General features: G+C 68.8%; 59 protein-coding genes (1 of these 59 cut by a window edge). 31 read left to right on the top strand and 28 right to left on the bottom strand.

What is annotated here, in order from left to right; all coding sequences use genetic code 11:
• The 6 genes from WA670_RS43085 to WA670_RS43060 all read left to right on the top strand — a co-directional run.
• A protein-coding gene (locus tag WA670_RS43085; RefSeq protein ID WP_238604108.1) for a TIGR03767 family metallophosphoesterase crosses the window boundary here: on the top strand, positions 1-1110 show its 3' portion. It extends 606 nt beyond the left edge of the window; the window shows 1110 of its 1716 coding nt (coding positions 607-1716); its start codon lies off the left edge, out of view; its stop codon occupies positions 1108-1110.
• Between the two features lie 52 nt (positions 1111-1162).
• A complete protein-coding gene (locus WA670_RS43080) occupies positions 1163-1564 on the top strand; it encodes a PaaI family thioesterase (RefSeq protein WP_037810973.1) in 402 nt (133 codons plus the stop codon).
• A 74-nt stretch (positions 1565-1638) separates the two neighbouring features.
• Entirely contained in the window at positions 1639-2895 is a 1257-nt protein-coding gene (locus WA670_RS43075) for a peptidase C39 family protein (protein WP_199817516.1), read from the top strand.
• 45 nt (positions 2896-2940) lie between these two features.
• Positions 2941-3447: a DinB family protein gene (locus WA670_RS43070; protein WP_336161922.1), complete on the top strand. Its 507-nt coding sequence runs from the start codon at positions 2941-2943 to the stop codon at positions 3445-3447.
• A gap of 86 nt (positions 3448-3533) precedes the next feature.
• Positions 3534-4631, top strand: a complete 1098-nt coding sequence (locus WA670_RS43065) for an S-(hydroxymethyl)mycothiol dehydrogenase (protein WP_037810970.1) — start codon at positions 3534-3536, stop codon at positions 4629-4631.
• 65 nt (positions 4632-4696) lie between these two features.
• On the top strand, positions 4697-5254 hold the full coding sequence (locus WA670_RS43060; RefSeq protein ID WP_037810969.1) for a hypothetical protein: 558 nt from the start codon (positions 4697-4699) through the stop codon (positions 5252-5254).
• On the opposite strand, the gene WA670_RS43055 is transcribed toward WA670_RS43060, so the two are convergent.
• Both WA670_RS43055 and WA670_RS43050 read right to left on the bottom strand, forming a co-directional pair.
• Positions 5247-5954, bottom strand: coding sequence for a class I SAM-dependent methyltransferase (locus WA670_RS43055; RefSeq protein ID WP_134665328.1), 708 nt, complete (start codon positions 5952-5954; stop codon positions 5247-5249). The genes WA670_RS43060 and WA670_RS43055 overlap by 8 nt on opposite strands.
• A 28-nt stretch (positions 5955-5982) precedes the next feature.
• Positions 5983-7593 carry an FAD-binding oxidoreductase gene (locus WA670_RS43050; protein ID WP_336161920.1) on the bottom strand — a complete coding sequence of 537 codons (1611 nt, stop codon included), beginning with the start codon at positions 7591-7593 and terminating at the stop codon, positions 5983-5985.
• A gap of 16 nt (positions 7594-7609) precedes the next feature.
• On the opposite strand from WA670_RS43050, the gene WA670_RS43045 reads away from it, so the two are divergent.
• The 6 genes from WA670_RS43045 (at position 7610) to WA670_RS43020 (ending at position 13406) form a co-directional block, all read left to right on the top strand.
• Positions 7610-8254 carry a TetR/AcrR family transcriptional regulator gene (locus WA670_RS43045; protein ID WP_037810967.1) on the top strand — a complete coding sequence of 215 codons (645 nt, stop codon included), beginning with the start codon at positions 7610-7612 and terminating at the stop codon, positions 8252-8254.
• Complete coding sequence (locus tag WA670_RS43040) at positions 8251-9786, top strand: glycerol-3-phosphate dehydrogenase/oxidase (protein WP_336161918.1); 1536 nt, start codon at positions 8251-8253, stop codon at positions 9784-9786. Before WA670_RS43045 ends, WA670_RS43040 begins: the two co-directional genes overlap by 4 nt.
• Positions 9787-9984: 198 nt before the next feature.
• The gene (locus WA670_RS43035; protein WP_336161917.1) at positions 9985-10938 is read left to right on the top strand and encodes a hypothetical protein; all 954 of its coding nucleotides are present in this window, start codon (positions 9985-9987) and stop codon (positions 10936-10938) included.
• A gap of 148 nt (positions 10939-11086) precedes the next feature.
• Positions 11087-11329 carry a helix-turn-helix transcriptional regulator gene (locus WA670_RS43030; RefSeq protein ID WP_037819875.1) on the top strand — a complete coding sequence of 81 codons (243 nt, stop codon included), beginning with the start codon at positions 11087-11089 and terminating at the stop codon, positions 11327-11329.
• A gap of 2 nt (positions 11330-11331) precedes the next feature.
• Complete coding sequence (locus WA670_RS43025; RefSeq protein ID WP_336161928.1) at positions 11332-12231, top strand: ABC transporter ATP-binding protein; 900 nt, start codon at positions 11332-11334, stop codon at positions 12229-12231.
• Complete coding sequence (locus WA670_RS43020; protein ID WP_336161916.1) at positions 12228-13406, top strand: ABC transporter permease; 1179 nt, start codon at positions 12228-12230, stop codon at positions 13404-13406. The genes WA670_RS43025 and WA670_RS43020 overlap by 4 nt, the downstream gene beginning before the upstream one ends.
• Positions 13407-13465: 59 nt before the next feature.
• Here WA670_RS43020 and WA670_RS43015 read toward each other — a convergent pair whose 3' ends face one another.
• Positions 13466-14068: a class I SAM-dependent methyltransferase gene (locus WA670_RS43015; protein WP_336161914.1), complete on the bottom strand. Its 603-nt coding sequence runs from the start codon at positions 14066-14068 to the stop codon at positions 13466-13468.
• Positions 14069-14105: 37 nt separating this feature from the next.
• Here WA670_RS43015 and WA670_RS43010 point away from each other — a divergent pair, with 37 nt between their 5' ends.
• Positions 14106-14543, top strand: coding sequence for a MerR family transcriptional regulator (locus WA670_RS43010; protein ID WP_336161912.1), 438 nt, complete (start codon positions 14106-14108; stop codon positions 14541-14543).
• On the opposite strand, the gene WA670_RS43005 is transcribed toward WA670_RS43010, so the two are convergent.
• The 4 genes from WA670_RS43005 to WA670_RS42990 all read right to left on the bottom strand — a co-directional run bounded on the left by WA670_RS43005 (position 14530) and on the right by WA670_RS42990 (position 19044).
• Positions 14530-15888: a cryptochrome/photolyase family protein gene (locus WA670_RS43005; protein ID WP_336161911.1), complete on the bottom strand. Its 1359-nt coding sequence runs from the start codon at positions 15886-15888 to the stop codon at positions 14530-14532. The genes WA670_RS43010 and WA670_RS43005 overlap by 14 nt on opposite strands.
• A gap of 63 nt (positions 15889-15951) precedes the next feature.
• Entirely contained in the window at positions 15952-17268 is a 1317-nt protein-coding gene (locus WA670_RS43000; RefSeq protein ID WP_009083788.1) for a citrate synthase, read from the bottom strand.
• A 191-nt stretch (positions 17269-17459) separates the two neighbouring features.
• Positions 17460-18401 carry a carbohydrate kinase family protein gene (locus WA670_RS42995; RefSeq protein ID WP_037819887.1) on the bottom strand — a complete coding sequence of 314 codons (942 nt, stop codon included), beginning with the start codon at positions 18399-18401 and terminating at the stop codon, positions 17460-17462.
• A 55-nt stretch (positions 18402-18456) separates the two neighbouring features.
• A complete protein-coding gene (locus tag WA670_RS42990) occupies positions 18457-19044 on the bottom strand; it encodes a TetR/AcrR family transcriptional regulator (protein WP_037369544.1) in 588 nt (195 codons plus the stop codon).
• A gap of 102 nt (positions 19045-19146) precedes the next feature.
• Here WA670_RS42990 and WA670_RS42985 point away from each other — a divergent pair, with 102 nt between their 5' ends.
• On the top strand, positions 19147-20292 hold the full coding sequence (locus tag WA670_RS42985) for an acyl-CoA dehydrogenase family protein (RefSeq protein ID WP_336161908.1): 1146 nt from the start codon (positions 19147-19149) through the stop codon (positions 20290-20292).
• On the opposite strand, the gene WA670_RS42980 is transcribed toward WA670_RS42985, so the two are convergent.
• Entirely contained in the window at positions 20289-20651 is a 363-nt protein-coding gene (locus tag WA670_RS42980) for a winged helix-turn-helix transcriptional regulator (RefSeq protein WP_134665347.1), read from the bottom strand. The genes WA670_RS42985 and WA670_RS42980 overlap by 4 nt on opposite strands.
• 67 nt (positions 20652-20718) lie before the next feature.
• On the opposite strand from WA670_RS42980, the gene WA670_RS42975 reads away from it, so the two are divergent.
• The gene (locus WA670_RS42975) at positions 20719-21543 is read left to right on the top strand and encodes an NmrA family NAD(P)-binding protein (protein WP_336161906.1); all 825 of its coding nucleotides are present in this window, start codon (positions 20719-20721) and stop codon (positions 21541-21543) included.
• A gap of 5 nt (positions 21544-21548) precedes the next feature.
• On the top strand, positions 21549-22124 hold the full coding sequence (locus tag WA670_RS42970; protein ID WP_336161905.1) for a Uma2 family endonuclease: 576 nt from the start codon (positions 21549-21551) through the stop codon (positions 22122-22124).
• Between the two features lie 29 nt (positions 22125-22153).
• Here the strand turns inward: WA670_RS42970 and WA670_RS42965 are convergent, their stop codons facing one another.
• Genes WA670_RS42965 through WA670_RS42955 form a run of 3 tightly spaced genes read right to left on the bottom strand, consistent with a single transcriptional unit; the run spans position 22154 to position 24770 of the window.
• Entirely contained in the window at positions 22154-23374 is a 1221-nt protein-coding gene (locus tag WA670_RS42965; RefSeq protein ID WP_134665353.1) for an amidohydrolase, read from the bottom strand.
• Between the two features lie 20 nt (positions 23375-23394).
• Positions 23395-23898, bottom strand: a complete 504-nt coding sequence (locus tag WA670_RS42960; protein WP_238604091.1) for a GNAT family N-acetyltransferase — start codon at positions 23896-23898, stop codon at positions 23395-23397.
• Positions 23865-24770 (bottom strand): aldose 1-epimerase family protein, encoded by a 906-nt coding sequence (locus WA670_RS42955; RefSeq protein ID WP_336161901.1) that lies wholly within the window; start codon positions 24768-24770, stop codon positions 23865-23867. The genes WA670_RS42960 and WA670_RS42955 overlap by 34 nt, the downstream gene beginning before the upstream one ends.
• An 88-nt stretch (positions 24771-24858) precedes the next feature.
• Between WA670_RS42955 and WA670_RS42950 the strand changes: the two genes are divergently transcribed.
• The 4 genes from WA670_RS42950 to WA670_RS42935 are packed head-to-tail and all read left to right on the top strand — an operon-like array spanning position 24859 to position 27855.
• Complete coding sequence (locus tag WA670_RS42950) at positions 24859-25434, top strand: TetR/AcrR family transcriptional regulator (protein ID WP_336161899.1); 576 nt, start codon at positions 24859-24861, stop codon at positions 25432-25434.
• Positions 25434-26249: an MBL fold metallo-hydrolase gene (locus WA670_RS42945; protein WP_037819909.1), complete on the top strand. Its 816-nt coding sequence runs from the start codon at positions 25434-25436 to the stop codon at positions 26247-26249. Before WA670_RS42950 ends, WA670_RS42945 begins: the two co-directional genes overlap by 1 nt.
• Complete coding sequence (locus WA670_RS42940; protein ID WP_037819911.1) at positions 26246-27094, top strand: MBL fold metallo-hydrolase; 849 nt, start codon at positions 26246-26248, stop codon at positions 27092-27094. Before WA670_RS42945 ends, WA670_RS42940 begins: the two co-directional genes overlap by 4 nt.
• A gap of 8 nt (positions 27095-27102) precedes the next feature.
• Positions 27103-27855: an MBL fold metallo-hydrolase gene (locus WA670_RS42935; protein ID WP_037819914.1), complete on the top strand. Its 753-nt coding sequence runs from the start codon at positions 27103-27105 to the stop codon at positions 27853-27855.
• Here the strand turns inward: WA670_RS42935 and WA670_RS42930 are convergent.
• Positions 27842-28567 (bottom strand): SDR family oxidoreductase, encoded by a 726-nt coding sequence (locus tag WA670_RS42930; protein ID WP_336161896.1) that lies wholly within the window; start codon positions 28565-28567, stop codon positions 27842-27844. The two genes, WA670_RS42935 and WA670_RS42930, sit on opposite strands and share 14 nt — an antisense overlap.
• Positions 28568-28654: 87 nt before the next feature.
• Between WA670_RS42930 and WA670_RS42925 the strand changes: the two genes are divergently transcribed.
• Entirely contained in the window at positions 28655-29218 is a 564-nt protein-coding gene (locus tag WA670_RS42925; RefSeq protein WP_336161894.1) for a TetR family transcriptional regulator, read from the top strand.
• Here WA670_RS42925 and WA670_RS42920 read toward each other — a convergent pair whose 3' ends face one another.
• A complete protein-coding gene (locus WA670_RS42920; protein WP_336161893.1) occupies positions 29219-30649 on the bottom strand; it encodes an amino acid permease in 1431 nt (476 codons plus the stop codon).
• Positions 30650-30658: 9 nt separating this feature from the next.
• The gene (locus WA670_RS42915) at positions 30659-31801 is read right to left on the bottom strand and encodes an aminotransferase class V-fold PLP-dependent enzyme (RefSeq protein WP_238604085.1); all 1143 of its coding nucleotides are present in this window, start codon (positions 31799-31801) and stop codon (positions 30659-30661) included.
• A gap of 243 nt (positions 31802-32044) precedes the next feature.
• Here WA670_RS42915 and WA670_RS42910 point away from each other — a divergent pair, with 243 nt between their 5' ends.
• Both WA670_RS42910 and WA670_RS42905 read left to right on the top strand, forming a co-directional pair.
• Positions 32045-32842 carry a cyclase family protein gene (locus tag WA670_RS42910; protein WP_051729778.1) on the top strand — a complete coding sequence of 266 codons (798 nt, stop codon included), beginning with the start codon at positions 32045-32047 and terminating at the stop codon, positions 32840-32842.
• Entirely contained in the window at positions 32839-34467 is a 1629-nt protein-coding gene (locus WA670_RS42905) for a thiamine pyrophosphate-binding protein (protein ID WP_037819925.1), read from the top strand. Before WA670_RS42910 ends, WA670_RS42905 begins: the two co-directional genes overlap by 4 nt.
• Here WA670_RS42905 and WA670_RS42900 read toward each other — a convergent pair.
• From WA670_RS42900 to WA670_RS42855, 10 genes are all read right to left on the bottom strand, one after another.
• On the bottom strand, positions 34427-35800 hold the full coding sequence (locus WA670_RS42900; RefSeq protein WP_051729779.1) for an APC family permease: 1374 nt from the start codon (positions 35798-35800) through the stop codon (positions 34427-34429). The genes WA670_RS42905 and WA670_RS42900 overlap by 41 nt on opposite strands.
• A gap of 45 nt (positions 35801-35845) precedes the next feature.
• Entirely contained in the window at positions 35846-36406 is a 561-nt protein-coding gene (locus WA670_RS42895) for a DUF3558 family protein (RefSeq protein WP_336161890.1), read from the bottom strand.
• Between the two features lie 36 nt (positions 36407-36442).
• On the bottom strand, positions 36443-37738 hold the full coding sequence (locus tag WA670_RS42890) for an MFS transporter (protein WP_051729780.1): 1296 nt from the start codon (positions 37736-37738) through the stop codon (positions 36443-36445).
• Positions 37739-38096: 358 nt separating this feature from the next.
• Complete coding sequence (gene pdxH, locus WA670_RS42885) at positions 38097-38762, bottom strand: pyridoxamine 5'-phosphate oxidase (RefSeq protein ID WP_037819929.1); 666 nt, start codon at positions 38760-38762, stop codon at positions 38097-38099.
• 128 nt (positions 38763-38890) lie between these two features.
• A complete protein-coding gene (locus WA670_RS42880; protein WP_134729441.1) occupies positions 38891-39604 on the bottom strand; it encodes an urease accessory protein UreD in 714 nt (237 codons plus the stop codon).
• Positions 39601-40302, bottom strand: a complete 702-nt coding sequence (gene ureG / locus WA670_RS42875) for an urease accessory protein UreG (protein WP_037819931.1) — start codon at positions 40300-40302, stop codon at positions 39601-39603. The genes WA670_RS42880 and ureG overlap by 4 nt, the downstream gene beginning before the upstream one ends.
• Positions 40292-40978 (bottom strand): urease accessory protein UreF, encoded by a 687-nt coding sequence (locus WA670_RS42870; protein ID WP_134729443.1) that lies wholly within the window; start codon positions 40976-40978, stop codon positions 40292-40294. The genes ureG and WA670_RS42870 overlap by 11 nt, the downstream gene beginning before the upstream one ends.
• Positions 40978-42699 (bottom strand): urease subunit alpha, encoded by a 1722-nt coding sequence (locus WA670_RS42865; protein WP_134729445.1) that lies wholly within the window; start codon positions 42697-42699, stop codon positions 40978-40980. Before WA670_RS42865 ends, WA670_RS42870 begins: the two co-directional genes overlap by 1 nt.
• A complete protein-coding gene (locus WA670_RS42860; RefSeq protein ID WP_134729447.1) occupies positions 42699-43004 on the bottom strand; it encodes an urease subunit beta in 306 nt (101 codons plus the stop codon). The genes WA670_RS42865 and WA670_RS42860 overlap by 1 nt, the downstream gene beginning before the upstream one ends.
• 10 nt (positions 43005-43014) lie before the next feature.
• Positions 43015-43317 carry an urease subunit gamma gene (locus tag WA670_RS42855; RefSeq protein WP_134729449.1) on the bottom strand — a complete coding sequence of 101 codons (303 nt, stop codon included), beginning with the start codon at positions 43315-43317 and terminating at the stop codon, positions 43015-43017.
• Positions 43318-43797: 480 nt separating this feature from the next.
• Between WA670_RS42855 and WA670_RS42850 the strand changes: the two genes are divergently transcribed.
• The gene (locus tag WA670_RS42850) at positions 43798-44937 is read left to right on the top strand and encodes a citrate synthase 2 (protein WP_037819940.1); all 1140 of its coding nucleotides are present in this window, start codon (positions 43798-43800) and stop codon (positions 44935-44937) included.
• Positions 44938-44986: 49 nt separating this feature from the next.
• Here the strand turns inward: WA670_RS42850 and WA670_RS42845 are convergent, their stop codons facing one another.
• On the bottom strand, positions 44987-45556 hold the full coding sequence (locus WA670_RS42845) for a TetR/AcrR family transcriptional regulator (protein WP_037819941.1): 570 nt from the start codon (positions 45554-45556) through the stop codon (positions 44987-44989).
• A 14-nt stretch (positions 45557-45570) separates the two neighbouring features.
• Positions 45571-47277, bottom strand: coding sequence for an SDR family oxidoreductase (locus tag WA670_RS42840; protein ID WP_134729489.1), 1707 nt, complete (start codon positions 47275-47277; stop codon positions 45571-45573).
• A gap of 151 nt (positions 47278-47428) precedes the next feature.
• On the opposite strand from WA670_RS42840, the gene WA670_RS42835 reads away from it, so the two are divergent.
• The 5 genes from WA670_RS42835 to WA670_RS42815 are packed head-to-tail and all read left to right on the top strand — an operon-like array spanning position 47429 to position 52239.
• Positions 47429-48268 carry an ABC transporter ATP-binding protein gene (locus WA670_RS42835; RefSeq protein ID WP_134729450.1) on the top strand — a complete coding sequence of 280 codons (840 nt, stop codon included), beginning with the start codon at positions 47429-47431 and terminating at the stop codon, positions 48266-48268.
• Between the two features lie 11 nt (positions 48269-48279).
• A complete protein-coding gene (locus tag WA670_RS42830) occupies positions 48280-49083 on the top strand; it encodes an ABC transporter permease (protein ID WP_037819984.1) in 804 nt (267 codons plus the stop codon).
• Positions 49062-50249, top strand: a complete 1188-nt coding sequence (locus WA670_RS42825) for a sensor histidine kinase (protein ID WP_240691318.1) — start codon at positions 49062-49064, stop codon at positions 50247-50249. Before WA670_RS42830 ends, WA670_RS42825 begins: the two co-directional genes overlap by 22 nt.
• Positions 50246-50869, top strand: coding sequence for a response regulator (locus WA670_RS42820; protein WP_037819947.1), 624 nt, complete (start codon positions 50246-50248; stop codon positions 50867-50869). The genes WA670_RS42825 and WA670_RS42820 overlap by 4 nt, the downstream gene beginning before the upstream one ends.
• A gap of 23 nt (positions 50870-50892) precedes the next feature.
• Complete coding sequence (locus WA670_RS42815; protein WP_336161884.1) at positions 50893-52239, top strand: serine hydrolase domain-containing protein; 1347 nt, start codon at positions 50893-50895, stop codon at positions 52237-52239.
• A 1-nt stretch (position 52240) separates the two neighbouring features.
• Here WA670_RS42815 and WA670_RS42810 read toward each other — a convergent pair whose 3' ends face one another.
• Together WA670_RS42810 and WA670_RS42805 are read right to left on the bottom strand one after the other, a co-directional pair.
• Complete coding sequence (locus WA670_RS42810; protein ID WP_336161882.1) at positions 52241-52471, bottom strand: hypothetical protein; 231 nt, start codon at positions 52469-52471, stop codon at positions 52241-52243.
• Between the two features lie 431 nt (positions 52472-52902).
• On the bottom strand, positions 52903-53295 hold the full coding sequence (locus WA670_RS42805) for a hypothetical protein (protein WP_336161880.1): 393 nt from the start codon (positions 53293-53295) through the stop codon (positions 52903-52905).
• 67 nt (positions 53296-53362) lie between these two features.
• Here WA670_RS42805 and serC point away from each other — a divergent pair, with 67 nt between their 5' ends.
• Positions 53363-54487, top strand: coding sequence for a phosphoserine transaminase (gene serC, locus WA670_RS42800; RefSeq protein ID WP_043830521.1), 1125 nt, complete (start codon positions 53363-53365; stop codon positions 54485-54487).
• Between the two features lie 259 nt (positions 54488-54746).
• On the top strand, positions 54747-55583 hold the full coding sequence (gene sepH, locus WA670_RS42795; protein WP_037819957.1) for a septation protein SepH: 837 nt from the start codon (positions 54747-54749) through the stop codon (positions 55581-55583).
• The last annotated feature ends 143 nt before the right edge of the window (positions 55584-55726 follow it).

Here is a 55726-nt window from a genome sequence, read left to right as displayed (position 1 = left end):
TTCTGGAATCCGGGCACGCGGCTCGCCGACGACTACACCAAGAAGGGCTTTCCGCAGATCCCCGGGCTGCTCGAAGCCGGGATCGCGCCGTTCACCGCGCCTGGGTTGAACCTGCCTTGGTACTGCACATTCGGCAATCACGACGACAGCGTCGTCGGCACGTTGCCGGAGGGCATCCCGGGCATCGAGGGCTGGTACACCGGCAAATACAAGGTCATCGGCAAGGACGAGAGCAGCGCGCGCAAGCTTGGCACCGCCATCCAACAAGGCAAGAGTGTGCCGCTCGGCGAGTTGTTCGGCGGGGGCACCATTCGCGAGGTCACGCCGGATGCGCGGCGGCGTCCGTTCAGCACTTCGGAGTTCGTCAAGGCGCATCTGGCCACGAAGAACACCGGGCCCGGGCCGGTCGGGCACGGCTTTACCGACGCCAACTCCGACGGGCGCAACGTCTACTACACCTTCCGGATCGCGCCCGGCGTCACCGGGATCAGCCTCGACACCACCACGCAGGGCGGGTTCGCCGACGGTTCGATCGGGCTGGCGCAGTTCAACTGGGTCGAGGCGACGCTGAAGCGCAACAGCTCGACGTACTACGACTTCTTCGGCCGCAAGGTCACCCACTCCGTCACCGACGAGCTGTTCGTCCTCTTCAGCCACCACACCAGCGGCACCATGGGCAACCTCCTGCCCGACGCGCGCCACTTGCTCGACCCGCGGCTGGGCGGCGACACGTTCGTCGCGATGTTGCAGCGCTTCCCGAACGTCGTGGCGTGGGTCAACGGGCACACCCACCTCAACAAGATCACCCCGCACGTCGGCAAAACCCCGGCGCAGAGCTTCTGGGAGATCAACACCGCCAGCCACATCGACTTCCCGCAGCACGCGCGGATCATCGAACTGGCCGACAACCACGACGGCACGCTGTCGGTGTTCACCACGCTCATCGAGGCCGACGCCCCGTACGCCGTGGACTACTCCGCCCGCACCCCCGACGCGCTCGCCTCGATGTACCGCGAGTTCTCCTACAACGACATCCACGCGAACCTCAGCCACGTCGGCGAGGCGGGCGACCGCAACACCGAACTGCTGCTGACTAACCCGCTCAGCTGATTACCTTCGAGGTAATCGACGCCACGCGCCCGGCTGCGGTTGACTGCTCGGCATGACCGACGTCGAAGGCACGCAGCTGTTCCACCAAACGATGCCGTTCAGCGAGCGGCTCGGCATCGAGGTGCTGGAGCACGGCCCGGACCTGGTCCGCAGCCGGCTCGCGTGGGACGAATCGCTGTGCACGCTCGGCGGCGTGCTGCACGGCGGGGCGCTGATGGCGCTGGCCGATTCGACCGGCGCCGTCTGCGCGTTCCTCAATCTTCCCGAGGGCGCGCAGGGCACGACGACGCTGGAGTCCAAGACGAACTTCCTGCGCGGCGTCCGTTCGGGGTACGCCACCGCGTCGTCCAGACCACTGCACGCTGGACGCCGCGTCGTGGTCGTCGAGACCGAAATCCGCGACGACGACGGCAAGCTCGCCGCGAAAATCACCCAGACGCAAGCAGTGTTGTAGCGGCGGCTCTTTACTTACCCGCTCCGGAAGGCGAAAATCTTTGGCTACCACTGGGGTCTGGGGACGGAGCCGGAATGCGGGTTCGCGGGTTGGTCACGTTACTGTCCATCGTCATGCTCACGGCTGGTGCGGCTCAGGCCGCCGCGGAACCGCGGCACGCGCGTAACGACGAGGCCATCGACTACCACGAATGGTCGTCCGGCTCGTTCTTCGCGGGCAGGCTCGACGGGCTCGGCTTCGGCTACGGCGGGCTGCGGATCACGCATCCGGCCGGCAGCGTCGCGCACACCGAACCGGGGCTCGGCACCACGCGCACCTACGACTACGGCACCTGGACGTCGCCGAAGTACCGGCAGGGCTTCGACGCGACGCAGCTGATCGCGTCGTGGAACGCGCGCACCCCGGCCAAGACGTGGCTCGAGGTGCAGGCCCGCGGCCGGACTTCCGCCGGGGCCGAGACCACTTGGTACACGATGGGCCGCTGGGCCAGCGGGGACGCGGACATCCACCGCACCAGCGTCGACGGGCAGAGCGACGACAACGCCTCGGTCGACGTCGACACACTCGCCACGAAGGCAGGCGTCACGCTGCGCTCGTACCAGCTGCGCGTGACGCTCTACCGCGAGCAGGGTTCGCCGACCACGCCGACCCTGTCCTCGCTCGGCGCGATGACCTCGAACGTTCCGGACCGGTTCGACGTACAGACCACCAAGCCCGGCCGGGCGCGCGGGATCGAGCTGAAGGTGCCGCCGTTCGCCCAGAACATCCACAAAGGACAGTTCCCGCAGTACGGCGGCGGCGGGGAAGCCTGGTGCAGCCCGACGTCGACCGAGATGGTCGCCGAGTACTGGGGCCGCAAGCCGACCGAGCAGCAGATGGACTGGATCCCGGCGGACTACCAGGACCGGTCAGTCGTCTACGCCGCGCGCGGCACCTACGACTACGCGTACGACGGCACCGGCAACTGGCCGTTCAACACCGCATACGCCGCTTCGCTCGGACTGCGCGGACACATCACGCGACTGCACGACCTCAACGAACTCGAGGACTACATCGCGCGCGGCATCCCGGTGATCACCTCGCAGTCGTTCCTGGCCAGCGAACTCGACGGCGCGGGCTACGGCACGGCCGGCCACCTGATGGTCGTCGTCGGCTTCACCCAGGCGGGCGACGTGATCGCGAACGACCCGGCGTCCAGCTCGGACGGCCGCGTGCGCACGGTGTACAAGCGGGACCAGTTCGAGAAGATCTGGCAGCGCACGAAGCGGCACACCGAAAGCGGCGCGGTGGCCGGCGGTCCGGGCGGCGTGGTTTACCTCATCACGCCGTGATTATTGGCTGGTTCGCCCGGCCGCCGCGGGGCTAAGGTGCCGTCCGTGACCGAGCCTCCGGACAGTCTGTCGGACCCCCGCGAGCTGCTGCTCGCTTACCTCGACTACTACCGCGACACGCTGCTGCGCAAGCTGGACGGCCTGTCCGACGACGAGTTGCGCACCAGCAGGCTGCCGTCGGGCTGGACCCCGCTCGAGCTGCTCAAGCACCTCGCGTTCGTGGAGCGCCGGTGGCTGCGCTGGGGATTCCTGGGCGAGCACATCGATCCGGTCTGGGGAGAGAACGACCCCGAGACCGGGAAGTGGTCGGTCGGCGCGGAGGAATCGGCGGACCAGATCCGGACGCTCTTCCTGGACGCGTGCGCGGACTCCCGGGCGATCGTGTCCGGTGCGCAGCTCCAGGACATCGCCCGCGGCGGCGGTCGCTTCGATTCGCCGGAGCGGCCCCCGGCATTGAGCTGGATCCTCTTCCACGTGCTGCAGGAGTACGCGCGGCATGTGGGGCAGTTGGATGTGGTCCGCGAGCTTGCCGACGGTGCGACCGGCGAATAGCGGAACCGATCCGGGCTATGGCGATATGCGCATGATCCGTGATTAGCTGCGCTCGAGAACGCCGTCGCGGGTGAAAGGTTGTGCGCATGCCGTACGAGGTCCAGGGAGTGGTGTCGCGGGCCAAGGGTGAGCCGGTCACGCTCGAGACAGTGGTGGTGCCGGATCCCGGACCGGGCGAGGCGGTCGTCTCGGTGCAGGCGTGCGGGGTGTGCCACACCGACCTGCACTATCGCGAGGGCGGGATCAACGACGAGTTCCCGTTCCTGCTCGGGCACGAGGCCGCGGGGCGGGTGGACAAGGTCGGCGCGGGCGTCACCGATCTCGCGCCCGGCGACTACGTGATCCTCAACTGGCGTGCGGTCTGCGGCACTTGCCGGGCCTGCAAACGCGGCAAGCCCTGGTACTGCTTCTCGACTTTCAACGCCGAGCAGCCGATGACCCTCACCGACGGCACGAAGCTGTCCCCCGCGCTGGGCGTCGGCGCGTTCCTCGGGAAGACGCTCGTCCACAGTGGACAGTGCACCAAGGTCGACGAGCGGGCCGAACCCGCCGTCGCCGGGCTGCTGGGCTGCGGCGTGATGGCCGGACTGGGTGCGGCGATCAACACCGGCTCGGTCGGGCGCGGCGATTCGGTCGCGGTGATCGGGTGCGGCGGCGTCGGTGACGCGGCCATCGCGGGTGCGCAGCTGGCCGGGGCGACCACGATCGTCGCCATCGACACCGACGACCGGAAACTCCAGTGGGCCAAGGACTTCGGGGCCACGCACACGGTCAACAGCCGCGGCCTGAGCGAGGAGGACGTGGTCGCCGCGATGCAGGACGCGACGAACTCGTTCGGCCCGGACGTCGTGATCGACGCGGTCGGCCGCCCGGAGACCTGGCGGCAGGCGTTCTACGGCCGCGACCTCGCCGGCACCGTCGTGCTGGTCGGCGTGCCCACGCCGGACATGAAGCTCAACGACCTGCCGCTGATCGACTTCTTCTCGCGCGGCGGTTCGCTGAAGTCGTCGTGGTACGGCGACTGCCTGCCGTCGCGGGACTTCCCGATGCTGGTCGACCTGTACCTGCAGGGCAGGCTGCCGCTGGACAAGTTCGTCACGGAGCGGATCGGCGTCGACGGCGTGGAGCAGGCTTTCGAGCGTATGCACCACGGCGACGTGCTGCGCAGCGTGGTGGAGTTCTGATCCTTTTCGCCGACGCGGACTATCCGGCCGACCCGTACCCGGGAACCCGGCCGGATTGTTCGTTCGTGCACCTCGACGGTGCCGGCCACGCCCTGGACACCGCGCCGCCGGGGTGGCGTTCGCGCACGCCGGTGCTCGCGTACGGGTCGAACGCGTGCCCGTCGAAGATCACCTGGTTGCGCAGCCAGCTCGGTCTGACCGGACCGGTCGTCGCGGCGCGCGTGCAGTGCACCGGGCTCGCCGCGGTGTGGGCCGCCGGGCTGCGGCAACGCGACGGCCAGCGCCCGGCAACGCTCACCGCGCTGCCGGGCGTGACGGAGGACCACTTCGTCTGGTTCGCGACGCCGGAACAACTGGCAGTGCTGGACGTCTGCGAGGGCCGCGGCAATCGGTACGACCTGGCGATGCTGGACCACGCCGACATCCGGCTGGACGGCGTGCTGCTATCCGGAGTGCACGCTTACGTCGGTGCCTCGCCGATCCGGTTTCCGTTGCTGGTCAACGGATCCCCAGTTCGCGTCGCCGACGTCGCCCAGGCGGACGCGGCCTCGCTTATCGGCGAACCGGCGGCTGGACACGGTCTCGCCTGCACCGTCCTGCCGCCGGAGCGCACCTTTAGCTGACCCGCGGAATCGCGCGCACGGTGAGGAAGCCGAGCGGTTCCCGCGCCAGCCGGGCGTGCCGCTCCGGATCGACCAAGGCAGCCTCGTCGGACGGACGTCCCTCGCGCAGCTGCTCGATCAGGAACCCGGCCTCGCGCAATTCCTCGCAGGTGCGTTCCAGCGGAGCCAGCCAGTACCGCACCTTCCAGCCGCGGCTCCAGACCTCCTCGATCACCCGGACGTCGAAGTAGTTGCCGCCGTGCCGGAGCCAGTCGCCGGTCGGATGCTGCCTCGACAGCACCAGCGCGCCGCCCGGCCGGAGCACCCGGCGGAACTCGCGCAGCGCGCCGACCCGGTCGTCCACGTACTCCAGCGCGAGGGCGAAGAGCACCTGGTCGACCGACGCGTCCGGCAGCCAGCTCAGCGGTTCGGCCAGGTCCTGGACGCGGAACTCGCCCGCCGGCACCCGCTCGCGGCTCAGCTCGACCATGCGCGGGCTGAGGTCGAAGCCGGTCACTCGTGCGCCGCGGGCGGTCAGTTCTTCGGCGTAGAGGCCGGGACCGCACGCGGCGTCGAGGACGTGCTGCCCGGCGACGTCGCCCAGTAATTCGAGGCAGGCCGGACGGTCGTAGTGCGCGTTGTAGAACCCGTTCTGCGCGTGGTCGAGGAATTCGTCGGCGAACACTTCGTATTGCGGAAAGGAACCCACTGCATCGCTCACCCGCGCCAGTCTGCCCGCGCGGGCGCGTTCAGCCGAGCAGTTTTCCGGGGTTCAGGATCCCGGTCGGGTCCACCGCGGACTTGGCCGCGCGCAGCACGTCCAGCCCGATCCGGCCGATCTCCGCCTCCAGGTACGGCGCGTGGTCGACCCCGACCGCGTGGTGGTGGCTGATCGTCCCGATGCCGGTGATCGCCTCGCACGCCGCCGCTTTCGCGCGCTGCCACTGTCCGACCGGATCGGTGTCGTCGCGCGAGGTCAGCACGGTGAAGTACAGCGACGCACCGGTTTCGTAAGCGTGCGAAACGTGGCACATCACGATCGCCCGGCCCAGCGAGGCCACCAATGCCGCGCGCACCGCGTCGTGCAGTTCGTCCAAATTGGACCAATACGCCGCGGTCTCAAGGGTTTCCACGCACACGCCGAGATCGAGCAACGCGTCGCGCTGCCGAGGGCCGTTGAACCGGCCGTGCCGCCAGGATTCGCCGAGCACCTTGCCGATCCGCACGGCACCGGAACATTTGAGCATCGCCGACGTCCGGCGGCGACGCCGAGCGACGTCTCCTTCCCAGCCGACGATCAGCAGGCACGGGTTCTTGATCCCGCGCGCCGCCAGGTACGTCTTGAGTGCCGTGGTCTTCAGCCCGGCGTTGAGCGAGAACGACACGTTCGTCTCGTCCACATCGGACAGCCGGGTGACGTCCGCCAGCGCGTGGTCCTGCGCGAGCTTCCGCACTGCCGCCGCTCCGGCCTCCCAGCCGTCGACGATCCAGCCCTCGTAATGCCGCTGCTCGGGCAACGGCCGGACCCGCAGCGCGACCTCGGTGATCACGCCAAGCGTGCCCTCGCTGCCGACCGCCAGCTGCCGCAGATCCGGTCCGGCCGCGGACGCCGGCGCGACGCCGAGCCGCCACTCGCCCTTCGGCGTGGCCAGCCGGACCCCGGCGACCATGTCCTCGAACCGGCCGTAACCGGACGACGCCTGCCCGGCCGAACGCGTGGCCGCGAAGCCTCCGATGGTCGCGCGCTCGAACGACTGCGGCACGTGGCCGAGCGTGTATCCGTGCGCCGCGAGCAGCCGCTCCGCCTCCGGGCCGCGCACGCCGGCCTGCAGCACCGCGATCCGCGACACCGGGTCCACCGACACCAGCTCGTCGAGCCGCACCAGGTCCAGCACCACCACCGCGGCCTTGTCGCCGCGCAGCGCCGCGACCCCGCCGACCACCGACGTGCCGCCGCCGAACGGGACCACGCCGATGTCGTGCCGCACGCAGACGTCCAGCACGGCCTGCACCTGGTCCGGGTCCGCGGGCAGCAGCACCGCGTCCGGCACCGGCACCTCGTCGCCTGCCCGCGCGTGCAGCAGGTCCAGATAGGACAGACCACCGGTGCGGCCGAGCCGCTCCTGAGGATCGACCAGCACGTGGTCCGCGCCGAGAAGTTCCTCGAACTCGGTACGGACGGGCACAGTCAGCGCGGAGTCCGCGACCGGCCTCGGAGCGCCGGTTTTCCCTCCTCGATCCGGGCCGACCTGGCCGATACGCTGGCCAAGCCACCGGACGGCGCGGTCGGGCAGACCGGCCGAGGCCGCGCCTTGTTCGGTCCACGAACGCCGGATGCGGTGGTTGATGAGATCGCTCACGACTACAGTGTGACACATGGACGTCAAACGTCACTCCCGCCCGGGAGCGGCCCCCTCCGCGCTCGCGGACGCCCGCAGCCGCCCGACCTCGGCTCGCGTCGCCGACGACGAGCTCCTCGACGCCGCGCGCCAGTGCGTGCTCGCGGTCGGCGTCCGGCGCACCACGCTGGCCGAAATCGCCCGAACCGCGCAGGTCAGCCGCATGACGGTGTACCGGCGGTTCCCCGATGTCCGCAGTGTCCTCGCCGCGCTGATGACGCGCGAGTTCAGCGGCCTGCTCCAACGGGTGACCGAGACCGGCGACCAGACCGCGCACGCGCGCGACCGCATCGTGCACCTGGCGGCGGCGAGCGTCGGCGCGCTGTCGGCCGATCCGCTGTTCCGGACGCTGCTGGACGTCGACGCCGAGCTGGTGCTGCCGTACATCGTCGAGCGGCTCGGTGCGACTCAGCACTTCGCCGAGCACGTGCTCCGAAGCCTGCTCGAAGAAGGGCACCGAGATGGCTCGGTGCGCGTCGCCGGGGTCGCCGCGCAGGCGCGATCGGTGCTGCTGGTCGTGCAGTCGTTCGCGTTCTCGCTGCGCCCGGCCACCGCCGACGTCGACGAGGCCGCGCTGCTCGCCGAATTCCGGCATCTGGTCGAATCGGGGTTGAAACCATGAGCACCGGATCCCTCAACGCGCGCCGCCGCGAGCGCGAACTGTCCCGGCTGGTCGACGGCGAACGCGTCGACATCCTGGTGGTCGGCGGCGGAGTCACCGGCGCGGGCATCGCGCTCGACGCGGCCGCGCGGGGGCTCTCCGTCGCGCTCGTGGAGGCGCACGACCTCGCGTTCGGCACGTCACGCTGGTCCAGCAAACTCGTGCACGGCGGATTGCGGTACCTCGCGAAGGGCGAACTCGGGCTTGCCCACGAGAGCGCCGTGGAGCGCGGGATCCTCATGACGCGCACCGCGCCGCACCTCACGCGCGCGATGCCGCAGCTCTTTCCGCTCTACCCCGGCACTTCCGCTGCGCAGCAGGCATTGATCGCCGCCGGTCTCCGGGCTGGCGACGGGTTGCGGCGCGCCGCGCGTACCCCGTCGTCCGTGCTGCCCGGGCCGCGCCGGATCCCCGCTGCCGAGGCGCTGGCCCTGTCCCCTGGCCTCGCCCCCGGCGGCCTTCGCGGCGCCCTGCTGGCGTACGACGGTGCGTTGGTTGACGACGCGCGCCTCGTGGTCAACATCGCCCGTACCGCGGCGTTGCTCGGCGCTCGGATTCTCCCGCGCTTGTCGGCGGTTTCCTTGTCTGGCAACGAGGCTCAGGTAAGTGACGGCACTTCGTCGTACACGCTGCGCGCGCGGCAGGTCATCAACGCTACCGGCGTCTGGGCGGACACCCTGACTGACTCTGTGCAGCTGCGGCCTTCCCGCGGATCGCACCTGGTGCTCGCGCCGGACACCGTCCGGGTCGGAGCGACGTCGGTCAACATCCCGGTTCCCGGCGAGACCAACCGGTTCGTGTTCCTGCTGCCGCAGCTCGACGGACGGGTCTACTTAGGACTCACCGACGAGCCGGTATCCGGCGGAGTCCCGGACGTCCCGACGGTTCCCGAGTCCGATGTGGACTTCCTGCTGTCGACAGCGTCTTCGGTCCTGGACCGCCCGTTGACCGCTTCTGACGTGATCGGTTCCTATGCCGGATTGCGGCCGCTGGTCTCCGGTTCCGCCGGACGCAGCGCGGACCTCTCGCGGAAACACGCGGTAGTCACCGGTTCCGACGGCGTACTCACCGTGGTCGGCGGGAAGCTGACGACGTACCGACGCATGGCCGAAGACGCCGTCGACGCCGCCTTGACGCACGCCGGATTGCCCGCAGGCCCGTCGCGGACCTCGAAGCTGCCACTGCTCGGTGCCGCACCGCGCTCGCGACTGTCGCTTGTGGACGCTCCTGCGCGGCTGGTGGCCAAGTACGGCACCGAAGCACCCCGCGTGGCAGCGCTCGGCGAACTGGAGCCGGAATTCGCGGCCCCGCTGTGCGCGTCGACGGAAATCACCGCGGCCGAGGTGGTGTGGGCCGTCCGCCACGAGGGCGCGGCGACCGTCGAGGACGTCCTCGAACGCCGCACCCGGTTGGCGCTCGTCCCGGCCGACGCTGAAGCCGCTCGTGAGCGGGTGGCGGAACTGGTGGAGAAAACGCTGGCCGGACTGTCCTGACCCTCGCGGCGAGCGCAGCCCCAATGTGGCATTGGGTGCGTCAGATGCACCGAACGCCACATTGGGTGCGTCGCATGCACCCAATGCCACATTGGGGCCAGCAACCCGACCGGGTGGTTGTCGCGGTATTCACGCACGAGGGGACCGCTCGCGCGCGTTTTACTCGCGCATTTCTCGATGACCGCACAATCTGGACGGATGCGCAAAGGAAACTGGGAGCGGCACCCGGTGCTGCACGAAGCCGCGGGGAAGGTCGTCCGAACCGCCGAGCTTGAGGAACTGGGCATGTCCAGGAGCAGCATTTATCGTCGCTGTCTCCCCGGCGGTCCCTGGCGACGGATCTTGCCAGGTGTCGTGCTGCTGCTCCCGTGCGAGCCGGATTCAGCACAGCAGATGGAAGCAGCGTTGTTGCGAGGCGGCCCTGGCTCGATGGTGACAGGCATGTGGGCGGCACGGATGCACGGGCTCAGCCGAGTCCCCGAACCCGACCAGATTCACCTGCTGCTTCCGGACAGACGGGAAGTAAGCAGCGTGGGCTTCATGCTCGTGGAACGCACAACTCGACTTCCCCACCCCGTCGTCAGGAACGGGGTGCCGGTAGCGCCCGCGTACCGCGCGGTGCTGGACGCAGTCAGGCGAATCCGCGATTTCGATGCCGTCCGAGCGCTCTTGGCCGAGTCTGTCCAACGACGGCGTTGCACGTTAGAGCAGCTGACTCGCGAGCTAAGCCGTGGAAGCCAGCGCGGGTCTGCGCTGCCACGCCGCGCACTGACCGCGCTTCTAGCAGGTACGCAGTCTGTCGCGGAGGCCGATGCTTGGGAAATCTGGAAAGCGACCGGCCTGCCCGAAGCCGAGTGGAACGTCGTAGTCACTACCGACGCGGGCGAGTTCGTCGCCAGACCCGATGCATGGTGGGACGACGTGGCATTCGCCTGGGAGATCGACTCACGAGCCTGGCACGAGAAATGGGACGACTACTCCGCCACCCTCGAGAGGAATGCGCGCTACGCAGCGTCGGGCATTGTCGTTCTCCAGACGCTTCCGATCAGGTTGCGCACCGAACCAGCCCAGGTAGCGGCAGAGCTCCGCGCCGCGCACGAAGCCGCGGCACGCCGCCCACGTCCATCCGTGATCCGCCATCACGCGGCCTGACCGGCAAGCGCCCCAATGTGGCATTGGGTGCGTCAGATGCACCGAACGCCACATTGGGTGCGTCCCATGCACCCAATGCCACATTGGGGCGGACAACTACCGGCAAGGCAGCTTGACGGGTCGTTGGGTTTTTGCAACAGTGCGGTCCATGAGCCCGGTGCGGCGTGGCAAGGTGCTGCCGATCCACAACCGGCTGGCGGGGTTGCGTGCGGAGCGCGGGATGAGCCGGGCGGAGCTCGCCGGGGCGGTCGAGGTCAATCCGCAGACGATCGGGGCGCTGGAGCGCGGGGACCATTATCCCAGTCTCGACCTGGCGTTGCGCATCTGCGCGGTGTTCGACCTGCCGGTGGAGGCCGTGTTCAGCCGTGCGCCGCTGGAGGGGGACGCGTGACGCTGGAGATCGACCGGATCAGCAAGCGGTTCGGCACGAAAACCGCGCTCGACGGCGTGAGTTTCACCGCGGCTCCCGGCGAGTTGTTCGGGTTCGTCGGCAGCAACGGGGCGGGCAAAACCACCACGATGCGGATCGCGCTCGGCGTGCTCGCTGCCGACTCCGGCGAGGTGCGGTTCGCCGGGCGGCCGGTCACGCACGACACCCGCGCGCAGATCGGGTACATGCCCGAAGAGCGCGGTCTGTACCCGAAAATGAAGGTCATCGACCAGCTCGTCTACCTCGCCGAACTGCACGGCCTCAGCACCAACGACGCACACCGCGCGGCCGAGTTGTGGATCGCGCGGCTTGGGCTCGGGCCGCGGCGCAAGGACGACATCCAGAAGCTCAGCCTCGGCAATCAGCAGCGCGTACAGCTCGCCGCCGCGCTGGTGCACGACCCGGCGCTGCTCGTGCTCGACGAGCCGTTTTCCGGCCTCGACCCGCTCGCCGTCGACGTGCTGAGCGGCGTGTTGCGGGAGAAGGCGGCGACGGGCGCGCCGGTGGTGTTTTCCAGCCATCAGCTCGACCTCGTGGAGCGGCTGTGCGACCGGGTCGGCATCATCCGCGACGGCCGGATGGTCGCGGTCGGCACCGTGGACGAGCTGACCCGCGACGCCGCGCGCCGGTTGGTGGTCACCGCGCCCAGTGCCAATCCTGGTTGGGCGACAACGGTTCCCGGTGCCCGCGTCGTCGAGAACCGCGGCAGCACGACGGTGCTGGAGCTGTCGCCGAGTGCCGACGACCAGGCCGTGCTCGCCGCCGCGCTGGCCACTGGCCCGGTGACGGAATTCAGCCACCGCCGCCGTACGCTGGCCGAGCTGTTCCGCGATTCCGTCGCCACGCCGGGAGCACCTCGATGAACCGGATCCGTCCCAACCGCGCGGTGCGGCTGGTGGCCAAACGGGAGCTCAACGCGCGGCTGCGCACCCGGTCCTTTGTGGTCAGCACCGCGGTGATGCTGTTGCTCCTGCTGGGTTACGTCACGCTGCAAGTGTTCCTCGCCCACGACCGGTCGACCACGAAAGTCGCGCTCGCCGGGCAAGCGCAGGGCATCGCCACGCAACTGGAGAACAACGACCGGAACCTCAAGATCGTCCTCGTACAGTCCGAATCGGACGGACTCACCCAGGTCCGCGACGGCGACGTGGACGCGCTCGTGTCCGGCAGCGCCTCCCGGCCGCGGATGACCGTGAAGTCCACTTTGGACTCGAAGCTGCAGACAGCGCTGGACGCCATCGCGCAGCAACAGGTCCTCGACGCTCAGCTGTACTCCGCGAACCTCGACCCCGCCGCCGTGCACCAGGCCGTGTCCGCCACCCACGCCGACATCCAGGCTCTCGAGCCGGCCGATCCGCAAGCCGGGACGAAACTCGTGACCGGGATCGTGGTCGCGATTCTGTTGTACGTCAGCATCATGACGTATGGAATGTTCGTCGCGCAGGGCGTGGTCGAGGAGAAATCCAGCCGCGTGGTGGAGATCCTGCTGGCGACGGTCCGGCCGGTGCATTTGCTGCTGGGCAAGGTCATCGGGCTCGGCTTGGTCGGGTTGACCCAGCTCGCGATCCTCGCCGTGGCGGGTTTGGTGGCCGGCGGCGTTTCCGGAGTGTTCTCGATTTCGAGCGTCGCGTTGGGGACGCTGGGCTGGGGACTCGTCTGGTATCTGCTGGGCTTCCTCCTCTACGCCATGCTCTACGGCGCGGCTGGTGCTCTCGTGTCCCGCCAGGAGGACACGCAGGCTGTGGTCGGGCCGGTGAATATCGCGCTGGTCATCGGGTTTGTCGCGGGGATCAACCTGCTGACGCAAGCACCGCAGGGGGCGGCGACACGGATCGTGTCGCTGATTCCGTTGCTGTCGCCGGTTCTGATGCCCGCCCGGATCGCGCTCGGCACGGTCGAGGCTTGGGAAATCGCGCTGTCGCTGGTGCTGACTGTCGCGCTGATCGCGGTGGTCACCTGGGTGGGGGCGCGCGTCTACCGGAATGGGGTACTTCGCGTGGGCAGCCGGGTGCGGTTGGTTGACGCGTTGCGCCGTTAGGACCGGTGGACAGTCCCGCGGCCAAGGAGTCCCGGATGAGTTCGATCCGGCGGACGTGCTCAGTCAGACACTGCCAGTACGCACACGACTGGCGGATCCAAGCCGAGCATTTCGGTGCGGAGCCGGGAAAAGCCAGCCTCCTCGACCACCGCAGCCGAGGTGACACCAGGCTGCCGTGGTTGAGATACCAGCGCAATGCGCCCGCCAGGACGCAACAACCGGGCCAGTTCTCGCAGCCGGGCAACCGGCTCCGGCCACATGCCCAGCGTGTTGACGGCCAACGCGGCGTCGAACGGCCCTTCGCCGAACGCCAGATTCTCGACCGAAGCGCACACCAAACGCACCCGCCCGGCCCGGACCGCCGACCGGTTTCGGTGCCGTGCTTGCCGAATCATCACCGACGAGTGGTCGACGCCGACCACCAGCGCCGCCCGGTCCGCCAGTGCGGCAACGGCCACGCCCGGACCACAGCCGAGTTCGAGAACCCGTTCGGACGGCTGGATGTCGAGCAACCGCACCGCCCAGCGATTACGCGTCACATTCGACGACCGCCGCCCCATGATCAATCCGGCAACGTGTCCCGGAACTCCGGTTGGCTGGTGGAACTGCGCGATCCCGCCACGCGGGCCCCACCAGCGCAGAGCGCGCTCCAAAACATTCATGGGGCGAGCGAACCACTTCGAGTACGCTTGAAGTCAAATGACTGCGACCCTGTCCATCGGCGAACTGGCCGAGCGCACCGGCGTGCCGACGAGCGCGCTGCGTTACTACGACGAACTCGGTCTCGTACGCCCGGCGGAACGGGAAGCGGGCCGGCGGCGTTACGCCGAGTCCGCGGTCAAGGACGTCGGCGTGCTGCTGTTCTTCCAGGAAATCGGCTTCACGCTGTCCGAAATCGGCCGTTTCCTCACCGGAGAACAGCCGAGCCGCCAGGAAATGATCGACGGCAAACTCGCCGAACTGGCCGAGCAGCAACGCCGCATCGAGATCGCCCAAGCCGCGCTCGAACACGGACGGCACTGTCCGGCCAGCGATCCGCTGAAGTGCCCGCGGTTCTGGACGATCATCGAGGAACGGCAACGCGGCCTGTCGCTGGCGGAAAGCCACGAACGGGCACACGACACTAAGACCCCGTAATCGCCCCGTACCGCTGCAACGCGACCTGCCGCTCCTCCGCGTGGTCCACGATCGGCTCCGGATACCCCTCCGGCCGCTCCTTCAGCACGTGCACCGCTTTCCCTTCCACGCCACGCAATTCCGGCACATACCGGCGCACGTAATCGCCCTGCGGGTCGAATTTCTGGCCCTGCGTGGTCGGATTGAAGATCCGGAAGTACGGTGCGGCGTCCGTCCCGGAACCGGCGACCCATTGCCAGTTCAGCTGATTCGACGCCAGATCGCCGTCCACCAGATGTTTCATGAAGTGCCGCGCGCCCCACCACCACGGCAGATGCAGGTCCTTCACCAGGAAACTCGCCACGATCATCCGGACCCGGTTGTGCATCCAGCCCTCGGCCAGCAGCTGCCGCATTCCGGCGTCGACGATCGGGTAGCCGGTCCGGCCTTCGCACCACAGCGCGAACATCTCCCGCGCGGTTTTCCCGGTGTCGTAACGCATTCCGTCGAACCGCCGGTCGTAGTTCTGCCGCGCGGTTTCCGGTCGGTTCCACAGGACGTCGGCGTGGAACTCGCGCCAGCACAGTTCGGACCGCAACGCCTGCGCGCCCTCGGAGCGTTTCCCGGCCAGGTCGGCCAGCATCGTCCGCGGATGGATCGCACCCCAGCGCAGGTAGGGCGAAAGCCTGGTGGTGCCAGCATGATCCGGACGATCGCGTTCGGTCGCGTAATCCGCGAGACCGTCGGAAAGGAACTCCTGCCACACCGCCAACGCGGCGTCCTCCCCCGCCGTCGGAAGCTCGCACTCCACCTCCGGAGTTTCCGGCAAAGGATCTGAGGAAGAAGGCTTGACCCAGTCCACAATAGACACATCGGTCTCCGCCGGACGAGGCCAGCCGTGCTGCGCCCAAGCGCGATAGAACGGAGTGAACACCCGATACGGGGTACCGTCCGGTTTCGTGACCCGCCCCGGCGTCACGGCATACGGAGAACCCGTCGGCACCCACTGAATTCGATGCTCTGCCAAGGCTTCAGCCACGGCACCGTCACGCTCGCGTCCGTATGGTGCGGTATCCGCGGAGACGTGCACCGCTGCCGCCCGGATCTCCCGTGCCGCGGCCACGACCTCCCGAACCGGATCGCCGCAGCGCACCATCAGTCGGCCGGACAACGCTTTGTCCAGCTCCCGCAAGGAATTCAGCAGGAACGCGACCCGAGGCGAACCGGCCGGCTTGAGGAGCCGGTCGTCGAGCACGTACAGCGCCAGAATGTGCTTGCTGTGCTTGGCCGCCTCGAACAGCGCGGCGTGGTCCCGCAACCGGAGATCCCGGCGGAACCACAGCACGACCGGCGCTTCCATCGTCATGTCGCACAACGATAAACGCCCCGCCGCGCAACAGCACGGCGGGGCGTTTCACCAAGCAGCGGCTCAGCGCTCCGACATCGGGGTGTAGTCCCGGGAGGCGTAGCCGGTGTAGATCTGGCGCGGGCGGCCGATCTTCGTCTGCGGGTCGTTGATCATCTCGCGCCAGTGCGCGATCCAGCCGGGGAGCCGGCCGAGCGCGAACAGCACGGTGAAGAACTTCGTCGGGAACCCGAGCGCGCGGTAGATCAGACCGGTGTAGAAGTCCACGTTCGGGTACAGCTTGCGCTCGACGAAGTAGTCGTCGGAAAGGGCGGTTTCCTCGAGCTTCTTGGCGATGTCGAGCAGCTGGTCGCCGCCCTTGAGCTTGCCGAGGATCTCGTCCGCGGTGTTCTTGATGATCTTCGCGCGCGGGTCGTAGTTCTTGTAGACCCGGTGCCCGAAGCCCATGAGCTTGACACCTTTTTCCTTGTTCTTCACGCGGTTGACGAACGTCGCGACATCGCCGCCGTCGTCGCGGATGCCCTCGAGCATCTCCAGCACCGCCGCGTTCGCACCGCCGTGCAGCGGGCCGAACAGCGCGTTGATGCCCGCCGAGATGCTGGCGAACAGGTTCGCCTCGGACGAGCCGACGAGCCGCACCGTGGAGGTGGAGCAGTTCTGCTCGTGGTCGGCGTGCAGGATGAACAGCAGGTCGAGCGCCTTCGCGACGTCCGGGTCGACCTCGTACGGCTCGGCCGGGAAGCCGAACGTCATCCGCAGGAAGTTCTCGACCAGGCCCAGCGAGTTGTCCGGGTACAGCAGCGGCTGGCCGACGGACTTCTTGTACGCGTACGCCGCGAGCGTCGGCACCTTCGCCAGCAGGCGGATGGTGGACAGCTCGACGTTGGGCTCGTCGAACGGGTTCAGCGAGTCCTGGTAGAAGGTCGACAGCGCGGAAACGGCGCTGGACAGCACCGGCATCGGGTGCGCGTCGCGCGGGAAGCCGGAGAAGAACGCCTTGAGGTCCTCGTGCAGCAGGGTGTGCCGCTGGATCCGCTCGGTGAAGTCGGCCAGCTGGGCCTCGGTCGGCAGCTCGCCGTAGATGAGCAGGTAGGACACCTCGATGAAGGTGGACTTCTCCGCCAGCTGCTCGATCGGGTAGCCGCGGTAGCGCAGGATGCCCGCATCACCGTCGATGTAGGTGATGGCCGACGACGCGGCGCCGGTGTTGACGAACCCGGGGTCGTAGGTGATGTACCCCGTCTGCGCCAGCAGCTTTCCCAGCTCGATCCCCGGCGCGCCCTCGACCGGGTTGACGACCTTGAACTCGTGCTCGCCACTCGGCAGGCGCAGCGTCGCGGTTTCGCCGCCGGACTGCCCCGCATTCGTCGCGTCGGACATGCAGGTCCCTCTCACGTTGGGCACGGGACGGCGGCGCCTGCAAGGTTCCGCAGTAGCCACGTGTTCACGCGAGGAAACACGCGCCTCGCTGCACACCGCCCCGCTGGGTATGAATTCACCACTACGCTAGTCGAAGGGTGGGTCAGTCCGCACTCGCTGCGTTGCCCCAAAAGGCCCCATTGGGACCAGGTTCACACGGTGGCCGCCATATCCGCGGCGGTCGGCGGCTCCGCTCCGCTGCGGGAGACCGTGATCGACGCCGCTTTCGCCGCATAAGCAAGCGCTTCGGTCCACGCGCCGGCGTCGAGTGCGGCCAGGTCGCGCACGGTGCGCTCGTGCAGCCAGGCGAGCAACGCGCCCTGCACGGTGTCGCCGGCGCCGATCGTGTCCGCGACCTCGACCTTGCGGGACGGAACGTGTGCCAGCTCACCAGCCGAAGTGATCACAGACAAGCCGTCCGCGCCCCGGGTGAGCACGACGGCGTCCACACCGGACTCCACCCACGTTTTCGCGGCGGCCACCGGGTCGGCCCCCTCGGCGAGCCACGCGGCGTCGTCGTCAGAGATTTTCAACAGCCGCACGTCGGGCAGCCACGAGGCGAAGCGCGCGCGATAGGCCGCCGGGTCGGCGATGAGCGCCTCCCGGATGTTCGGGTCGAGCACGGTCAGGGTCCCACGCGCGGATTCGCGGCGCAGAATCTGCTCGTACGCGCTCGCGCCGGGTTCGAGCACCATGCCGAGCGTTCCGAGCGACAGCGCGGTGGTTTCTTCCGGCAGCGCACCGGGATCGGAAACCAGCCGATCGGCGGTTCCCTCGACGTAGAAGGTGTATTGCGCGGCGCCGCGTTCGTCGAGCGCGACGACGGCGAGCGTCGTCGGCTCGTTGCCGCGCTGCAGCAAGGAAGTGTCGACGTTCGAAGCGGTAAGGCGATTCGCCAACGCGACGCCGAACCGGTCGGTGGAAATCCGGGACAGGAACGACGCGGGAACGCCGAGCCGGGCCGCGGCGAGCGCGACGTTGTATGGACCACCGCCGAGCCGGGGCAGCAGCGCGCGCAGCCCACCGTCCACAGTGGAATCCAACGGTTCGCCAGGAACGAGGTCGACCAGCGCCTCTCCACCCACCACGATCACAAGCGGCGAGTGTAGAGGAACGGACGCTGACAATTCCTGTCCCGATGCGGACAAATCAGTTCTTGTCGAGCCCGCCGAGCAGAAGTTCGCCGAGCGCGGTGAAAGCTTCCGCGTCGGACACGTCGGTGCGCCTGCCGAGCACGCCGGTCTGAATGCCCTCGATGATCAGTCCGGTCATTTCGGCCACGAGCCGCGCGTGCACGTCGCGGAACACTCCGTCGGCGACGCCCTTGTCGATGAACGCGCGGATCCGGCGCGCGGCGGCGCGGCTGTTGAGCTGATAGGTGTCGCGGGCGGGCGCGAAGGCGGCGATGTCGGCCATGAACTCCGGCGACGCCCGGTTCAGGTGCTCGGAGACGCCGGAGAGGTACTCGCCGATCAGCTCGCGCGCGTCGTCGATGCCCGCGATCCGCTTTTCCAGGCGTTCGGCGGCGTCGCGGAAGAAGTGCGCGACGACTTTGACCGCGAGCTGCTCCTTGCTCGGCGCGAGCGCGTACAGCGTCGATTTCGAGCAGCGGAGCCGGGCGGCCAGGTCGTCGAGCGTGAAGCCGGCGAAGCCCTCCGCCAGGAACAACGCCTCGAGCTCGCGCAGCAGCGCCTGCTGCCGCGCGGTGGGCCGGCGACGGGCTTCAGGGGTGGACATCACGTCACTATCTCCTACCGATCAGGGACAGCCCCGCTCCGCATACGGTACTCTAAATCATCCGTCAGTACTGTTTTCAGTACCGCCGCCTGGGAGGAAGCCATGCCGGTCGACCGTCTGCTGCCGACGCCGGAGTCCGAAGACCTGCTCGCACTCGTCACGGAAATCGCCCGTGACGAGCTGAAACCGCGCGCCGCGGCCGACGAGGAGGCCGAGAAGTTCCCGCGCGACCTGTTCACCCTGATGGGCAAGTCCGGGCTGCTGGGCCTGCCGTACCCGGAGCGCTGGGGCGGCGCCGAGCAGCCGTACGAGGTCTACCTGCAGGCGCTCGAGGAGATCGCCGCCGCGTGGATGAGCGTGGGCGTCGGGCTGTCGGTGCACACGATGTCCTGCTACGCGCTCGCGCACTACGGCACGGAAGAACAGCAGGACCGCTGGATGCCGGACATGCTGGGCGGCTCGCTGCTCGGCGCGTACGCCCTATCGGAAACGCACGCCGGCTCGGACGCGGCCGCGCTGTCCACCCGCGCGCGGCTTTCCGAGGACGAGTACGTCGTCAACGGCACGAAAGCGTGGATCACCCACGCCGGAGTGGCGGACTTCTACACCACGATGGTCCGCACGAGCGACGACGGCGGGCACGGCATCTCGTGCCTCCTGGTCGACTCGTCGACTCCGGGCCTGTCGGCTGCTCCGCGCGAACGGAAAATGGGCCTCACCGGGTCCCCGACGGCGCAGATGCTGTTCGAGGACGCCCGGGTCCCGGCCGACCGGCTGATCGGCGGCGAGGGTGCCGGCCTGAAGATCGCGCTGTCGTCGCTCAGCTCGGGACGGCTCGGGATCGCCGCGTGCGCGGTGGGCCTGGCGCAGGCGGCCCTGGACGAGGCCGTGGAGTACGCGAAGGGCCGCACACAGTTCGGCCGCCCGATCGCGGATTTCCAGGGCTTGGAGTTCCTGCTGGCGGACATGGCGGCGACGGTCGAGTCGGCCCGCGCGACCTACCTGGACGCCGCTCGCCGCCGCGACCGCGGCCTGGACTTCCAGCGGCAGTCGTCGATCGCGAAGCTGGTGGCGACGGACGGCGCGATGAAGGTGACGACGGACGCGGTGCAGGTCCTCGGCGGTGCCGGGTACACGCGGGACTTCCCGGTGGAGCGGTACATGCGGGAGGCGAAAGTGCCGCAGATCTTCGAGGGGACGAACCAGATCCAGCGGATGGTGATCGCGCGTTCTCTGAAGAACGCCTAGTCTTTCCTGTCGTCATAAGCCGCGCGGGCCGCCTGAACGCGGCCCGCGTTGGCTTTCGACCAGTCGGCGATCGCGCCGGTCAAGGCCCCGACGTCCCGGCCCAGATCGGTCAGCGCGTACTCCACCCGCGGCGGGATCGTCGGGTAAATCGTGCGCGTGACCATTCCGTCGCGTTCAAGGTTGCGCAACACCTGGGTGAGCGATTTCTGTGTCACGCCTTCGACGCCGCGGCGCAGCTCGGTGAACCGCAGCGGGCGTTCGTACTGGCGGAGCAGGCCGAGGACGTAGAGCGTCCACTTGTTCGCCAGCACGTCCATCACGGTGCGCGAGGGGCACGCTTTCGCATACTTGGTATCCATTGGGTACCTATGGTTCGTTGAGGTGCCTTCTTCACAAACGATACTGGCGGCGAGCAGTCTTGGTCGCATGATCTTGGTTACCGGTGCTACCGGAAAAATCGGCAGCGAAGTCGTCCGCCTGCTCGGACCTGTCCGGACGCTCGTCCGCACCCCTTCGGGCGGCACCGATGAGGTAGTCGGCGATTTCGACCGGCCGGACACCCTCGACGCGGCACTGCGCGGGGTCGACACGCTCGTGCTGATCGGACCCGCGGTGGCGTCGCAGCTGACGGTGCTCGACCGCGCGGCCGCGAACGGGGTGCGGCACGTCGTGCGGGTCACCAACCACAAGGCTGTTGACGATTCGCCAGTCACCCGGCGGCGGGTGCACGCGCGGATTGACGCGCACCTCAAGGCGTCCGGGATGGAGTACACGCTGCTGGCGCCGAACTTCTTTATGCAGAATCTGCTCGCCCTCGCACCGGAGATCGCGGCGACGGGCGGCTTTTCTTCGTCCGTGGGCGATGGCCGGATCGGAATGATCGACGCCCGAGACGTCGCCGCCGCGGCTGCCACGATCGCGACGGCCCCGGCGGAGCATGCCGGGCGGACGTATCTGCTGACTGGGCCGGAGTTGGTCACGTTCGCCGACGTGGCCCGGGAGTGGGCTGCGGTTACCGGCCGCCCGGTGGAGTACCGGCGGATTTCGGCTGCGGAGCACCAGGCGGTGATGGAGTCGAACGGGGTGCCGGAGGCGGGGTCGAATGCGCAGGTCTTCGAGCTGCTGGCGGCCGGGGACGGGGCTTGGCTGAGCGACGATTTCGCCGCGGTGACCGGGGGTTCGCCGCGGGGGTTGGGGGCGTTCCTGGCGGACTGTGTTGGCGGAAAGTGTCGTACCCCTCGCTTACCGTGAGCGGCATGGACACCAGGACACTTCCGCGGCAGTTGCTCTCGATCAAGGAATACCTCGCGCTCGGCGAGGTCGAGCCGGGATTCACCGAACTCGTCGAAGGCCGTCTGGTCTTCTCTCCGTCGCCGGGCGCATGGCACAACCACGCGACGTACGCGCTCGCCTTCCAACTGCATGATCAGCTGCCGGACGAGTTTTCCGTGGTGCCACGCGTGGATATCGATCTAGGGCTCGCGCCGGACGGGGCACCAGGTTTTTCCCGGTGCCCCGATCTCCTGGTCACCACGTCGGCCGCGATCGCCCGGACTCCCGAGGAGGACGCACTCCGCGCCGAAGACCTCGTCTTGGTGGTCGAAGTCGCGACGCCGGGGTCGAAACGCACCGACTACGTCACGAAGCACAAGGAGTACTCCGACGCCGGAATCCCGTTCTACTGGATCCTCGACCTCGACGATCCGGTCTCCCTTGTCACCTGCCACCAGGCCGGGGAACTCGGCTATCGGAACTCCCCCGCCGTCACGGGGAAATTCCGCACCGCCGAGCCGTTCCCGTTCGAACTGGACCTCGCCGCACTGCTCGATTGAGGCGGCCGGCCAGGCCGCCTCAACCAACCTCAGCGAGCTTCCCGGTACCGCCGATCCGCCGAAACTCCCTCGCCGGTCGTCTCGTCGAAGTGGTAGACCTCCTGGCCCCGCACGAACACCCGCATCGCGCGGTTCATCACGTCCAGCGGGTCGCCGGACCACAGCACCACGTCCGCGTCCAGGCCGGGGGTCAGGGTGCCGATCCGGTCGTCCAGGCCGAGCATCTGCGCCGGGTGCAGAGTCAGGGCCTTCAGCGCGGTCTCCGGGTCCAGGCCGTCCTTCACCGCCAGTGCGGCTTGGTACACCAGGAAGTTGATGGGGATGACCGGGTGGTCCGTGGTGATCGCGATCTTCACCCCGGCGCGCGCGAGGATGCCGGCCGAGCGCAGGGTGCGGTTGCGCAGTTCCACCTTGGACTTCGTGGTGAAGAGCGGGCCGAGGATCACCGGGATGTCGCGTTCGGCCAGCAGGTCCGCGATCAGGTGGCCTTCGGTGCCGTGGTTGATCACCAGTTTGTAGCCGAATTCGTCGGCCAGCCGGATCGCGGTCACCATGTCGTCGGCGCGGTGCACGTGCTGGTCCCAGTACAGCTCGCCGTCGAGGACCTTCGCCAGGGTTTCGTTCGTCAGGTCCGTTTCGAACGGTTTGCCCTCGGACCGCGTGTGCTCGCGCTTTTCCTGGTAGTTGCGGGCCTTCGTGAACGCCTCGCGCAGGATCGCGGCCACCCCGAGCCTGGTCGAGGGCGTGACCTTCTTCTCCCCGTAAACCCGCTTCGGGTTCTCGCCCAGCGCGCTCTTCACGCTCACCTGCTCGGCGAACACCATGTCCAGAATGGACCGGCCCCACGTCTTCACGCCGATGGTCTGCCCGCCGATCGGGTTGCCCGACCCCGGCTTGATCACCACGCTCGTGACGCCGCCCGCCAGCGCGTCGTCGAAGCCCGGTTCGTACGGGTCGATCCCGTCGATCGCACGGAAGCGGGCGCCGTTCGGGTCGGTCATTTCGTTGGTGTCGTTGCCCGCCCAGCCCTCGCCGTCCTCGTGGACGCCGAGGTGCGCGTGCGCGTCGATGAATCCCGGCAAGACCCAGCTGCCGGACGCGTCCACCAGTTCCGCGTCCTCCGGCACCTCGACGTCGGCCTCAGCCCCGACGTGGGTGATCCGGCCGTCTTCGATGAGCACAGTGCCGCCCTCGATCGGAGCGGCGCCGACGGGGACCACATAGCCCCCGACAATCGCCTTGTAAGCCATAGTTTGACACGCTAACGAACTCACCCGGGTTCGCGCATCCGGGGTTTTTCCAGGTGCACCAACTGATAGTCCGCCTCCGGCGACCGATGCGTCTCGCGGTAACCGAGCTTTCGGTACAAATAGAGCGGCCCGGCCGAACGTTCGCCGGTGAACAGCCGGAACACCGTCACCTCCGCCGGGGTCGCCTCCTCCGCGGCCGCCAGCAGCGCGGTGCCGAGTCCCTCGCCCTGACGATCCGGCGCCACCACGAGCCTGCCGATCTCGCCGACCGGGCCGGCCACTCGCATCCGCACGCTCGCCACCAGCCTGCCGCCGTCGCGGAATCCCCAGACCGTGATCGACGGGTCCGCGATGGCCGCGCGCACGTCGTCGAGGGTGTCCAGCAACGGCGGCAGGTCGAAGTTCTGGTGCGCCCGCGCCTCGGTGAGGTACGCGGCCTGCTGCAAGGTCAGCAGCTCGCCCGCGGCGGCCTCGGGCAGCAGTTCGAGTTTCACGGGACCCGGATCCCCCAGCTGCCCGTCCACGACGTGGCCGGTTCCAGTTCGATCAGGTCGGTGCCGGTGTTGAGCGCGTCCGCCGGGCAGGTCATCGGCTCGATCGCGACCGCGCGGCCGCGGCCGACCAGGTCGTCCGGCGTGAACACCTGCACCCAGCGGAAGTCCGGACCGGTCCAGACCACCAGCTGGCGGTCGCCGTGGGACAGCACGTAGTGGTGGGTGCCGTCCGCGGCCAGTTCCAGCCCGCCGAACGCGGTGTCCAGGTCGACGCCTTCGAGCAGCTTGCCCTGCCGGAAGTCGTATTCGGTGCCCTCGACGTCCTGCTCGTCCGCGTACGGCATCTGCTGATCGCCCTCGTACGGCCGGACGCGCGTGGCGGGCAGCGTGAGGGTCAGCTCGTCGGTCGGCGCGTCGCCGATCCGGAAGTACGGGTGGGTGCCGACGCCGACGCCGATCGGCTTCTCCCCCTCGTTGCGGATTTCGTGGGTGATCACGAGCTCGCGCGGCTGCAGGTCGTAGGTGATCGTCGCGCGCAGCGGCACCGGCCAGCCCGGCTGGACCTCGACGTCGATGGCGAGCGTGATCGACGTTTCGGCGTGCTCCAGCAGCTCCCACTCCTGGTGCCGGGTCAGGCCGTGGATGGCGTTGCCGCGCGCTTCCTCGGTGATCTCCAGCTGCTGCTCTTCACCCTCGAACTCCCACTTGCCGCCCTTGGTCCGGTTCGGCCACGGCAGCAGCACCTGGCCGAGTCCCTTCGGCGGCTTCTCGTCCTCGGCGAACGTCTCGACATACGGCACTCCGCTGATCTCGAACGCGCGCAGTCCGGCACCGATCTCGGTGATGACGGCGCGCGCGTTGCCGCGGGTGATCTCGAACTGTTCTCCGGTGGGGTTCGCCATGGCGCTGAGATTACCGATCGGCCGCGCCGCGCGGGCACGCCTCGAAACTAACTAGACCGGTCGTCATAGTTTGAGCTACGGTAGGCGCATGGTCAACCGCACCGACACGCGCCGCCGGATGCTCGAATCGGCGGCTGAGCTGTTTCGCACCCAGGGCTACCACGCCACCGGGATGACCCAGCTCGTGTCCGAAAGCCGGGCCCCGAAGGGCTCGCTGTACTTCCATTTCCCCGGCGGCAAGGAACAGCTGGCCGCCGAGGCGGTGCAGCTTTCCGGGGAGCGGCTGGCCGGGCAGTTCCGCGAAATCACCGCTGGCGCACCGGATCCGGCCACTGCCATCGATCTCATCGTCACCGCACTCGCCACCTCACTGTCCGAATCGGACTATCGCTGCGGCTGTCCCATCGCGACTGTCGCGTTGGAAGCCGCCGACAGCGAGCCGATCCGTGCCGCCTGCGACCAGGGTTACGAAGGCTGGCTGCGGGATATCTCCGCCTACTTCACCTCGCACGGCCTCGCCGAGGACCGTGCCGTTTCGCTGGCGACGATCGTGCTGTCCGCGATCGAAGGCGCGCTGCTGCTCGCGCGCACTCGGCGGGATACCGCGCCTCTGCAGGCCGTCGCCGCTCACCTGCACACCACCGTCGAAAGGGAGTTCGCCTAATGCGCGTACACCACTTCAACTGCGGCACCATGCGTCCGATCGGCGGCAAGCTGGTCGACGGAAAACCCGGGCTGCTGCGCCGCGCCACCCTCGTGTGCCACTGCATGCTGGTCGAAACCGGCACCGGACTGACGCTCATCGAGACCGGAATGGGTTCGCCCACCGTCACCGACGCCGCGCGCTGGCTCGGTCCGCGCTTCCTGCGCACGTCGAATCCGATGACGGACGAAAACGAAACCGCGCTGAGCCGCATCCGCGCACTGGGCTTCGACCCGGCCGACGTCCGCGACATCGTCCTCACCCACCTCGACCTCGACCACGCCGGCGGGCTCGTCGACTTCCCGCAGGCGCGCGTGCACGTCTACGGCAAGGAACTCGACGCCTACCGCGCCGGAAACCCGCGGTACCGCGACGTCCAGTTCCGGCACGGTCCACAGTGGAAGTCCTATTCGGACGCCGGCGACAGCTGGTTCGGCCTCGACGCGGTCCGCGAGCTGGACGGGGTCGAGGGCGTCGCGCTCGTGCCGCTCGCCGGGCACACCGCGGGACACGCCGGGGTGGCCGTCGACACCGGGTCCGGCTGGGTGCTCAACGCGGGTGATTCTTATTTCTTCCACCGGGAGATCGACGCCGAGCCCTATTGCCCGCCCGGATTGGCTATGTTCGAACGGCGGGTCCAGACGCTGCCCGGGCCCCGGCGCGAGAACCAGCGCCGGTTGCGCGAGCTGCGCCGGGACCACGCCGACGAGGTGACCGTGTTCGCCTCGCACGACCTGACCGATTTCGTCCGGCTCAGCGAGAGGAGCACGGTATGAAGGTGCACCACCTCAACTGCGGCACGATGCGTCCGCTCGGCGGCAAGGCGCTCGACGGCCGCCCCGGGATGCTGCGGCGCAGCACGATCGTGGCGCACTGCCTGCTCGTGGAGACCGCCGACGCGCTCGTGCTGGTCGACACCGGGTTCGGCACTCGCGGGGTCACCGAATCGCGGCGCTGGCTCGGCGGTCCGTTCATGGCGATGGTCGGGGCGAAGCCGACCATGGAGGAAACCGCCGTGGCGCAGATCCGCGCGCTGGGCCACGATCCCGCCGACGTCCGGCACATCGTGATGACCCACCTCGACGTCGACCACGCCGGCGGGCTCGCCGATTTCCCCGACGCCACCGTGCATGTCCGCACCACCGAACGCCGCGCGGCGGACAACCCGAAGAGCTTCCCGGAGAAAACGCGGTACCGGGCCGAGCAATTCGCGCACAGTCCACTGTGGAGCACCTACGACGAGGCCGGCGAAAACTGGTTCGGCTTCGACGCGGTGCGGCCGCTGCGCGGTCTGCCGCCGGAAATCCTGCTCGTCCCGCTGCCCGGGCACACGCACGGACACTCCGGCGTCGCGGTCGACACCGGCGACGGCTGGCTCCTGCACGCCGGCGACGCGTACTTCTTCCACGGCGAAGTCGCCCCGGTCAGCCCGCACTGCCCGCCCGGCATGCGTGCGTTCGAGGTGCTGAACCAGATGGACGGCTCCGCTCGCCGCGCCAACCTCGCCCGGCTGCAGACCCTCGCCCGCGAACACCAGGACGAGGTCTCGGTGTTCAGCGCGCACAGCCCGGTCGAGTTCCAGGCGCTGCGCCGGAATACCGCGCAACCCTCCGCGAGTTGAGTACCCGCATGACGCGCATCCGGTACGTCGGCGGCCCGACCGCCCTCATCGAGTACGGCGGGACCCGCCTGCTCACCGATCCCACCTTCGACGGCCCCGGCGATTACCCGATCGGTGCCCGGAAGCTGGCGAAAACCGCTGGTCCCGCGGTCACCGCGGCGGAGGTCGGCGAGGTGGCCGCGGTGCTGCTTTCGCACGACCACCACCCGGACAACCTGGACGCGGCGGGGCGGGAGTACGCCCTCGCCGCCCCGCTCGTCCTGTCCACCGCCTCGGCGAGGGAGCGGATCGGCGACCCCGTTCGGGCGCTGGCGAACTGGGAGTCGTACGACCTCGGCGGCGTCCGCGTCACCGGAGTGCCCGCGCAGCACGGGCCCGACGGCAGCGAGCATCTCGTCGGCGAGGTCACCGGTTTCGTGCTCGAAAGCGAGGGCCAGCCGACCGTTTACGTCAGCGGGGACAACGCTTCCCTCGACGTGGTGCGGCAGATCGCCGAGCGCTTCGAGCGGATCGACATAGCCGTCCTGTTCGCCGGCGGAGCACAAACTCCCCTGGTCGGCGACGCGTACCTCACGCTGCCCAGTAACGACGCGGCTGAGGCGGCCCGGATCCTGAACGCGCGTCAGGTCGTCCCGCTGCACTTCGAACATTGGGCGCATTTCACCCAGGGCCCGGACACCCTCCGACCGGCTTTCGCGCAGGCCGGGCTCGAAGAGTGGCTGCATCTGCTCAAGCCGGGAGAACAGGTCAGCTTCCAGTAAGCACGAACCCGCCGTCGACGGTGATCACCGCACCGGTGACGAAACGGTTTTCCATCAGGTACACGTTGGTCGCCGCGACCTGCTCCGCCTCGCCGACCGATTTGGTCAGCGTTCGTTCCGTGAACGCGGCGACCATCGCGTCCAGCTGCGGTTGCGGAAGGCCGTCCCACATCGGCGTGTGGACCGGCCCCGGGCGAACGGTGTTGACCCGCACCGGGGCCAGGTCGACGGCGAGACCGCGCGCCAGCCCCTCGACCGCGCCGACGGAACCGGCCGCGAGCGCCGCGCCGGGTGTCGGACGGACGCCGATGATCCCGGACGTCAGCACGATCGAACCGCCCGGGCGGATCCGCGGCGCGGCGTGCTTCACCGCGCTGACGACGCCCCAGAAACGGACGTAAAACAGGCTCTGCACGGTCTCGAGAGGCAACTCTGTCCAAGGCCGCTGATCCAGCGTGTCGCCCGCGGTGTACACGAGATGGTCCAGCGCGCCGACGTGCTCGAACAGGGCCGCGACATTCGCTTCGTCGCGTACGTCGGTGACGAATCCTTCGCAGGTATCCGGCAATTCGGCGAGCGCCGCGTCCAGCCGTTCCTTGCCGCTCGCCGCGATCGTGACGGCCGCGCCCGCTTCCGCGGCGGCCCGAACGGTCGCCAATCCCATTCCCGAGCTGCCGCCGATGACGACAACCCGCTGGTCAAGCAAAGACATGAGGGGTCCTTCCGGAGAGTGATGACACAGTGAGACATCAACAGTAGCAGTGATGACCCACTGTGTCATCACTGCTAAGATGGCGGCATGCCGCGCTGGGATCCCGAAGCCAAGGAGCGGCTCCGCGCGGCCGCGCTGGAGCTGTTCGCCGAGCACGGCTACGACAACGCCACGGTCACGCAGATCACCGAGCGCGCCGGGCTGACCCGTCGGACGTTCTCGCGCTACTTCGCCGACAAACGCGACGTGCTGTTCGCCGGGTCGGAGCGGCTCCCGGACGCGATGGCCGACGCGGTCCGACGCGCCGACCCTGCCCTGCCGCCGTTCCAGGCGGTATTGGCCGCGATGGTCGACGCTGGCGATTTGTTCGCGGGCCTGGTTTCGCATGCCGCGCAACGCCGGGCGATCGTCGCGTCCAGCCCGGAGCTGCAGGAACGCGAGCGGACGAAACTCGCGGCTGTCACCGCCGCGGTCGTCGAAGCACTGCAGGAACGCGGGGCGACCGAATCGAGCGCGAAGATGCTCGCGCAGGTCGGTATCGCGATCTTTCAAACCGCGTTCGAGCGATGGACCGAACAGCCCGAGGGCCCAAATTTTGCCGAACAGGCGCGGAAGGCGGCCGACGAACTCGCCGCCCACCTCACCCCGTGATCAGGCTTTCTCGCGTACCAGCGTCGAATCTTCCAATTCCACTTCCGCGGCCTGCTTCGTCCGTCCGGTCATTCGCAGCACCAGGTAGGCCACCACGAGCAGGACGAAGAACGGGATCCCGAACTTCCACGCCGGGTCGAGACCTTCGATCCAGAACGTCGAAATCAGTACGGTGGCAAGGAAAGCGATCACCACGACGTTCACCACCGGCGCACCCCACAACCGCACTGGCGACGGCGGCAGCCCGGCGCGGCGACGGCGGATCCGGAACGCCAGGTGCGTCACCAGAATGATCATCCACACCACGAGCGCGGCGAAGATCGAGATGCCGAACAGCACGAGATACGCGTTGGAATCGGAATTCTTGGACAGTATGGTCGCGATCACCAGACCGGCGGTGGACAGCACGAGCGCGTTGCGCGGCACTCCAGAACGCGTCAGCCGTCCGGCCCAGGCCGGGGCGAATCGGTGCTCGGCAAGGGAATGCAGCATGCGCGTGGTGAGATAAAGGTTGGTGTTCGCGCTCGACAACGCGGCGGTCAGGACTACGAAGTTCATGATCGTTGCCGCCGCCGGAACGCCGGCAGCCTGGAAGACGCGAACAAACGGGCTGGCGGTAATGGATCCGCCTTCGCCGGTGACCGTCCACGGCACCACCAGCACGACGATGAGCATCGCGGCGACGTAGAAGATCGCCAGCCGCACCACCATGGCCCGGGCCGCGCGCGGAATGTCGCGAGTCGGGTTTTCCGATTCGGCCGCGGTCACCGAAACCACCTCGGTGCCGATGTAGCTGAACAGCACGAACACCATGGCCAGCAACAGTCCGGACACGCCGTTCGGCAGGAATCCGCCGCCCGCGTTGAGATTCGCGAGACCGGGCGCGGGTGACTTCGGCAGGCCGAAGAAGACGAGAATCAGACCGAGCGCGACGAACACGAGGATCGCGCACACCTTGATCATCGCGAACCAGTACTCGAACTCGCCGAAAATGTGCACCGCCGCGCCGTTGACGACGATCACCAGCAGCGAGAACACCGCGACCGGCACCCACAGCGGAATCTGCGGCCACCAGAACTGGACGTACACGCCGGCCGCGATCGTCTCGCCGCCGATCGCGATCACTTGCATCGCCCAATACGCCCAGCGCACCACGAATCCGCTGCCCGCGCCGAGATACTTGTGCGCGATGCTGCCGAACGCGCCCGCGGCCGGGTGCACCACCACCATTTCCGCCAGCGCCCAGGAAATCGCCAGCGCGACCAGTCCACAAAGGACGTAGGCGAGCACCACGGCCGGTCCCGCGTGCGAGATCGCCAGGCTCGATCCGAGGAACAGGCCGGTGCCGATGGCCCCGCCGATTCCGATCATCGTCAACTGCCTGCTGCGCAGCCTCCGCTGCAACCGGTTCGGGGACGGGGACTCGGCCATGTCTGCTCCCTACTGGCTCGCCCGGTACTCGGCGATCGCCGCGACGACGGCGTCGAGATCGGACTCGACGTTGTAGTAGTGCAAGGACATCCGCAGCACGTCGCCGCGGGCACTGCACACGATCCGCCGCCCGGCGAGGAACGCCGCCAGCGCGTCGGGATCCCGGTCGGCCAAGGCGACGAGCGGACCGCGCCGCGCGTCGTCCAGCGGGGACCGGAGCTGTTCCCCAGCGTCGAGCAACCGCTGCTGCAGCTGCCCGGTCAACAGTCCAATGTGGTCACGGACCCGGTGCGCGTCCACCTGGTGCACCAGCTTCAGCCCGGCGACCGCGCCGTACGCGGACGGGATCGACGGCGTCCCGGTCTCGAAGCGGCGCGCGTGCTCGGGGTAGTCGAGGTGCCGCGGGTCGAATTCGAACGGGTTCGTGCGGCCGAACCAGCCGGTCAGCGGCGGGGAAACCGCGTCGCGCAAGCCTGGCCGGACGTAGAGGAACGCGATCCCGGAGATGCCGAGCAGGTATTTCAGACTGCCGCTGACGAGGTAGTCGCAGCCGAGTTCGGTCACGTCGACCGGCTCGACGCCGAGCCCCTGATACGCGTCGACAAAGCTCCGTGCGCCGTTTTCCCGGGCCAGTGCGGCGACTTCGCGCACCGGGAACCGCAAACCGTTGGCGTAGCTGACCAACGGAACGGACACCAGTCGCGTCCGCTCGGTGATGAGCGCGGCGTAATCCTCGGTGTCGACCAGCCCGTCGTGGTGCGCGACGAACTGAACGTCCGCGCCGCGCCCCTGCTGAGCGAGCCAAACATGGCCCAGCGAAGGGAATTCGAGGTCGGTCGTGACGATTCCCGGCTGTTCCGACCACGCCTGGGTGGACGCGACCTGGTACGCGCCTTCGGACGCGGACGGAACCACGGCGATGTCGTCCGGGTCCGCACCGATCAGCTGGGCGAACAAGGCCCGCGCCTCGGCGACCTTCGCCATCCACTTGTCCCACGGCGCCCCGTGCTCGCGGATCGTGTGCTGGAACTCGAAAAGCTCCGCGGTCAGCGCGTCCGACAGCGCGCCCTGGCTGCAGCTCGCGAGGTGCACCGAGTCGGCGAAGGCGGGGAAATGCGCCCGGAAAGCGGCTGGGCTGGGCTGGTCGGTCACGACACTCCGTTCCTTGACTGGCGGGCGACCGGTCCGTTCGCCACCGTAACGGCGCGAGCACCGTGCGTCGATGCTCCGTCTGGCTCCAGACGCCCTGGTCGGGGCTCCGCGTTCACTCTGACTGATCTCTGGCAGCTATTCCGTCAGTGCTGCTGAAACCGGTACTGTAGATATGGCCTTCCGCGCTGTCAACGACCGTCAAGGATCCGCAATAGCGCGCCCCGCGACCGAGAGGACGCACCGATGAGCACCCCCGCCGAAACCGGGGTCGACCAGCTCCTGACCCAGCTCGCGCAGGGCCGGCTGCGGATTGTCGACCTCACCAACAAGCTCAGCGCCGCCACGCCGACCTTGCAGTTGCCCGAGCCGTTCGCGAACCTGATCGACTTCAGCCTCGAGTCCGTCAGCGAGTTCGACGATTCCGGACCGCTGTGGCGGCACAACAACATCCACACCGGCGAGCACATCGGCACGCACCTCGACGCGCCGCGGCACTGGATCTCCAACCGCGACGGCGCGGACGTTTCGGAGCTGCCGGTCAGCAGGCTGATCGGCCCCGCGCACGTCCTCGACATCTCCGCGCGCGTCGCCGGCAATCCGGACTTCCTGCTGGAGATCGCCGACATCCAGGCGTGGGAGGGCGAGCACGGACCGTTGCGCGAGGGCGGCTGGCTGCTCGTGCACTCCGGATGGGATCAATACGCTCAGGACCGCGACGCGTTCCTCAACTTCTCCGACGGGGCCAGCCACACGCCCGGCATCTCGGCCGCCGCCGCGAAATGGCTTGCCGAGGAAACGCCGATCGCCGGGTACGGCGTGGAAACTGTCGGCATCGACTCCGGGAACGGCTTCGCGCTCGACCCGCCGATGCCCGCGCACCACCATTTGCTCGGCGCGGACAAGTACGGCATCACTTCCCTGCAGAATCTCGGCTCGCTGCCGCCGACCGGCGCGCTCGTCGTGGTCTGCCCGCTGCCGATCGTCGGCGGGACCGGCAGTCCGGCGCGCGTGCTCGCGGTAACGCCGGGAGTTGAGTCGTGAACGTTGCCCAAGCCGTCGGGATCGCGTTGGCCCGGTTCGGCGTCCGCAAGGCGTTCGGTGTGGTGGGGAGCGGGAATTTCCACTTCACCAACGGCCTGATCCAGGGCGGTGCCGAGTTCGTCGCCGCTCGGCACGAGGGCGGCGCGACCACGATGGCCGACGCCTACGCGCGGTGCAGCGGCGAGGTCGCGGCGGTATCGGTGCACCAGGGCTGCGGGCTGGGCAACGCGACCACCGGCATCGGCGAGGCGGCGAAGAGCCGGACCCCGCTGGTCATCGTCACCGGCGAAGCGACCGATCCGATGTCTAACTTCCACATCGACCAGGACGCGCTCGCTCGATCCGTGGGGGCGAGCAGCATTCTGGTGCGGTCAGCGAAAACCGCGCTGGCCGACGTGCGGCGAGCGTTCACGCAAGCTCGGCGCGACCGGCGCACTGTCCTTTTGCGACTCCCGTTGGAAGTGCAGGCCGAGCCGTTCGATGAAAGCCTCCTCGATGGGCTGACCGCGATCGAGGCACTGCCGCAACCACGCGCCGCTGAGGAGGACGTGAAGGCGCTCGCTTCGCTCCTGCAGCGAGCCGAGCGTCCGGTATTCCTTTGTGGACGGGGTTCCCGGAAAGCCCGGGCCGAACTGGTCGCGCTGGCAGACCGTTGCGGAGCGTTGCTCGCCGAGGGTGCGGTCGCGAAAGGACTGTTCACCGGCGAACCGTGGGCGATCGGGGTGTCCGGCGGGTTTTCGTCGCCGCTGACGACTGAGCTGATTCAGGGCGCGGACGTCGTCGTCGGCTGGGGATCCGCGCTCAATGACTGGACGACCGCACACGGACGGCTGCTTTCGCCGGAAACCACGTTGGTGCAGGTCGATCTGGAGTCCGCCGCGCTGGGCCGGAACCGGCCGGTCGACCTCGGCATCGTCGGCGATGTCGGCGGTACCGCCGCGGCGGTGTCCGAACAGGTCGAAGTCCACAATGGATATCGCAGCGACGAGCTCAAGGACCGGATCGCCCGGGAAATCCGTTGGCGCGACAACGAACACGACGACGCCGGGACCGCCGAGGTCATCGACCCGCGGACGCTGTCCGCCGCGCTGGACGAACTCATTCCGGCCAACCGGGTCGTCGGTGTCGATTCCGGGAACTTCATGGGCTACCCCACGATGTACCTGGACGTCCCGGACGAGAACGGTTTCTGCTTCACCCAGGCGTTCCAGTCGATCGGCCTCGGACTCGCCACCGCGATCGGCGCAGCACTCGCCCAGCCGGACCGCTTCCCGGTCGCAGCGTGCGGCGACGGCGGGTTCCTGATGAGCATCGCCGAACTAGAAACCGTCGTCCGGCTGAAGCTGCCGATGCTCATCGTCGTCTACAACGACCACGCCTACGGTGCCGAGGTGTATTTCTTCGAGCCCGGCGGACATCCGGCCGACACCGTCACCTTCCCGGACACCGACCTCGCCGCCATCGCGCGCGGTTACGGCTGCGACGCGGTCACCGTCCGCGCCAAGGAAGACCTCGACGAGGTCGCGACGCGGGTCGCCGCCGGGCTCGACCGTCCGCTGGTGGTCGACGCGAAGATCGCCGGGTTCAGCGCCTGGTGGCTCCAGGCCGCGATGACGCACCACTGAGCGCCCGCTTCACCAGGAGGTTCACCACCCACAACACGAAGCCGACGGCGAGCAGGATGCCGGCCACCTGGTAATCCTGCGCCGGGCGGCCGGACAGCGGGCTGACCAGGTACAGGCAGAACACCGCGGCCAGCACCGGCACCACCGTGGGCGCGCGGAAATGCTTGTGCGCCACCTTGTCCTTGCGCAGCACCAAAAGCGCGATGTTGACGATGGCGAACACCACCAGCAACAGCAACGCGGTCGTCCCGCCGAGCGCACTGATGTCCACAAAGGACACCAGACCGATGGCGATGACGCTGGTGAAAATGATCGACACCCACGGCGTCCGGCGAGTCGGGTGCACGCGGCCGAACACCGGCGGCAGGACGCGTTCGTTCGCAAGGCCGTACAGCAGACGGCTGGCCATCAGCATGTTGATCAAGGCGGAATTGATCACCGCGAACAGGCCGATGGCGGAGAAGATCTCCCGCGGGAAGCCCGGTGCACCAATGTCGAGCACCCTCAGCAGCGCGTCGCTCTTCGCGCCGGCCAGTTCGGCGGCCGGGACCAGCAGCGAGGACGTCACCGAGACGAGCACGTAGATCGTCGCGGCGATGACCATGCCCCACAGCATCGCGCGCGGGAAAATCCGCACCGGGTCATGGCATTCCTCGGCCATGTTCACCGAGTCCTCGAAACCCACCATCGCGAAGAACGCGAGCGACGTCGCCGAGGAGATGGCGACCAGCCACGTCTTGTCCGCGGTGTCGATCTCGACCAGCCGCGACGGTTCGCCGTTCCCGTTCAGCACCGCCCACACGCCGACGCCGATGATGATCAACAGCCCGGACAATTCGATGCAGGTGAGGACGACGTTGGCCTTCACCGATTCGCCGACGCCGCGGAAGTTGATCAGCGCCAGCAGGAGCACGAACGCGATGCCGACCAGCACCGTCGGCAGCTTCACGAACGCCGCGAGATAGGTCGCGCCGAACGCCACCGCGGCCGACGACGCGGACGTGATCCCGGAACACATCACCGCGAACGCGACCATGAAGGTCAGGAACGGCACCCCGAACGCCTTGTTCGTGTACAGCGCCGCGCCCGCCGCGCGCGGATACTTGCCGACCAGTTCGAGATAGCTGAACGCGGTCATGAAGGCGACCACGAACGCCAGCAGGAACGGCAGCCACAACGCGCCGCCCACGCGTCCGGCCACCTGCCCGGTCAGCGCGTACACGCCGGTGCCGATGATGTCGCCGACCACGAAGAACAGCAGCAGCTTCGGGCCCATGACCCGCAGCAAAGCCGGTTCGGCGACCTTGGATGTGCCCTCGCTCACGTCCGTCATGGGCGATTAGTGTGCCTTGTCCGGACGCTTACGGGAAGTCGGCCGTCAGGCCTTGGCGACCGCCGTGTGCACGAGCGGGGTCATCATTTCCTTGGTCATCTTGACCGGTCCGGTGTAGTTGACCAGCACCGGAACCCCGTTGGACACCTTGGCCGCGGCGAGCGTGGCGGTCTTCTGCTCGTCGGTGTAGAAAACGGCGCCGTCCGGGAAGCCCGGCACGTCGACCGCGCCCGGCTTGGCCTTCTTGATCGCGGCGATCATGTCGGCGGGCTTGGCCTTGCGGCCCTCGTAGCGGGTCACCGCGAGCGCGCCCGCGGTCTTGCCTTCGACGACGTATTCGCAGCTCGTGGCCTTGCCGCCGTTGCTCGGATTGTCGTGGGCGGGTCCGGCCTTCGAGGTGATGTCCGGGATCTTGATCGCCTTGGAGACGTCGTCGGACGGCAGCAAGGAGCAGGTGTCGGCGGCCTTGGCGGCGGGCGCGGACGAGGAGGCCGGCGCCTTGCTCGCGGGCGGCGGCGTCGGTGCGGCGGCCTTCTGCTCACCAGAAGAGCAGGCGGTCAGAACAGCGGCGGCGGAGATCAGCAGAGCGATCGGATATGCACGCATATCGGGCATGCTATTCCGAACGGAGTAACACTACTGTCAGTGGCCCTCTTCGACTGGAGCCTGATACCGCCAGAACCCGGGCAGAACGGCCAGCGAAGCCACCACCAGCACGATCACCAGCAACCCGCCGCCGGTCGCCGCGATCTTGGTCCCCCACGCCGCTGCGGACCAGCCGTGCGTGAGGTCGGCGATCCGCGGCCCGCCCGCGACGACCACGGTGAAGACGCCCTGGAGCCGTCCGCGCATCTCGTCGGTGGTGGCGGTCTGCAGGATCGCCTGCCGGTAGACGGAGCTGACCATGTCCGCCGCGCCGCCGAGCGCCATGAAGATCACCGCCAGCCACAGCGAATGCGCGAGCCCGAACGCGGCCATCGCCGCACCCCAGCAGCAGATCGCGATGACGACCGCCGTGCCCTGCCGCTGCACGCGGTGCAGCCAGCCGGAGAACAACCCGATCAGCATCGCGCCCGCGGGCAGCGCGGCGTAGAGCATGCCGAGCGCCGGACCGCCGCCAGCCGGGTCGCCGAACGTCCGCTCGGCCATCTCCGGGATCAACGCGCGCGGCATGCCGGCGACCATCGCGATAATGTCGACGACGAACGACGCCAGCAGCACTTTTTGATGGGCCAGGTAACGGAATCCGTCGACGACCGAGCCGATCCCTGCCCTGCGCGTCCCCTCGCCGAGCGGCGGGATCGAGGGCAGCCGCCACACCGCGATCAGCGTGATCGCCAGCGCGCAGACGTCCACCAAGTACAAAGTGGACAGTCCGATCACCGGAATCAGCGCCCCGCCGAACAGCGGCCCGAACACCGCGCCGAACGTGGCCATCGTGGTGTTGAGCGCGTTCGCCGACGGCAGGAGCGGAGCGGGCACCAGCCGCGCGACGACCGCGCCGCGCGTGGGCATGTTGATCGCGAAAAACGCCTGGTTCGCGGCGAGCAGCCCGAGCACGAGCCACACCGAATGCATCCCGGTGAAGGCCTGGAGCCACAGCAGCGCGGAGGTGATCGCGACGCCGACGTTGGTGACGAGCAGCAGCTTCCGCCGGTCGACCGCGTCCGCGATCGCCCCGCCCCACAGCCCGAACACGAGCAACGGAACGAGCGCGACCGCACCGGTCAGCCCGACGTACCCGGACGATCCGGTGATATCGAAAACCTGCTTCGGCACCGCGACCGCGGTGAGCTGCGACCCGACCGCGGTCACCGCGGTGGACATCCACAGCCGCCGAAACGCCGGAATCCGGAGCGGACGAGTGTCGACGACGATCCGGCCGAGGAGCTTGCGAGCCCCGGTACGGGGCGGGCGTATCCCCGGTTCTGAAGTCACGAGCTATCAGCTTAGTTGTGCTAACGAAGCTGGCGCAGGTGATTTTCCCCGCACGGAGGCCCGCGCACCCTTGGGGAAAGTCCGTGAGGGCCACCCTGAGGGAATCAGATTCCCTCAGGGTTCCCCTCACGACCCTCGACGGTCCCGCCACCCACCGAACCGCAGCCGATGCACCCAAAGCGAGGCACCCACACCTCCCCCGCCCCCGATACGAAGCCAAAAACGCGGCGCTGGGGTGCTTGTCAAGGCATCTTTCCCGCCTTGACAAGCACCCCAGCGCCGTAGTCACACTGAAAAATCGGGGTGCCCCGCCTCACCGCCGGACGCAATGTCGCCGCCAGGCGACGAGCAGCAACGATCAAGGAGCCAACCGCTCCACATGCCACCCGTCATGAGTCCGGTGAAACCGCAACCGGTCGTGCATCCGATCCTCGCGCCCCTGCCAGAACTCGACAAAGTCCGGCCGAATCCGCCAACCACCCCAATGCGGCGGAGCCGGGATCTGCTCGACATCGCCGAACCGGCGCTCGATATTGCGCAGCGCGTTGTCCAACGCCCGCCGCCCCTCGACCACGCGCGACTGCGGCGACGCCCACGCTCCCAGCTGCGACCCGCGCGGGCGCTGGGCCCAGTAGGCGGCCGTCTCGTCGGCGCTGACCTTCTCGACCTCGCCGCGGACCGTGACCTGGCGGTGCAGCGGGTACCAGGGGAAGGTGGCCGACGCGTAGCGCGTCGCCGTGAGGTCGTGGCTCTTCGCCGACGTGTAGTTCGTGTAGAAAACCACTCCGCGTTCGTCGAAGCCCTTGCACAGCACCGTGCGCGAAGAAGGCCTGCCCTCGGCGTCGGCGGTCGCGAGCACCATCGCGTTGGGTTCCGCGAGTGCTTCGGACACCGCCTGGCTCAGCCAGCTTTCCAGCTGGTCATGCCACGTGGCCGCGAGCGCCGACTCGTCAAACGGCGCGCTGTCGTAAGCCACCCGCATGCCAGGCAGCCGCACGACCGCCTCGTCGATCTCCGGTGTCATCCGGCCCAACCTCCGTTACCCCTGGTGAGGGTGTCGAATCACGGCTATTCAGCGACGGTATTGGGTCGCCGGTCCCGGCGAAACCCACCGAACGGTGACTCCTGCCACGCCTGGCCGCCATCCGCTGTTCACCTGCTGGTCCGGGATCGATCCAGAGCTGTGGCCGTCACGACGTCGGGGGCCAGGGCAGTGGTCAGCATCCCGCCCGCGGCCAGCGGCGTCCGCGACCACCACGGGCCTGACTCCGCCGGGCCGCATCCGCGGCCGAACTCGATCTCCGTCACCAGCACCCGATGTCCGGCCAGCACGGCGAGGCTCGCGTCCAAAATGGCGTCGCCGACGGTCTGCGTCTGCCGGAGTGCCGGAACTCCGCCGCAGGTCACGTGCACTGTGGAGGACAACCGGCCCGGACGTTCGCCTTCCCTGCCGAGGACGAGGACCTCGCGGGTGTGGAACCGGGCGTCGGAGGCCAGGTCGGCGCGCAGCACGGCGACGTGGTCGGCGCGGGCGGTGACGACGGTCGGCTCCGGCAGGTATGCGAAGGAACCGCCGGGCTCGACGACGACCTCCACAGTGGACAAGCTGGGCACGTCGCGCAGACCGGGCAGGGCGAGGGTCGCCGCGACGCCGGACAGCTTCAGCTCCGCACCCGCCCCGACGTGGATCTCGAGCCGCAGTTCGTCGCCGCCGAGCGGAGCGGTGGCCGAGTTGACCAGGTGCACCACCGCACCGCGGCCGCGCTGGCGACGCGGGACGAGCGTCAGCGGCGCCATCGACTTCAGTTCTCGCAGCACCGTCCGCCCGTCGTCGCAGGCGGCGACCAGGCGTGCGTGGGCTTTCACCCCTGCCGGACCGGCACCAGCGAGCGCACCCAGTCCGCCACCGCGGGCGCGTCCGGAGTGTCCACTAGGGACTGGGTGAACACCGGGAGGTCGCCGCGCATGTGGTGGGCGTCGGAGGTCATCACGGTCAGGTCGGCGCCGACCAGCGGGGCGAGGTCGGTTTTGTTGATCACCAGCAGGTCGGCCGTCGTCACGCCGGGGCCGCCCTTGCGCGGCACCTTGTCCCCGCCCGCGACGTCGACCACGAAGATCTGGCTGTCGGCCAGGCCGCGGCTGAACACCGCGGTGAGGTTGTCGCCGCCGCTTTCCACGATGACCAGTTCCAGGCCCGGGAACTTCTCCTCCAGCCGTTCGACTGCGTCGAGGTTCGCGGTGATGTCGTCGCGGATCGCGGTGTGCGGGCACGCGCCGGTCTGCACCGCTTCGATCCGCTCCGGGTCCAGCACGCCCGCCCGGCGCAGGAAGTCGGCGTCCTCGGTCGTGTAGATGTCGTTGGTGACCACGGCCAGATTCAGCTCTCCGCCGAGCGCGCGGCACAGTGCGGCGGTGAGCGCGGTCTTGCCGCTGCCGACCGGGCCGCCGATGCCGATCCGGTACGCCCGGCCGGCGGTCGGCGCCGCGGCGTAGTGGTCCGGTTCGGCGGCGGTCGGGTCGAAGTTGACCGCGTGGAAATGCCCGTGACCGTGTTCAGCTGGCAAAGAGACGCACCTCTTCCTGGTGATGCCGAGCGTGTTCCTCGGCGAACAGATCCAGCGCCGGCGACGCTGGCGCGGGCAAATCGGCCGGATCGGCACCGGCGGTCTCGGCGGCCTGGCCGCTGACTTCGCGCAACGGTCCGGCCAGCCGCGCGACCACCGCGTTCACGGCGAACGGATCCAGCCCGAGCAGGCGAACCGCCGCACTCGCCGGGCCGCTCACAGCGAGGTAAGCGATCGCCATGGCCGCGTCGAACGGACTGCCGCCGCTGATTCCGACGAGCGCGCCGCTGACGATCGGATGGTGCGGGCGCGGCGTCTCGGCGAGCAGCTGGGACAGCACTGGCGACGGCCACGCCGCACGTCCGGCTCGCGCGGTGCCGCGGCCTTGCGCTCGCGACGCTTCCCGTTGCGCGAGCGAGGGCGTGCGGGCGTCGAGTTCCTGATCGAGCCGTCGCCAATGGACACTCTCGACAGCCCGCGCCGCGGCGTGCGCTGAGGCAGCGGCGAACGCGGCGGCGAGAAATCCCGCGGTACGCAACCGTCCAAAAAGGAATCCGGGCAGGTCGCGTTCGGACCGGACGAGACCGCGCGCGGCCACCTCTTCGAGGCCGCCGGAATGCACGTGCCCACCGCCCGGGAACCGGGAGTCGGCGAGAATGAGAGCGACCGGGTCCATCAGAACAGGAAATACCGTTGCGCCATCGGCAATTCGGCCACCGGATGCGGTTCGATCAGTTCCCCGTCCACGCGGACCGCGAAGCTGTCCGGATCCACTCGCACCTCCGGGGTCGCGTCATTCAGCACCATGTCGGCCTTCGTCCGGCGTCGGGTGTTGGCGACCGGCACCAACGGCCGGGCGATGCGGAATTGCTCCGCCAAACCGGAATCCAGCGCTTCCGGAGCCACGAAATGCAGGCTGGACGCGGCCGCAACCGCAGGTGCGGCACCGAACATCGGCCGCGCGAGCACCGGTTGCGGCGTGGGAATCGAAGCGTTCGCGTCTCCCATCGCCGCCCACGCCGGGAAGCCGCCCTTCAACACCACATGCGGGCGCACGCCGAAGAACTTCGGCTCCCACAGCACCAGGTCGGCGAGCTTGCCGACCTCCACCGAGCCGATCTCCGCGTCCATTCCGTGTGCGATCGCCGGGTTGATCGTGTACTTCGCGACGTAACGACGGGCACGCAGGTTGTCCGCGGCACCATCGCCGGGAAGCGCGCCGCGGCGACCCTTCATCACGTGCGCGGTCTGCCAGGTCCGGATGATCACCTCGCCGATCCGCCCCATCGCCTGCGAATCGGAACTCATCATCGAGATCGCGCCCAGATCGTGCAGCACGTCCTCGGCGGCGATCGTGCTCGGCCGGATCCGGCTTTCCGCGAACGCGAGATCCTCGGGCACCGACGGGTTCAGGTGATGGCACACCATCAGCATGTCGAGGTGCTCGTCGAGAGTGTTGACGGTGTGCGGCCGGGTCGGATTCGTCGACGAGGGAAGGAAGTTCGCCATTCCGGACACCTCGATGATGTCCGGCGCGTGTCCGCCGCCTGCCCCCTCGGTGTGGTAGGCGTTGATCGACCGGCCGCCGATCGCCTCCACCGTGGACTCCAGAAACCCGGCCTCGTTGAGCGTGTCCGTGTGGATCGCGACCTGCACGCCGGATTCGTCCGCGACCGTGAGACAGGCGTCGATCGCGGCCGGCGTCGAACCCCAATCCTCGTGCAGCTTGAACCCGCCCGCTCCGGCCGCCAGCTGTTCGCGCAGAGCTTCCTGCCGGACGGTGTTTCCCTTGCCCAGCAGCAACACGTTCACCGGCTGTCCGTCCATTGCGGACAGCATCCGTCCGAGATTCCAGGCACCGGGAGTCACCGTGGTCGCCTTGGTGCCCTCGTTCGGCCCGGTTCCTCCGCCGACCAAAGTGGTCAGTCCGGCCGCGAGCGCGGTGTCCACCAGCTGCGGGCAGACGAAATGCACGTGACAGTCGATGCCACCGGCGGTGAGGATTTTCCCGTTGCCCGCCAGCACTTCCGTCGCCGGGCCGATCACCAGTGCCGGATCGACACCGTCCATAGTGTCCGGATTACCCGCCTTGCCGATGCCGACGACGCGCCCGTCGCGGACGCCGACGTCGGCCTTCACCACGCCCCAGTGGTCGAGGATCACCGCGCCGGTGATCACCAGGTCCGGCGCTCCCTCGGCGCGGGTCGCCATGCCCTGGCCCATCGACTCGCGGATCACCTTCCCGCCGCCGAAAAGCACCTCGTCGCCGCTGCCGCCGGGACCGATCGACCGGTCCTCGGTCACCTCGATCAGCAGATCGGTGTCCGCGAGCCGGATCCGGTCCCCCGCGGTCGGGCCGAACAGTTCGGCGTAGCGGACGCGGTCGATCTCCGGCATCAGAACTCCCCGGCGTATTCGGCCCGCAGCCCCGGCACCCGCCGGTTTCCGCTGAGCGGAACCAGGTCGACCTCGCGGTCGATGCCCGGCTCGAACCGCACCGAGGTCCCGGCGGGCACGTCGAGCCGGTGCCCGCGGGCGGCTTCGCGGTCGAATTCCAGGCCGGGATTGACCGCGGCGAAGTGATAGTGCGATCCGACCTGCACGGGCCGGTCGCCGAGATTGCGCACGCGCAGCCGGATCCGGCCGCGCCCCGGATTCAGCGGCACCGGCTCGTCGCCGGGAATGATCTCGCCTGGCCGCACGAATTCCTCCTCAAGCAATCGGTTCGTGCACCGTGACGAGCTTGGTGCCGTCCGGGAACGTGGCTTCCACCTGCACGGAATCGACCATTTCCGGCACCCCGTCGAGGACTTGCGCCCGGGTCAGCACGGCGCGCCCGCCCGCCGCCAGTTCGCTGACCGTGCGTCCGTCGCGAGCACCCTCCACGACGTAATCGGTGATGAGCGCGACGGCTTCGGGATAATTGAGCCGAAGACCGCGTTCGAGCCGTTTGCGAGCAACGTCCGCCGCGACGTGGACCAGCAGTTTGTCGCGTTCCTGCGGGCTCAGGTGCATGGCAAAGGTCTACCACCGGAGCGACCGCTCCGCCTGATTCGGCAACACAGTGTTTACGCGGCGTGGACCGCGGTTGTCCGCCGAACCAGAAAAGAATTCGGACAAGCCGGAAACGCCGCGGCGAGGATTCCGCAATTTCACCCCGGCGCGCGGCCTGCCACTTCGGAGCACGCAGGGCGCCCGTCCCGCTCACCGAGAGTGACCTCCGCCCGCCTCCGCAAGCCGGGGTTCACCTCCGCGCCACCGGGGTACCAGTCTGCGGTCACCTCACCGGACGGGAGAAAGTGGCGTCCAGCGCTCACCTGGACTGAATCGTTCTCGTAATCGTGACCGAAACCACGACATCTTCCGTTGCCCCGGCCGGGCAAAGGGAGCATGGTTTGTCCCACCGTGCGATGAGGCGCGCAAGGAGCCAGCGTGTATCCCGTCCGCGCGTGCACAACACAGCCGGGGAATGCGCATCGAAAGGGTTCGCGAAGAGTGACTACCTCCACGATCAGCACCACGAACGACGCCGACGACGGGTTCCGGCCCGGGCTCGAGGGCGTCGTCGCGTTTCGGACCGAAATCGCCGAACCCGACCGGGACGGCGGTGCGCTGCGCTACCGCGGCGTCGACATCGAGGACCTCGCCGGGAAGGTGACCTTCGGCGACGTATGGGGTCTCCTGGTCGACGGGCGGTTCGGGACCGGGCTTCCGCCCGCCGAGCCGTTCCCGCTTCCGGTACACACCGGCGACGTCCGCGTCGACGTCCAGGCCGCGCTCGCCATGCTCGCCCCGATCTGGGGTTACCGGCCGCTGCTCGACATCACCGACGAAGAGGCGCGCGACCAGCTCGCCCGCGCTTCGGTGATGGCGCTGTCCTACGTCGCGCAGTCCGCGCGCGGCATCGGACAGCCCGCGGTGCCGCAGTCGCGGGTCGACGAGGCCAAGTCGATCACCGAGCGGTTCATGATCCGCTGGCGCGGCGAGCCGGACCCGGCGCACGTCAAGGCGGTCGACGCGTACTGGGTTTCCGCCGCCGAGCACGGCCTCAACGCCTCCACCTTCACCGCGCGCGTCATCGCCTCCACCGGGGCGGACGTCGCGGCGGCGCTGTCCGGCGCGATCGGCGCGATGTCCGGCCCGCTGCACGGCGGCGCCCCGGCGCGCGTGCTGCCGATGATCGAGGAGGTCGAGCGCACGGGTGACGCCCGCGCGCTGGTCAAGGGCATCCTCGACCGCAAGGAGCGGCTGATGGGCTTCGGCCACCGCGTGTACCGCGCGGAGGACCCGCGTGCCCGCGTGCTGCGCCGGACCTGCAAGGAACTGGGCGCGGAGCGCTACGAGGTGGCCGCCGCGCTGGAGCAGGCCGCGCTGGCCGAGCTGCGCGAACGCCGTCCGGACCACCCGATCGAAACGAACGTCGAGTTCTGGGCCGCGGTGATCCTGGACTTCGCGAAGGTGCCGCCGCACATGATGCCCGCGATGTTCTCCTCCGCGCGCACCGCCGGCTGGGCGGCGCACATCCTGGAGCAGAAGCAGACCGGCCGCCTGGTCCGTCCGTCGGCGAAGTACGTCGGCCCCGGCCCGCGCACGCCGTCCGAGGTCGACGGCTGGGACAGCGTCACCCAGATCTGAGCCAAGTCCGTGAAGGCCTCCTTGATTCCAAGGGGGCCTTCACGGCTTTTCAGACGTGCGCGTCGGTGGCGGCGAGCATCGCGGTGAGCTGGTCGACCAGCCAGCCGTCCAGCGTTTCGCGCGGGACGGTGCCTTCTTGAAGCCACGACAACAACGCGCCCTCGACCACCGCGGTCCAGCAGCGCAGGGTCAGCAGCACCAACGGTGACGGTTCGGGGATCGGCAGCGCTTCCAGGATCAGCTCGACGGCACGGTTGCGGACCTCGTCGATCGCCGCGTCCGTCTCCGAAGTGGCGATGACCGAACCGCTGCGCAGCAACGCGACATAGCCTTCGCGGTAATGCGCGGCGACATCAACCAGTCCCCGTACGGCCGCGCGCAACCGTTCTTCCGGCGGGCCTTCCTCAAGCGTCGCGAGCCGGTCGACCAAACCGTCGGTGACCGTGCGCAACGCCTGCATTTGCAGTTCCCGCAGGCTCGGGAAATACCGGTAGAACAACGGCCGCGACACCTCGGCGCGCGCCACGATGTCGTCCACCGTGACCAATTCCGGGGCCCGGCTGCCGAACAAATCCAGCGCGGCCGCGATCAGATCGTCCCGCCGGGCCTGCGCGGTCATCCGGCGCGGACGGCTCACGGCGTGACGTCCAGTTTCGCCGCCGCGCGCAGCAAACCTGGCGTCAGCCGCGAAAGGACCAGCGCGACCTTCGCTTCCGGAGTGGACGGTTGGATCGCGACGTTTTTCTCCACCGCACGCAGAATGTCGCGCGCCACTCGTTCCGGACCGAAATTGCGCCGGGCGTAGAGCTTCGACGATTCCTTCTGGCGCCGCTTCTCCTCGACCTCGTCCACGCCGACGAACTTAGTGGTCTTGGTGATGTTGGTGTTCACCAATCCCGGGCAAACCGCGGTCACGCCAATTCCCTCGGACGCCAACTCCGCGCGCAAGCCATTGCTCAACGCGAGCACCGCGGCCTTCGTGGTGCCGTAAGCGGTGAGGATCTTCGACGGCAGGTATGCCGCGGCAGAAGCGAGGTTGACGATCTGCCCGCCTTCAGCGCGTTCCTTCATCATCGGCGCGAACGCGCGGCACCCGTGGATCACGCCCCACAGGTTGACGTCCACGACCTTCTCCCAGTCCTCGATCGTCGTGTCGAGGAACGGGCCGGACATGCCGATCCCGGCGTTGTTCACCACGATGTCCGGCACGCCGAACTCGTCCCGCACCTGTGCGGCGAACCGGGCGACCGCCTCGCCGTCCGAAGAGTCCACTGTGTACTCACCGGCGTCGACTCCGCGCTCTCGCACCAGTTTCGCCGTTTCCGCAGCTGAATCGCCGTTGATGTCGCTGACGACCACGTCGGCACCCTCGGCCGCGAACGCCAGCGCGGTCTCCCGCCCGATCCCGCTGCCCGCACCGGTCACGACGACGAGGTGGTGCGCGAAGCGACCGCTGCCGCCGCCGACCCGCGCCCGCCGCAGCGCCCGCGTTTCCTCGCCGATTTCCACCGACGCGATCAGCTCAGCTGCCGCGGCAGCAACCACTTCCGGCTTGGTCCGGGTGATCCAGTGCGACCCGATCACGCGCCGGACACGCAGATCCGGCACCCAGCGCTCGACCTCGGTCTGCAGCGGCGTGGTGACGTACGAATCGCCGGTCGGCGCGAGCACCTGCACCGGGATTTCCGCCGGACGCGGGCGTGGGCGGGACAGCCGCGGGCCCATGTTCGCCCGGTACAGCTTCAGGCCGTGCACCCCGTCCGACGTCTTGGGCGACGTTTCGGCGGGCTCCAGCTTCCGGATCATCGTGCGCATGATTCCGGTGCGCCACAACAGTTCCGGGATCAGCGGCACCTGGAACGCGACGATGTAATACGAGTGCAGGAACTGCCGAAGCGCGTGTCCGAGGCGACGCGGCGTCGGCCGGGTCAGCTGGGCACGGAACCACGCGCCGGCGTGATCGAGGCTGGGCCCGGAAAGCGAGGTGTACGAAGCGATCCGGCCGCGCAGCTGGTCGCCGGTGACCGCGTGCCACGCCTGGATCGAACCCCAGTCGTGCGCGACGAGGTGGACCTTGCCGGACGGCTGCACCTCGTCGACCACCGCGGCGAGGTCGTCGGCGAGCTGGTCCAGCCGGTACGCCCGACGCTCCCGCGGTTTGTCGGATTCGCCCGCGCCGCGCACGTCGTAGACGACCACGCGGTGGTCGCGGCGCAGCTCTTCGGCGACGCCGTCCCACATCGAGCTGTTGTCCGGATATCCGTGCACGAGCACGACCGTGGGCCCGTCCGGGTTGCCGCTCACCCGGACCGAAAGGCGAACTCCGTCACTGGCCGTCACCTGCTTGTGAGACATCTTGTCATGTTAGACAACTTGTCAACAGAGGCCGTCGTGGTTCCACGGGAAACCAGCGTGTCCACCGTTCGACGGACAGCCGGATTCCACTGCCCGGACGTCCCGCGAACCGCCCTCCGCGGCGCACGCTGAACCCATGAGCACAGCAGTGCGAGTGCGCGGACTGCGCAAGGAGTACCCGGGCCACCTCGCCGTGGCCGGGATCGATCTCGACATCCGTGACGGCGAGGTGTTCGCCCTGCTCGGGCCCAACGGCGCGGGCAAGACGACCACCGTCGAGATCCTGGAGGGGCACCGGCAGCGGACGGCGGGGGAAGCCACTGTCCTCGGCGAGGACCCGGGTACCGCGGGACGCGCGTGGCGCGCCCGCCTCGGCATCGTGTTGCAGACGGCCGGCGACGCGGCGGAATTGACCGTCGCGGAGACCGTGCGGCACTTCGCGAAGTACTACCCGAACCCGCGGGATCCGGAAGAGGTGATCGACCAGGTCGGCCTCACCGCGAAGGCGGGCGCGCGGGTGAAGGCGCTGTCCGGCGGGCAGCGCCGCCGGGTGGACGTCGCGCTCGGCATCGTCGGCCGTCCGGAATTGCTGTTCCTGGACGAGCCCACGACCGGTTTCGATCCCGAGGCGCGGCGGCAGTTCTGGGGGCTCATCGACGGACTCGCCCACGAGGGCACCACGATCCTGCTGACCACGCACTACCTGGACGAGGTCGAGGCGCTGGCCGATCGGCTCGCGGTCATCGCGCGCGGTTCGGTCGTCGCGGAGGGGACGCCGGCGACGCTCGGCGGCCGCGAACGCGCCGAGGCGGTCGTGCGGTGGCAGGACGAACGCGGCAGTCACGAGGAACGCACGCAGTTCCCGACGAAGCTCGTCTCGCAACTCGCCGGCACGCAGGGGGAACTCGCCGGTCTCACCGTGACGCGCCCCAGCCTGGAAGACGTCTATCTCGACCTGATCGGGGAGCAACCGTGACCACGACGACCATGGCGCTGCCGGGGACGTTCCGCTTGGGCCTCGCCCGCGGCGGGCTCGAACTGCGGCAGTTCTTCCGCAACCGCGAGCAGGTGGTGTTCACCTTCTCGCTGCCCGCGGTGCTGATGATCCTGCTCGGCTCCATCCTCGACGGCCCGACCGGGCAGAGCGGGGTGTCGTCCGGGCAGCTGCTCGCCGCCGGGATGATCGGCGCGGGCATCGTGTCGACGTCGTTCAACAGCGTCGGCATCGGCATCGCCGCGGACCGGGAAATCGGTGCGCTGAAACGCTTGCGCGGCACGCCGATGCCCGCGGCGGCCTATTTCGTCGGCAAGATGGTGATGGTCGCGGTGACCAGCGTGTCGCAGACCGTCCTGATGGCCGCGGTGGCGATGCTGCTGTTCCGTCTCGAACTGCCGTCCGATCCGGCGAAGTGGCTGACCCTGCTCTGGGTGCTGCTGCTCGGGATCGTCTCCTCGACGCTGCTGGGCATCGCGATCAGCTCGGCCACCCGCACCGCGAACGGCACCGTGGCGCTCGTGCAGCTGGTGTACTTGGTGCTGCAGTTCATTTCCGGGGTGTTCGTCACGCCGATCACGAACCTGCCGAGGATCATGGTCGACGTCGCGTCGTTCTTCCCGCTGAAGTGGATCTGCCAGGGCTTCCGCTCGGTGTTCCTTCCGCCGGAGGCCGCGACCCAGGAAATGGCGGGGACATGGGAGCTTCCGAAGGTGGCGCTGGTGCTGGCGGTGTGGTGCGTGGTGGGCCTGGTGCTCGCGAGGGTGACGTTCCGGTGGACGAACGAAGCGAAGTGAACCAGGCCGACGCGTGGGAGCGGTCGTACTGGTCCTGGGAAGTGCTGTTCGCGGTCGCCTACCTGGCGACCGCCTTCCTGGTGCTCTTCAACGACGGATCGGCGGCGGAGAAGATCGTGGCCGAGTCCGCGATGGGCGCGATCGCGGTCGGCTACCTGGCCGTGGGACGGCGCGTCGTGCACGGCGAGGACAACGGAACCGCCCGGGCCGTCGCGGCGGCGGCGCTGATCGCGTTGACCGGCACCGCCATTCTCGCGACCACTTCGGCGAGCTTCGTGCTGTTCCTCGCCTGCCCGCTGCTGTTCATGCTGCTGGATTTGCGGCCAGGGGTGGTCGCGACGACGCTGCTCATCCTGCTCGAACCGGTCTCGGCGGTGCTGAACGGCGGCTGGGACAACCAGTTGCTCTCGGTCCTGCTGCCGATGACCGCGATCCTGATCGTCTTCAGCGTGCTGGCCGGGAAGTTCACCAGCGATGTGCTGAAGCAGAGCCGCGCCCGCGCCGAGCTGATCCGCGAATTGGAATCCAGTCAGGCCGAGGTCGCCCGCCTGTCGCGGGAAGCGGGCACCGCGGCCGAACGCGAACGGCTGGCGCGGGAAATCCACGACACGCTCGCACAGGGGTTCACCAGCATCATCACCCTGACCCAGGCGATCGAGTCCGAACTGGACACTGATCTGTCCACAGTGCGCAAACATCTCGCGCTCGCCGGCCGCACCGCACGCGAGAATCTCGCCGAAGCCCGTGCGATGGTCGCCGCGCTCGCACCGTCCGATTTGGCCACCGGCTCGTTGCCGGAAGCCGTGCAGCGGCAGGCAGACCGGCTTGCCGAAGAGATCGGCATTCCGATCGAGTGCGAAGTGGACGATGCGCTGCCGCCACTGTCCACTGCGGTCGAAGTGGTACTGCTGCGCGCGGCGCAGGAGGCGCTGTCGAACGTGCGCAAGCATTCGGGCGCGACTCTCGTCCGCGTGCGGCTGTCCGCTGTGGACGGAGCGATACGGTTGCGCGTGGAGGACAACGGGTGCGGCTTCACCCCGGATGCCGACGGAGCCGGATTCGGGTTGCGCGGCATGCGTTCGCGGGCCGAGCAGGTAGGCGGCGCCCTGGAAGTGCGGACCGGCGCGAACGGCGGCACCGAACTGGAACTGGAGGTGCCCGCGTGATCACCATCATGCTGGTCGACGACCATCCCGTGGTGCGCGAAGGACTGCGCGGCATGCTCGAAGCCGAGGACGACCTGACGGTGGTCGGCGAGGCCGGTTCCGGCGACGAAGCGGTGGCGCTCGACCGCGTGAAACAGCCCGACGTCGTCCTGATGGACCTGCGCATGCCGGGCCTCGACGGGGTCGGCGCGATCCACGCGATCCTCAAGGAAACGCCCGCGCGCCGGATCGTCGTGCTCACCACGTACGAAACCGACGCCGACATCCTGCGCGCGGTCGAGGCGGGCGCGTCGGGATATCTGCTGAAAGACGCGTCGCGCGCCGAGTTGGCCGGGGCGATCCGGGCCGCGCATCGCGGCGAAACCGTGCTGGCACCGTCGGTCGCGGGCAAGCTCGTGCACCGGATGCGGAACCCGACGCCGGCCTCGCCGCTGTCCGCGCGCGAGGTGGAAGTGCTGCGGCTGGTCGCGAAGGGCCGCACGAACGCGGAAATCGGCCGCGAGCTGCACATCGGCGAGGCGACGGTGAAAACGCACCTGCTCCGGGTGTTCTCGAAGCTCGGCGTTTCCGACCGGACGGCAGCGGTCACGACGGCGCTGGACCGGCAACTGCTCGGCTGAACTGCCCGGGCAGAATGACGGCCATGCTCGACACCACCGAACTCGCCCTGTACCGACGGCTCGCACACGAGCAGTCCGTCAGCCGCGCCCCGTCCCTCGTCGCCGCTGTCGTCCGAGGCGGCGACGTCGTCTGGTCCGGAGCCCGCGGCCGCGTCGGCGACCAGCGCCCGGACGACAACACGCAGTACCGGCTGGGGTCGATCACCAAAACGATGATCGCGACCGCGGTCCTGCGGCTGCGCGACGAGGGCAAACTCGACCTCACCGACCCGCTGGAACGGCACCTGCCGGGCACCGCGTTCGGCTCGGTCACCGTCGCGCAGCTGCTGTCGCACACGTCGGGCCTCACGTCGGAATCGCCCGGCCAGTGGTGGGAACGCGCGCCCGGCGCGGACTGGGCGGCGCTGGTCTCGAGCCTGGAGAAGGGCGCGACAAAGCTGCGTCCCGGATCCAAATTCCACTACTCGAACGTCGGCTACGGCGTGCTCGGCGAACTGGTCGCCCGGCTCCGCGAGCGGCCGTGGTTCGACGTCGTGCGTGACGAAATCCTTGCCCCGCTGGGCATGAACCGCACGACGCCGCACCCGGAAGGCGCGCACGCCGAGGGATTCGCCGTGCACCCGTTCGCCGACGTGCTCATGCCGGAGAAGTGGCCGGACGCCGGCGCGATGGCCCCGGCCGGGCAGCTCTGGTCCACCGTCACCGACCTCGGCCGCTGGACGTCGTTCCTCGGCGGCCACACCGGCGACGTGCTCTCGCCGGACACCGTCGACGAAATGCGGACGATGAACACCGTCGACGACACCGAGGTGTGGTCGACCGGGTTCGGCCTCGGCCTGATGGTCGTGCGCTACCAGGGCAGGCACCTGGCCGGGCACACCGGATCGATGCCCGGGTTCCTCGCCGCGACCATCGTCGACCCGCGCAGCGGCACCGGCGCGCTGTGCCTCGCGAACTCGACCTCGGGCGTCAACATCACCCAGCTGTGCCTCGACCTGATCACCACCGCCGACGACCTCGAACCAGCGCTGCCCGAGGAATGGCTCCCGTCCACTGTGGACCCGGAGCTGCTCGCGCTGACCGGACTGTGGCACTGGGGCCCGACGCCGTACTTCCTGCGCGTGCAGGGCGACGGCCTGATCTCGCTGAACCCGGCCGTCGGCGCCGGCCGGGCGTCCCGGTTCCGCCCCGAGGGCCCGGACACGTGGATCGGCCTGGACGGCTATTACGCGGGCGAAACACTCACCGTCGGCCGCGACGCGAACGGCACGGCGAACCACCTGAACCTCGCCACGTTCATCTTCAGCCGCACGCCGTACGACCCGGCCGCACCGATCCCGGGCGGACTGGACGAGGGTGGGTGGCGCTGAGTCACTCCGCTGCGGCCTTGACGCCGGGGGCTTCGGCGCCATAGGCAGGCGCTCGCCCGGCCGGGGACAACCACGCCTTCGCGCAGAAACCCTGGCCGGGCAGTCCCAGCAGAGCCTCGCCCATCTCCGGAGTGCCGAACACCCACAACCGCCGATGCTCGATCAGCTCGGCGGCGAGTTCCGGCGGGCAACGCTCGATCCCGAACCGCGCCGGCCAGCCGGGTTCAAGCACGAGCCAGCTCGTGCTTCCGAAGCCTGGGCCGAAGGCGCACCCCCACCCTCCTCTGGGGGGGGCTGCCCATGCCCATTCTACCGGCGCTACCCGACGAAACCGGCGCTTAGAGCATGCAGGGGCCGACTAGTCCACAACCGGGGACGGGTGTGGACAACCTGCTCCGGGACGCAAGAACAGAGCCCTCGCCCAGATCTCTGTGCAGAGCTTCGCCGTCTCCCACGCGTCAAGGCCGCACAGTCTCCAGCACGATCCCCGCGAAGCAGCCACCTCCGAACCCGCCCTCCAGCGCAGCAGGCACCGTCTCCGGAGTGTCCGTATGCAGTTCCAGCAACGGCACCCCGCCACCACCGCGTCGCCGGGCCCCGTCCAGCGCAACCGTCCGGTCCGCCGGAGTTCGCGCGCCTGCTCCGGCGGGCCGCCGAGCAAAGTCAGGTAGCCGCGCGGGCGAACCGTGACGCGCAGCAGTCTCGGGATCTCCTGTCCGTGGTCCCAATGGGTGGTATCCCCGACGCGGCGGCGAACGCGACCGCGAGGACGAGCGCGAAAACGGCCGAGCCGACCTCGTCCGGGTTCGGCGGCTCGACGAAGAACCCGACAACGACAAACCCGGTGAACGCCACGGAAAGAGCGAACAGCGCGGCAGGGACTGCTCGACGGCGGAACCACGCGCGTCGCCAGGGCACGAAAACCAGCACCAGGGTCGCCGCCAGGCCGAGGGGAAGGCCGATCAGCGCAGTCGAATCCCTCGGCTGCACCAGCACGGCCAAGGAGAAGAGCGCAAACCACCGCCAGCGCGGCCGGTAACCGTGCGTTTCCGTCACGATTCCACATGTCGGACACCCGCCAACCGCCGTTACCTGCGTTGTCCCGACCTGAGAGACTAAGCACATGACCGACGCTGAGTTGACGATCCCAGCAGACCTCAAGCCGGCCGACGGCCGCTTCGGCTGCGGACCCTCGAAGGTCCGCGAAGAGCAGCTCGCCGCCCTCGCCCGGTCCGGTTCCACCTACCTCGGCACCTCGCACCGGCAGAAGCCGGTCAAGTCGCTCGTCGGCCGGGTGCGCGCCGGGCTGTCCGAGCTGTTCTCGCTCCCGGACGGCTACGAGGTCATCCTCGGCAACGGCGGGACGACCGCGTTCTGGGACGCCGCCGCGTTCGGCCTCGTGCGCGAGCGCGCCCAGCACTTCACCTACGGCGAGTTCTCCTCGAAGTTCGCGACCGTCACGAACAAGGCACCGTTCCTCGGCGAGTCGATCGTGGTGAAGGCCGACCCGGGCAGCGCGCCGGAGATCGCCTACCAGCAGGGTGCGGACCTCGTCGGCTGGGCGCACAACGAGACCTCCACCGGCGTCGCGGTGCCGGTGCGGCGTCCCGAGGGCAGCGACGGCGCGCTGGTCGCGATCGACGCGACGTCCGGCGCCGGCGGTCTCCCGGTCAAGGCCGAGGACTTCGACGTCTACTACTTCGCGCCGCAGAAGTCGTTCGCGTCCGACGGCGGGCTGTGGATCGCGCTCGCCTCGCCCGCCGCGATCGAGCGGATCGGCGAGATCGGCGGCGGCGACCGCTGGATCCCCGAATTCCTGTCGCTCACCACCGCGCTGGACAACTCGCGCAAGGACCAGACCTACAACACCCCCGCCGTCTCCACGCTTTTCCTGCTCGCCGAGCAGATCGAGTGGATGAACGGCCAGGGCGGCCTCGACTGGACCACCTCGCGCACCAAGGAATCCTCGAGCCGGCTGTACGAATGGGCCGAGAAGACCTCGTACACCACGCCGTTCGTGACGAACCCGGAGCTGCGCTCGCAGGTCGTCGGCACGGTCGACTTCGCCGACGAGGTCGACGCCGCCGCGGTCGCGAAGGCGTTGCGCGCCAACGGGATCGTCGACACCGAGCCGTACCGGAAGCTGGGCCGCAACCAGCTGCGCGTCGGCCTGTTCCCGGCGATCGACCCGGACGACGTCACGAAGCTCACCCAGAGCATCGAATACGTCGTGGAACGGCTCGGCTGAACCGAAAACGCGCCGAAACGCCCAAACCGCCCCGCCAGCCCTCCGGCTCGCGGGGCGGTTCGCGTTCATGACCACTCGTTCGTGACAGACCGTGGTCGGCGTGTCACGAGTGTGACCGATCTCCGGCGCGGCGAAAATGGCCGGGAAAGTGCCGTCGGATTGAGTTCGGATGGGTGAGGCGTCGGCGCGCCTCGCACGTCAAGCCGACGCGCCGTTCTAACGTGGGCACCCACAAAGGTGAACACCGGGGAGGCGAGAAATGCGGGCGTTGCGGGTGGTCGGGCTGCACGAGGACGGGAAGTCCCTCGTGCTGGAGGACCCGGCGAGCCGTACCCGCTTCCTGCTCCCGGCCGACGAGAGACTGCGTGCGGCGGCGAGGGGGGACATAGCCCGGCTGGGCCAGATCGAGATCGAGTTGGAGAGCCAGATGCGGCCACGCGAGATCCAGGCGCGAATCCGCGCGGGCGAGTCCGTCGAGCAGGTCGCGAGCAGCGCGGGCGTCTCGACGCAGCGGGTGGAGCGATTCGCTTATCCGGTGCTGCTCGAACGGTCCCGCACGGCGGAACTCGCGCAGTCGGCGCACCCGGTCCGCGAGGACGGGCCCGACGTCCAGACGCTCGGCGAGGTCATCGCCTACGCCTTCGGCGTCCGCGGCCACGACTACAACCAGGCCGCCTGGGACGCCTGGCGCGGCGACGACGGCAAGTGGGTCGTCGTGCTGCGCTGGAAAGCCGGCCGCTCCGACAACCGCGCGCACTGGTCGTTCTCGCCCGGCGCACACGGCGGAACGGTGCACGCGCTCGACGAGAACGCCGAAGTCCTGCTGAACCCGAACTCCTACGTCGCCCCGCGCACCGTGCGGGCGCTGGCCCCCGCCCGCGATTCGGTGGTGCAGCCGACGCTCGACGCCGTCGAGGAACCGCGCGCCATCGAGGGTCCGGACGAGGGCGACGACGAGACCCGCGAGATCCCGCGTGTCCCGGGCGAGTCCGACGGCGACGAAGCCGAGCAGCCGCGCACGAAGGCGAAGAAGAACCATCCGATCGTGCCGTCCTGGGAGGACGTGCTGCTCGGAGTCCGCACCCAGCGCGGCTGACCTGCCCCGCTTCAAGCGCCCCGATGCCACATTGGGTGCGTCAGATGCACCCAATGCCGCATTGGGGTTTTCTCGGTAGCTGTGGTGTGCGGCCAGCTCTCCGCTCCTGCCGACATCTGTGAGGGGAACCCTCCGGATCGTGC

Origin of the sequence: Amycolatopsis sp. VC5-11 (assembly GCF_037034185.1) — a bacterium.
Classification (GTDB): Bacteria; Actinomycetota; Actinomycetes; order Mycobacteriales; family Pseudonocardiaceae; genus Amycolatopsis; species Amycolatopsis nivea.
Note: the sequence above shows the minus strand (reverse complement) of the source record. Positions and strands in the feature narration are given on the sequence as shown.

Excerpts from the sequence above, each read along its gene's own strand:
- WA670_RS42920 (WP_336161893.1), bottom strand. The coding sequence starts at position 30,649 with ATGGCCGAGTCCCCGTCCCCGAACCGGTTGCAGCGGAGGCTGCGCAGC.
- WA670_RS42865 (WP_134729445.1), bottom strand. The coding sequence starts at position 42,699 with ATGCCGGAGATCGACCGCGTCCGCTACGCCGAACTGTTCGGCCCGACC.
- WA670_RS42965 (WP_134665353.1), bottom strand. The coding sequence starts at position 23,374 with ATGGCTTACAAGGCGATTGTCGGGGGCTATGTGGTCCCCGTCGGCGCC.
- WA670_RS42855 (WP_134729449.1), bottom strand. The coding sequence starts at position 43,317 with ATGCACCTGAGCCCGCAGGAACGCGACAAACTGCTGGTCCACGTCGCG.
- WA670_RS43040 (WP_336161918.1), top strand. The coding sequence starts at position 8,251 with ATGAGCACCGGATCCCTCAACGCGCGCCGCCGCGAGCGCGAACTGTCC.
- WA670_RS43035 (WP_336161917.1), top strand. The coding sequence starts at position 9,985 with ATGCGCAAAGGAAACTGGGAGCGGCACCCGGTGCTGCACGAAGCCGCG.
- WA670_RS42990 (WP_037369544.1), bottom strand. The coding sequence starts at position 19,044 with ATGTCCACCCCTGAAGCCCGTCGCCGGCCCACCGCGCGGCAGCAGGCG.
- WA670_RS42930 (WP_336161896.1), bottom strand. The coding sequence starts at position 28,567 with ATGTCTTTGCTTGACCAGCGGGTTGTCGTCATCGGCGGCAGCTCGGGA.
- WA670_RS42940 (WP_037819911.1), top strand. The coding sequence starts at position 26,246 with ATGAAGGTGCACCACCTCAACTGCGGCACGATGCGTCCGCTCGGCGGC.
- WA670_RS42935 (WP_037819914.1), top strand. The coding sequence starts at position 27,103 with ATGACGCGCATCCGGTACGTCGGCGGCCCGACCGCCCTCATCGAGTAC.
- pdxH (WP_037819929.1), bottom strand. The coding sequence starts at position 38,762 with ATGACACCGGAGATCGACGAGGCGGTCGTGCGGCTGCCTGGCATGCGG.
- WA670_RS42815 (WP_336161884.1), top strand. The coding sequence starts at position 50,893 with ATGCTCGACACCACCGAACTCGCCCTGTACCGACGGCTCGCACACGAG.
- sepH (WP_037819957.1), top strand. The coding sequence starts at position 54,747 with ATGCGGGCGTTGCGGGTGGTCGGGCTGCACGAGGACGGGAAGTCCCTC.
- WA670_RS42955 (WP_336161901.1), bottom strand. The coding sequence starts at position 24,770 with ATGGCGAACCCCACCGGAGAACAGTTCGAGATCACCCGCGGCAACGCG.
- serC (WP_043830521.1), top strand. The coding sequence starts at position 53,363 with ATGACCGACGCTGAGTTGACGATCCCAGCAGACCTCAAGCCGGCCGAC.
- WA670_RS43015 (WP_336161914.1), bottom strand. The coding sequence starts at position 14,068 with ATGAATGTTTTGGAGCGCGCTCTGCGCTGGTGGGGCCCGCGTGGCGGG.
- WA670_RS42900 (WP_051729779.1), bottom strand. The coding sequence starts at position 35,800 with ATGACGGACGTGAGCGAGGGCACATCCAAGGTCGCCGAACCGGCTTTG.
- WA670_RS43005 (WP_336161911.1), bottom strand. The coding sequence starts at position 15,888 with ATGACGATGGAAGCGCCGGTCGTGCTGTGGTTCCGCCGGGATCTCCGG.
- WA670_RS43045 (WP_037810967.1), top strand. The coding sequence starts at position 7,610 with ATGGACGTCAAACGTCACTCCCGCCCGGGAGCGGCCCCCTCCGCGCTC.
- WA670_RS43030 (WP_037819875.1), top strand. The coding sequence starts at position 11,087 with ATGAGCCCGGTGCGGCGTGGCAAGGTGCTGCCGATCCACAACCGGCTG.
- WA670_RS43080 (WP_037810973.1), top strand. The coding sequence starts at position 1,163 with ATGACCGACGTCGAAGGCACGCAGCTGTTCCACCAAACGATGCCGTTC.
- WA670_RS43075 (WP_199817516.1), top strand. The coding sequence starts at position 1,639 with ATGCGGGTTCGCGGGTTGGTCACGTTACTGTCCATCGTCATGCTCACG.
- WA670_RS42970 (WP_336161905.1), top strand. The coding sequence starts at position 21,549 with ATGGACACCAGGACACTTCCGCGGCAGTTGCTCTCGATCAAGGAATAC.
- WA670_RS42830 (WP_037819984.1), top strand. The coding sequence starts at position 48,280 with ATGGCGCTGCCGGGGACGTTCCGCTTGGGCCTCGCCCGCGGCGGGCTC.
- WA670_RS42870 (WP_134729443.1), bottom strand. The coding sequence starts at position 40,978 with ATGGACCCGGTCGCTCTCATTCTCGCCGACTCCCGGTTCCCGGGCGGT.
- WA670_RS42950 (WP_336161899.1), top strand. The coding sequence starts at position 24,859 with ATGGTCAACCGCACCGACACGCGCCGCCGGATGCTCGAATCGGCGGCT.
- WA670_RS42845 (WP_037819941.1), bottom strand. The coding sequence starts at position 45,556 with ATGACCGCGCAGGCCCGGCGGGACGATCTGATCGCGGCCGCGCTGGAT.
- WA670_RS42895 (WP_336161890.1), bottom strand. The coding sequence starts at position 36,406 with ATGCGTGCATATCCGATCGCTCTGCTGATCTCCGCCGCCGCTGTTCTG.
- WA670_RS42985 (WP_336161908.1), top strand. The coding sequence starts at position 19,147 with ATGCCGGTCGACCGTCTGCTGCCGACGCCGGAGTCCGAAGACCTGCTC.
- WA670_RS42910 (WP_051729778.1), top strand. The coding sequence starts at position 32,045 with ATGAGCACCCCCGCCGAAACCGGGGTCGACCAGCTCCTGACCCAGCTC.
- WA670_RS42980 (WP_134665347.1), bottom strand. The coding sequence starts at position 20,651 with ATGGATACCAAGTATGCGAAAGCGTGCCCCTCGCGCACCGTGATGGAC.
- WA670_RS42835 (WP_134729450.1), top strand. The coding sequence starts at position 47,429 with ATGAGCACAGCAGTGCGAGTGCGCGGACTGCGCAAGGAGTACCCGGGC.
- WA670_RS42925 (WP_336161894.1), top strand. The coding sequence starts at position 28,655 with ATGCCGCGCTGGGATCCCGAAGCCAAGGAGCGGCTCCGCGCGGCCGCG.
- WA670_RS43000 (WP_009083788.1), bottom strand. The coding sequence starts at position 17,268 with ATGTCCGACGCGACGAATGCGGGGCAGTCCGGCGGCGAAACCGCGACG.
- WA670_RS43010 (WP_336161912.1), top strand. The coding sequence starts at position 14,106 with ATGACTGCGACCCTGTCCATCGGCGAACTGGCCGAGCGCACCGGCGTG.
- WA670_RS42945 (WP_037819909.1), top strand. The coding sequence starts at position 25,434 with ATGCGCGTACACCACTTCAACTGCGGCACCATGCGTCCGATCGGCGGC.
- WA670_RS43020 (WP_336161916.1), top strand. The coding sequence starts at position 12,228 with ATGAACCGGATCCGTCCCAACCGCGCGGTGCGGCTGGTGGCCAAACGG.
- WA670_RS42975 (WP_336161906.1), top strand. The coding sequence starts at position 20,719 with ATGATCTTGGTTACCGGTGCTACCGGAAAAATCGGCAGCGAAGTCGTC.
- WA670_RS43065 (WP_037810970.1), top strand. The coding sequence starts at position 3,534 with ATGCCGTACGAGGTCCAGGGAGTGGTGTCGCGGGCCAAGGGTGAGCCG.